This window comes from Lachnospira pectinoschiza, from assembly GCF_900103815.1.
GTDB classification, from domain to species: domain Bacteria; phylum Bacillota; class Clostridia; order Lachnospirales; family Lachnospiraceae; genus Lachnospira; species Lachnospira pectinoschiza_B.
The window spans coordinates 57,672-98,530 of the sequence record NZ_FNHZ01000008.1; the positions used below are offsets into that span (position 1 = coordinate 57,672).

35 protein-coding genes, 1 tRNA gene and 1 rRNA gene are annotated in these 40,859 nt (G+C 36.8%); 33 read left to right on the plus strand and 4 right to left on the minus strand.

The window, feature by feature from the left end:
* Nucleotides 1–3: 3 nt before the first annotated feature.
* The 7 genes from cysS to deoC all read left to right on the plus strand — a co-directional run bounded on the left by cysS (nt 4) and on the right by deoC (nt 5,986).
* Nucleotides 4–1,422: a cysteine--tRNA ligase gene (gene cysS / locus BLQ66_RS10750; protein ID WP_074522149.1), complete on the plus strand. Its 1,419-nt coding sequence runs from the start codon at nt 4–6 to the stop codon at nt 1,420–1,422.
* Entirely contained in the window at nt 1,407–1,880 is a 474-nt protein-coding gene (locus BLQ66_RS10755; protein ID WP_027431865.1) for a Mini-ribonuclease 3, read from the plus strand. The genes cysS and BLQ66_RS10755 overlap by 16 nt, the downstream gene beginning before the upstream one ends.
* A complete protein-coding gene (gene rlmB / locus BLQ66_RS10760) occupies nt 1,870–2,610 on the plus strand; it encodes a 23S rRNA (guanosine(2251)-2'-O)-methyltransferase RlmB (RefSeq protein ID WP_074522150.1) in 741 nt (246 codons plus the stop codon). The genes BLQ66_RS10755 and rlmB overlap by 11 nt, the downstream gene beginning before the upstream one ends.
* 32 nt (nt 2,611–2,642) lie before the next feature.
* Nucleotides 2,643–3,248, plus strand: coding sequence for a sigma-70 family RNA polymerase sigma factor (locus BLQ66_RS10765; RefSeq protein ID WP_083330353.1), 606 nt, complete (start codon nt 2,643–2,645; stop codon nt 3,246–3,248).
* A gap of 52 nt (nt 3,249–3,300) precedes the next feature.
* Nucleotides 3,301–3,372, plus strand: a tRNA-Thr gene (locus BLQ66_RS10770).
* Between the two features lie 360 nt (nt 3,373–3,732).
* A complete protein-coding gene (locus BLQ66_RS10775) occupies nt 3,733–5,031 on the plus strand; it encodes an adenylosuccinate synthase (protein ID WP_074522151.1) in 1,299 nt (432 codons plus the stop codon).
* A 307-nt stretch (nt 5,032–5,338) separates the two neighbouring features.
* Nucleotides 5,339–5,986, plus strand: coding sequence for a deoxyribose-phosphate aldolase (gene deoC / locus BLQ66_RS10780; RefSeq protein ID WP_027431861.1), 648 nt, complete (start codon nt 5,339–5,341; stop codon nt 5,984–5,986).
* Nucleotides 5,987–6,119: 133 nt separating this feature from the next.
* Here the strand turns inward: deoC and BLQ66_RS10785 are convergent, their stop codons facing one another.
* Entirely contained in the window at nt 6,120–6,344 is a 225-nt protein-coding gene (locus BLQ66_RS10785; RefSeq protein WP_027431860.1) for a hypothetical protein, read from the minus strand.
* 366 nt (nt 6,345–6,710) lie between these two features.
* Between BLQ66_RS10785 and BLQ66_RS10790 the strand changes: the two genes are divergently transcribed.
* From BLQ66_RS10790 to BLQ66_RS10840, 11 genes are all read left to right on the plus strand, one after another.
* Nucleotides 6,711–6,944, plus strand: coding sequence for a hypothetical protein (locus BLQ66_RS10790; protein WP_074522152.1), 234 nt, complete (start codon nt 6,711–6,713; stop codon nt 6,942–6,944).
* Between the two features lie 89 nt (nt 6,945–7,033).
* Nucleotides 7,034–7,774, plus strand: a complete 741-nt coding sequence (locus BLQ66_RS10795) for a hypothetical protein (protein ID WP_074522153.1) — start codon at nt 7,034–7,036, stop codon at nt 7,772–7,774.
* A gap of 218 nt (nt 7,775–7,992) precedes the next feature.
* Complete coding sequence (locus BLQ66_RS10800) at nt 7,993–8,496, plus strand: SEC-C metal-binding domain-containing protein (RefSeq protein ID WP_074522154.1); 504 nt, start codon at nt 7,993–7,995, stop codon at nt 8,494–8,496.
* Nucleotides 8,497–8,587: 91 nt separating this feature from the next.
* Nucleotides 8,588–9,334 carry a class I SAM-dependent DNA methyltransferase gene (locus BLQ66_RS10805; protein WP_074522155.1) on the plus strand — a complete coding sequence of 249 codons (747 nt, stop codon included), beginning with the start codon at nt 8,588–8,590 and terminating at the stop codon, nt 9,332–9,334.
* Between the two features lie 66 nt (nt 9,335–9,400).
* Complete coding sequence (hslO, locus tag BLQ66_RS10810) at nt 9,401–10,279, plus strand: Hsp33 family molecular chaperone HslO (protein ID WP_074522156.1); 879 nt, start codon at nt 9,401–9,403, stop codon at nt 10,277–10,279.
* Between the two features lie 138 nt (nt 10,280–10,417).
* A complete protein-coding gene (locus BLQ66_RS10815) occupies nt 10,418–12,082 on the plus strand; it encodes a glutamine--tRNA ligase/YqeY domain fusion protein (RefSeq protein ID WP_074522157.1) in 1,665 nt (554 codons plus the stop codon).
* A 74-nt stretch (nt 12,083–12,156) separates the two neighbouring features.
* The gene (locus tag BLQ66_RS10820) at nt 12,157–14,220 is read left to right on the plus strand and encodes an LTA synthase family protein (protein WP_074522158.1); all 2,064 of its coding nucleotides are present in this window, start codon (nt 12,157–12,159) and stop codon (nt 14,218–14,220) included.
* 150 nt (nt 14,221–14,370) lie between these two features.
* Nucleotides 14,371–14,568, plus strand: coding sequence for a cold-shock protein (locus BLQ66_RS10825; RefSeq protein ID WP_027431855.1), 198 nt, complete (start codon nt 14,371–14,373; stop codon nt 14,566–14,568).
* Nucleotides 14,569–14,808: 240 nt separating this feature from the next.
* Nucleotides 14,809–15,654 (plus strand): hypothetical protein, encoded by an 846-nt coding sequence (locus BLQ66_RS10830; RefSeq protein WP_074522159.1) that lies wholly within the window; start codon nt 14,809–14,811, stop codon nt 15,652–15,654.
* 56 nt (nt 15,655–15,710) lie between these two features.
* Nucleotides 15,711–18,212, plus strand: a complete 2,502-nt coding sequence (locus tag BLQ66_RS10835; protein WP_083330354.1) for an HAD-IC family P-type ATPase — start codon at nt 15,711–15,713, stop codon at nt 18,210–18,212.
* Between the two features lie 283 nt (nt 18,213–18,495).
* Nucleotides 18,496–20,142: a putative manganese-dependent inorganic diphosphatase gene (locus tag BLQ66_RS10840; RefSeq protein WP_074522160.1), complete on the plus strand. Its 1,647-nt coding sequence runs from the start codon at nt 18,496–18,498 to the stop codon at nt 20,140–20,142.
* A gap of 1,441 nt (nt 20,143–21,583) precedes the next feature.
* Here BLQ66_RS10840 and BLQ66_RS10855 read toward each other — a convergent pair.
* A complete protein-coding gene (locus BLQ66_RS10855; protein WP_207645142.1) occupies nt 21,584–22,537 on the minus strand; it encodes a hypothetical protein in 954 nt (317 codons plus the stop codon).
* Nucleotides 22,538–23,426: 889 nt separating this feature from the next.
* On the opposite strand from BLQ66_RS10855, the gene map reads away from it, so the two are divergent.
* On the plus strand, nt 23,427–24,299 hold the full coding sequence (gene map, locus BLQ66_RS10860; RefSeq protein WP_074522164.1) for a type I methionyl aminopeptidase: 873 nt from the start codon (nt 23,427–23,429) through the stop codon (nt 24,297–24,299).
* Nucleotides 24,300–24,578: 279 nt separating this feature from the next.
* On the opposite strand, the gene BLQ66_RS10865 is transcribed toward map, so the two are convergent.
* Nucleotides 24,579–25,664, minus strand: coding sequence for a transglutaminase domain-containing protein (locus BLQ66_RS10865; protein ID WP_074522165.1), 1,086 nt, complete (start codon nt 25,662–25,664; stop codon nt 24,579–24,581).
* A gap of 199 nt (nt 25,665–25,863) precedes the next feature.
* Here BLQ66_RS10865 and BLQ66_RS10870 point away from each other — a divergent pair, with 199 nt between their 5' ends.
* The 12 genes from BLQ66_RS10870 (at nt 25,864) to BLQ66_RS10925 (ending at nt 39,140) form a co-directional block, all read left to right on the plus strand.
* Nucleotides 25,864–26,748, plus strand: a complete 885-nt coding sequence (locus BLQ66_RS10870) for a DNA-3-methyladenine glycosylase family protein (protein ID WP_074522166.1) — start codon at nt 25,864–25,866, stop codon at nt 26,746–26,748.
* Between the two features lie 150 nt (nt 26,749–26,898).
* Nucleotides 26,899–27,183, plus strand: coding sequence for a co-chaperone GroES (gene groES, locus BLQ66_RS10875; RefSeq protein WP_027431847.1), 285 nt, complete (start codon nt 26,899–26,901; stop codon nt 27,181–27,183).
* A gap of 322 nt (nt 27,184–27,505) precedes the next feature.
* Nucleotides 27,506–29,131 (plus strand): chaperonin GroEL, encoded by a 1,626-nt coding sequence (gene groL, locus BLQ66_RS10880; protein ID WP_074522167.1) that lies wholly within the window; start codon nt 27,506–27,508, stop codon nt 29,129–29,131.
* A gap of 854 nt (nt 29,132–29,985) precedes the next feature.
* On the plus strand, nt 29,986–30,492 hold the full coding sequence (locus BLQ66_RS10885) for a hypothetical protein (protein ID WP_074522168.1): 507 nt from the start codon (nt 29,986–29,988) through the stop codon (nt 30,490–30,492).
* A 232-nt stretch (nt 30,493–30,724) separates the two neighbouring features.
* On the plus strand, nt 30,725–32,185 hold the full coding sequence (guaB, locus tag BLQ66_RS10890; RefSeq protein ID WP_074522169.1) for an IMP dehydrogenase: 1,461 nt from the start codon (nt 30,725–30,727) through the stop codon (nt 32,183–32,185).
* Nucleotides 32,186–32,380: 195 nt separating this feature from the next.
* On the plus strand, nt 32,381–33,691 hold the full coding sequence (locus tag BLQ66_RS10895) for an MATE family efflux transporter (RefSeq protein WP_074522170.1): 1,311 nt from the start codon (nt 32,381–32,383) through the stop codon (nt 33,689–33,691).
* 108 nt (nt 33,692–33,799) lie between these two features.
* The gene (locus BLQ66_RS10900) at nt 33,800–34,384 is read left to right on the plus strand and encodes a chemotaxis protein CheX (RefSeq protein ID WP_027431843.1); all 585 of its coding nucleotides are present in this window, start codon (nt 33,800–33,802) and stop codon (nt 34,382–34,384) included.
* 17 nt (nt 34,385–34,401) lie between these two features.
* Nucleotides 34,402–34,764: a response regulator gene (locus tag BLQ66_RS10905; RefSeq protein WP_074522171.1), complete on the plus strand. Its 363-nt coding sequence runs from the start codon at nt 34,402–34,404 to the stop codon at nt 34,762–34,764.
* Between the two features lie 212 nt (nt 34,765–34,976).
* Nucleotides 34,977–35,711: a tRNA pseudouridine(38-40) synthase TruA gene (gene truA / locus BLQ66_RS10910; protein WP_074522172.1), complete on the plus strand. Its 735-nt coding sequence runs from the start codon at nt 34,977–34,979 to the stop codon at nt 35,709–35,711.
* Between the two features lie 12 nt (nt 35,712–35,723).
* A complete protein-coding gene (argS, locus tag BLQ66_RS10915) occupies nt 35,724–37,502 on the plus strand; it encodes an arginine--tRNA ligase (RefSeq protein WP_074522173.1) in 1,779 nt (592 codons plus the stop codon).
* Nucleotides 37,503–37,579: 77 nt separating this feature from the next.
* The gene (locus BLQ66_RS10920) at nt 37,580–38,602 is read left to right on the plus strand and encodes a glycosyltransferase family 2 protein (protein ID WP_074522174.1); all 1,023 of its coding nucleotides are present in this window, start codon (nt 37,580–37,582) and stop codon (nt 38,600–38,602) included.
* Between the two features lie 16 nt (nt 38,603–38,618).
* On the plus strand, nt 38,619–39,140 hold the full coding sequence (locus tag BLQ66_RS10925; RefSeq protein WP_074522175.1) for a hypothetical protein: 522 nt from the start codon (nt 38,619–38,621) through the stop codon (nt 39,138–39,140).
* Between the two features lie 86 nt (nt 39,141–39,226).
* Here the strand turns inward: BLQ66_RS10925 and BLQ66_RS10930 are convergent, their stop codons facing one another.
* The gene (locus tag BLQ66_RS10930) at nt 39,227–39,484 is read right to left on the minus strand and encodes a helix-turn-helix domain-containing protein (RefSeq protein WP_074522176.1); all 258 of its coding nucleotides are present in this window, start codon (nt 39,482–39,484) and stop codon (nt 39,227–39,229) included.
* Between the two features lie 157 nt (nt 39,485–39,641).
* On the opposite strand from BLQ66_RS10930, the gene BLQ66_RS10935 reads away from it, so the two are divergent.
* Both BLQ66_RS10935 and BLQ66_RS10940 read left to right on the plus strand, forming a co-directional pair.
* Entirely contained in the window at nt 39,642–40,307 is a 666-nt protein-coding gene (locus BLQ66_RS10935; RefSeq protein WP_074522177.1) for an SdpI family protein, read from the plus strand.
* 460 nt (nt 40,308–40,767) lie between these two features.
* Nucleotides 40,768–40,859: ribosomal RNA gene (locus tag BLQ66_RS10940) — 16S ribosomal RNA — on the plus strand; the annotation flags it as partial.

Sequence of the window (40,859 nt, forward strand, 5' to 3'; positions counted from 1 at the left end):
AAAATGAAGATTTATAATACTTTAACTAGAAAAAAGGAAGAATTTGTACCAATCGAAGAGGGTAAGGTAAAGATGTATGTTTGTGGACCTACAGTTTACAACCTTATTCATATCGGTAATGCTAGACCAATGATAGTATTTGACACTGTTAGAAGATATTTTGAATATAAGGGTTACGAAGTTAACTACGTTTCAAATTTCACAGATGTTGATGATAAGATTATTAAGAAGGCTAACGAGGAAGGTACAACAGCTGACGTTATAAGCCAGAGATATATTGCTGAGTGTAAAAAGGATATGGAAGGCATGAACATTAAGCCTGCAACAACACATCCTCTCGCTACTAAGGAAATTCCTGGTATGCTTGACATGATTGGAACTCTTGTAAAAAAAGGACATGCTTACGCAAAGAACGGAACAGTTTATTTTAAGACACGTTCTTTTGATCAGTATGGTAAATTATCTAAGAAGAATATAGACGACTTAGAGGCAGGCCACAGAGATGAGGCACATGCCCTTAAGGTTTCAGGCGCTGACGAGAAGGAAGATGCACTTGATTTCGTATTATGGAAGCCAAAGAAGGACGGCGAGCCTTACTGGGAATCACAGTGGTCACAGGGTAGACCAGGCTGGCATATTGAGTGTTCTGTAATGGCTAAGAAGTATCTTGGTGATACAATCGATATCCATGCAGGTGGCGAGGATTTAGTTTTCCCTCATCATGAAAATGAAATCGCTCAGTCAGAGTGCTGCAATGGTGTAGATTTTGCAAAGTATTGGATGCACAATGCATTCCTTAATATTAACAATAAGAAGATGTCTAAGTCAGAGGGCAATTTCTTTACAGTAAGAGATATTGCAGAGCATTACGATTTAGGCGTACTTAGATTCTTTATGCTTAGCGCACACTATCGTAATCCAATTAACTTTAGCCGCGAGCTTATGGAATCAGCTAAGAATGGTTTAGATAGAATCATGACAGCAGTAGCTAATCTTGATGAATTGGCAAATGCAGCAACAGCTGAAAGCTTAACAGAAGAAGAGACAAAGGTGCTTGCTGAAATTAAGGCTTGCCAGGATAAGTTTGAAGCTTCTATGGATGATGACTTTAATACAGCTGATGCTATTTCTGCAATCTTTGATATGGTAAAGATTGCTAACTCTAATGCTAATGCTGCATCAAGCAAGGAATTTATTGCTAAGCTAAGAGAGGCTATTGTAACATTTTCAGATATCCTTGGCCTTAAGGTGGTTAAGGAAGCAGAGTTACTTGATGCTGACATTGAGAACTTAATCAATGAGCGTCAGGCTGCAAGAAAGGAAAGAAACTTTAAAAGAGCTGATGAAATCAGAGATGAGTTACTTTCAAAGGGTATTGTATTAGAGGATACAAGAGAAGGTGTAAGATGGAAGAGAGCTTAAGTTTTACTAAGGCTATATTTGAGGGCCTTAATTTAAATGAGACTAATCCAAGACAGCTATCCCCTCTAGTATTAGCTTATATCGGGGATTGTGCCTATGATTTAATCATAAAAACTAAGATTGTTTCAGAGGGCAACACTCAGGTTAATAAAATGAATAAACAAGCTTCATCATTAGTAAAGGCAGAGGCCCAGTCTATTATGATTGGTGTCCTTGAGCCTTTGCTTACAAGCGATGAGGAAGCTATATATAAAAGAGGCCGTAATGCAAAGTCTTATACTTCCGCAAAGAATGCCTCTATTACAGATTATAGAAGAGCAACGGGCTTTGAGGCCTTAGTTGGCTATTTATATTTAACAGAGCAATTTGATAGATTGGTGGAACTTGTAAAAATCGGACTTGAATCCGAAGAGATGAAGACAAGAAAGCCAACTAATAGGAGGACTAATGAGATATAAGGAATTGACCTTTGAAGGCCGTAATGCGGTTTTAGAGGCTTTTAGATCAGGCAAAACAATAGATAAGCTATTTGTCTTAGATGGCAGCACAGATGGTCCAATTAAGACTATTATAAGAGAAGCTAAGAAAACTGACTGCATTATTAACTTTGTAGATAAGGAAAGACTTGATAGACTTGCTGGAACAAGCCGTCATCAGGGAGTTGTAGCCATTGGCGCAGCTTATGATTATGCAGAAGTTGAGGACATCCTTAATCTTGCAAAAGAAAAGGGTGAAGATCCATTTATCTTTATCTTAGATGAAATCGAGGATCCACACAATCTTGGCGCAATTATAAGAACAGCTAATCAGGCAGGCGCTCACGGTGTTATTATTCCAAAGCGTAGGGCAGTAGGCCTTACAGCTACAGTAGCTAAGACATCAGCTGGTGCTATTAATTACACACCAGTTGCCAAGGTAACTAACATTTCTAAGACTATTGAAGAGTTAAAGAAGGAAGGTCTTTGGTTTGTCTGCGCAGATATGGGCGGTGAGACTATGTATAATCTTAACTTAAAAGGCCCTATCGGCTTAGTTATTGGTAATGAAGGTAACGGCGTTAGCCGTCTTGTTAAGGAAAAATGTGACTTTGTAGCCTCAATCCCAATGAAGGGGGATATTGATTCCCTTAATGCTTCAGTGGCAGCAGGCGTACTTGCTTATGAAATCGTAAGACAGAGAATGGCTTAAGATTTTAACAGACTAATTAATAGAGGGTGTATATGGATAAATTATCAGCAATGACTGATGAAGATTTAGTAAGAGATTATAAGGAAAATGAAAATCAAGCCGCAGCTAATCTCCTATACGAAAGGTATAAGGATACGGTTAAGTATAAGGCAAAAACTATGTTTATTGCTGGCGGCGATAAAGAAGATTTAATTCAAGAAGGTATGATAGGTCTTTTTAATGCTGTAAGAGATTATGATGTGGAAAGAAGCGTGAAATTTACTACCTTTGCTAACATTTGCATTGAACGCCAAATCCAAAACGCAATCAAGGCCTCTAATAGACAAAAGAATCTCCCCCTTAATGGCTATATTAGCCTAGACCAGCCTCTTGGTCAGGGAGATGATGAGGAGTTGACTATTGGAGATAATCTAGCAGCTGATGATTTTTATAATCCAGAATATGCTTATCTTAGCAAGGAGGAGATTTCTACAATTAATGCCGATGCTAAGACTAAATTAAGCACTTTTGAAAGAGAAGTTTTTGCTCTAAGTAAGAAGGGACAAAACTATCAGCAGATAGCTAAAGCTCTTAAAAAGACGCCGAAATCCATAGATAATGCACTAACAAGAATAAAGAAAAAATTATCTGCAAAATAGTATAAATTAAGTTGATAAAATAACTTAATTTATGCTATAATTTAGCAGATTTGCTATTGTAGCTCAGTGGTAGAGCACTTCATTGGTAATGAAGAGGTCGGGGGTTCAATTCCCCTCAATAGCTTTTTTTAGCTCAGTCGGAGTACAAGCTCCGACTGAGCTAAACGCTCCGCGAGGATGCGCACGGATTCGGACAGAAATTTGTCTGCTTAAGCAGACACGAATCCGGCGCACAAGACTCGCGAGCGAGTCTTGACTACTCAGATTTTCTAAGTTAAAGATATAAAACAATCCTAACAATTTCGTCTAATTTCTTGCATATTCCATTTTGTTTTGTTATGATAAACCGGTGTGGCAAATGTTTATTTTTATTGGCATTTGCTAATCTAGATGATGGCTTGTCTAGATTCACAATCTAGATAGTGGCTTTTCTAGATAAAAACATATAATTTTATACCCGTAAAACGGGACGGAGGAAGTAACTATGGTAAAGGCTATTGTTGGTGCTAACTGGGGCGACGAAGGTAAGGGTAAGATTACTGATATGCTCGCCGAGGAATCAGATATTATTGTAAGATTCCAGGGAGGAAGTAATGCAGGACACACAATCATTAATGATTATGGTAAATTTGCACTTCATTTACTCCCATCTGGTGTATTTTATAATCACACTACAAGCATTATAGGTAATGGAGTAGCTCTAAATATTCCTTATTTAATTAACGAATTAAAGAGCTTAACAGACAGAAATGTTCCAATGCCTAAGATTTTGGTGTCAGATAGAGCACAGATTATGATGCCTTATCATGTAGATTTTGATACATACGAGGAAGCAAGACTTGCAGGTAAGTCTTTTGGCTCTACTAAGTCAGGTATTGCTCCATTCTATTCAGATAAGTACGCTAAGATTGGTTTCCAGGTTAGCGAATTATTCGGAGATGAGAAAGCACTTAAGGATAAGATTAGTAACGTTTGTACATTAAAGAATGTTATGCTAGAACATCTCTATCACGCTCCACTTCTTAAGGAAGAGGACATCTTTAATACTCTCATGGAATATAAAGAAATGATTGCACCTTATGTTTGCGATACTTCAGCATACCTTCATAAGGCAATTAAGGAAGGTAAGAAGATTTTACTTGAAGGTCAGTTAGGTTCACTTAAGGATCCAGATCACGGTATCTATCCTATGGTAACATCTAGCTCAACTCTTGCTGCTTACGGTGCAATTGGTGCAGGTATTCCAGCAGCTGAAATTAAGGATGTTGTTACAGTAGTTAAGGCATACTCATCATCAGTTGGTGCAGGTGCATTTGTTTCAGAAATCTTTGGCGACGAAGCTCAGGAATTAAGAGTTCGTGGCGGTGACGGTGGCGAATTTGGTGCTACAACAGGTCGTCCAAGAAGAATGGGTTGGTTTGATGCAGTAGCAACACGTTACGGTGTTAGAATGCAGGGTACAACAGAAGTTGCCCTTACAGTAATTGACGTACTTGGATACCTCGATGAAATTCCTATGTGTGTAGGTTATGAAATCGATGGTAAGGTAACTAAGGACTTCCCTACAACATCTGAGCTTGAGAAGGCTAAGCCAGTATTAAAGAAGTTCCCAGGTTGGAAGTGCGAAATCAGAGGAATCAAGAATTACGAAGACCTTCCAAAGGAATGCCGCGATTATATCGAAGCAATCGAGGAAGAAATCGAAGCTCCTATTACAATGGTTTCTAATGGTCCAGGAAGACATGAAATCATCCACAGAGTTTCAAACTACAAGAAGAACTAGTTTCTAAAAGAAACTAATCATAGAATTTATAAGTGTTCTCAAAGCCCTAGAAAGCACTGATAGCAAGACTTTTAGCTATCAGTTAGCCTTTTAGGGCTTCTTTAGCTCAGTCGGAGTACAAGCTCCGACTGAGTTAAATGCTCCGCGAGGATGCGCACGGATTCGGACAGGAATTTGTCTGCAGTAGCAGACCCGAATCCGGCGCTAGACTTACGAGCGAGTCTTGACAAATATAAACAACTAGCTTGTTTTAGATAATAATGATATAATCAGCATAGTAATAAGTATTACTAGATAGGAGGGTATTATGGATTTTGAAAAGTATTTTGATCATACTAATTTAAAGCCAGATGCCACACCAGAAGATATTGAAAAATTGTGTGAGGAAGCCAAGAAATATGACTTTGCATCGGTTTGCGTTAACTCAGCGTACACTAAATTAGTAGCGAAGCAATTAAAGGACACAGCTGTTAAGACTTGCGTGGTTGTAGGATTTCCACTAGGAGCTATGGATACGCAAACAAAAGCCTTTGAGGCAAAGAAGGCTATTGAAGATGGCGCAGAAGAAATCGATATGGTAATTCAAATCGGCGCCCTTAAAGCTAAAGCATATGATATTGTGCTTGAGGATATTAAGGCTGTAAGAGAGGCGACAAAGGGACATGTTTTAAAGGTAATTATTGAAACTTGCCTATTAACTGATGAGGAAAAGAAAAAGGCTTGCGAGCTTTCTATGGAAGCTGGAGCTGATTACGTTAAGACCTCAACTGGATTTTCAACAGGAGGCGCAACTCTAAGAGATGTGGCTCTTATGAAGGAAGTTGTAGGTGAGGAAGGCCTTGTTAAGGCTTCAGGTGGAATAAGAGATTATAACACTGCAATTGCCATGATTGAGGCAGGTGCTGATAGAATTGGCACAAGTAATGCCGTAAAGATTATGGAGTCTAGAAGCTAATTAAGAGCTTGGATAAAAGACTTAATAAAAGGCTAGATGATAAGTAGACAAAACTTGATAACACAGAAATTTATAAAGCGCAGACCATAATTGGCCTGCGCTTTTCTTGTTTTTAAACAATTCTTATCTTTAATTATTCTGATAATCTTTGGATTAATTCCCAAATAAGTTCAGCAGAGTTAAAATTTTCAGGAACGATGTCATTAGCTGTGATGTTGATGTCATAGGCATCATTAAGCTCCTGAGCAAGGCTCTCAAGGTCATCATTTAATAAAATTTCGTCGTCTACTAAAGCTTCATAAGTTTCAAAATCAATTTCTGAATTGTACTCTGATAAAATGTCCATTAACTGATCCATACACGAACCCTCATTTCTTACTAAATTTCGAGTAAAATCTTATATAAAATAAGATAACACCTAGAAGTGATGAGGCATTTCTCAATCACTTGCTATGATAAAATACTATAAGGCATGGGCGTAGTCAAGGATTTTTACTATAATATACCTATAAAATAAGTTATCTAGAAATAGCTTGATTACTGGCTTTAGAGATATATTTTCAAAAATAATCATAGCACTATTCTCACACCTTATCTCCCCTAGTTAATATTAAATTGTACCGGCTTTATTAAGATTATAATATAATCTTTTTATTGCCTATGCAATAGTATTTTGTGTATACTTGAGTAAATAAAATTTTAAGAAGGATAGGAAGTTAGAAAGATGAAGAAATTAAAGAGAATCGCAGCCTTAACAGTAGTAGTTTTATGGGGAATTTTACTCCTTACAACTCTTGTGGTGGCTTTTATTGATAGCGAGGTTACTAACACATTATTTAGAGGTTTAATCTATACAGATATAGTTTTACCAGTAGTTGCTTATGCCATGTTATTGGTTTATAAGTTTCTTCACGGCAAGGGAACTAGTGAAGAAGTATCATCTAAAGAAAATAAATAGTACTTTTGATAGACATTTTTACAAGTTGTGATATAATGGTATTAGAAACAATAGGTCAATGGGCTTCTTAATAACAAGGAGGTGTTAAGATGTCGAGCATAAATTCTAATATTACTAGCTTGTTTTCAAGCTTACAGTCAAGTTCGTCGGGCATTTATAGTCTAGATCTTAATCAGCTTAGTTCTATAAAGTCAGGTAGTTACAAGAAGTTGCTTGATAACTATTACTCTCAGGATGAGGAAGAAGATACAACTACAACTAGTTCAAGCACTAATTCCACAATTAATTCATCTGCCGAGAAGAATACTGAAACAACAATTAAGAGTGCTTCAGCAGCGGTTATTAAGGATGTAAAGACTTTAACAAGTTCAAGCCTTTGGGAAAAGAAGACGACTACAGACTCAGAAGGTAATGAAACAACAGATTATGACAGAGATGCAATTTATAAGGCAGTATCTAGCTTTGTAAAGGATTACAACGATTTAGTAGATTCTGCAGCAGATTCTAATATTACATCAACTCTTAGATCTGCTAATTTTATGGTTAAATCCACTAATATAAATTCAGGTATATTATCTTCAGTGGGAATAACAGTTAATAGTGATAATAGTTTAAGTCTTGATAAAGATACACTTGATAAGGCTGATGTATCCACATTAAAGTCGATTTTTGCACAGGATGCATCAATTGCTAATCAGATTAGTGCAAGCGCTTCGACCATGAATAGCAATGCAACAAGTGCACTTGCTAAGCTTGCAGCAACAGGTAGTTATGATTCAGATGGCGGTTACACCTATGTAACAGGTTCTAATTATAACTCTATAATTTAGAACATTTTCCTAATAATAAGGGGAATTATGACAAGCGAGTATTTAAGGGGCTTTTGAAAATGCAGAATCCACGGGCATTTACAGAGCCTCTTTTTAAATGCTTGCTTTTAAATTATTCTATGTTATAATTCCATAGTAATACTTTTTAGTGTAGTTTGGAGTCGTGTCTTTATATACACTAAATAATAGGAATAAATAATAAGGAAGAGGTATTAAACATGGCACTTTTAGAAACATGGAGAAATCTTGCGTACAATACAGAAGCAGATCCTAAGGCTGCTGAGAATTTCTGGAATGCTTACTTTACAGAAGAGCAGAGAATCTATAAGGAAATTTTAGGAAATCCAGACGAAGTAGTTAAGGGTAGCGTTAAGGACTTAGCTAGTAAGTTTAACGTAGAAGTTTTACTTATGACAGGTTTCTTAGATGGTATTAACGATAGCTTAGTAACTCCTAATCCAATTGAGACTATGGAAGAGGATACAGAAGTTTCTCTTGAATATGATAGAGAAAAGCTTTACTACAACATGGTTGGCTGCAAGGCTAATTGGTTATATGAACTTCCTGAATGGGATAACTTACTTTCAGAAGAAGTAAGAAAGAACCTTTATAAGAAGCAGAAGGCTTCTGGTACTTTCGTTAGAGAAGGTAAGAAGATTGGACGTAATGATCCATGTCCATGCGGAAGCGGTAAGAAGTATAAGCAGTGCTGTGGTCGTTAATTTTAACGATAGCCTAATTAGAATATAAATTTGTTTACAATGTGTGCCCCTTGGTTTTTGCCAAGGGGTATATAAGTATAAAGGAGTAATAATGAACGCATACACTGCATTTGCCTATGTATATGATGAATACATGGATAACATTCCCTATGATGAATGGGGACAATATATGATTGGACTTTTAAAGGAGCTTGGCGTAAAGGCTGGAGACTCAGTAGTTGATTTAGGCTGTGGAACTGGTACTGTTACAAGAATGCTTGAAAAGGAAGGCTATGACATTGTAGGTATTGATATGTCTGAGGACATGCTTGCTATAGCCGCTGAGAGAATTGAAGAAAGTGGACAAGATATTCTCTATTCTTGTCAGGATATGCGTGAGTTTGAACTTCCTTTTAAGGTGGACGCATTTACAAGTATTGGTGACTCTATGAATTACATTACAAGTAAGGAAGATTTAGAGTCTGTTTTTAAGTGCGTGGCAGAGAACATCAATGATGGTGGCGTTTTTGTTTTTGATCTAAAGACAATACATTTCTTTAGAGATATATTAGCTGACAATACTTATGCGGAAAATCGTGACGAATCAGCTTTTATATGGGATAATTATTATAACGACGACGATAAGAATAATGAATATGATCTCGCTGTTTTTGTTATGAATGAAGACGGCAGTTTTAATAGATATGAGGAACAGCATTTTCAGCATGGCTTTGAATTAGAGGAAGTTAAGGAGGCAGCAGCTAATGCGGGTCTTTCTGTGCTTGCCCTTTATGATGCATTTTCAAAGGATGCACCAAAGCCGGATTCAGAGAGAGTATACTTCGTATTACAGAAGTAATTAGGAAAATGTTTCTAAGAATAAAAGTAACAGATTAATTTAACTAAACATAGAAAGGAAACTAAGATGAAAGACTATATAGTAAGAGCAACAGCAGCAGGCGGACAGGTTAGAGCCTTTGCTATTACATGTAAGAATACAGTAGAAGAAGCTAGAAGCCGTCACAGCATGAGCCCTATTGGAACTATCGCCCTTGGTAGATTACTTGCAGGTGGCGCAATGATGGGTACAATGATGAAGAATGACGACGATGTGCTTACAATCCAGATTAAGGGTAATGGACCTATTGGCGCTATGACAGTTACTGCCAACGCTAAGGGCGAAGTTAAGGGTATGGTTGCAAATCCTGAGGTTATGCTTCCACTAAAGGACGGTAAGATTGATATTGCAGGTGCTGTAGGTATCGGTGTTTTATCAGTAATTAAGGATATCGGACTTAGAGAACCATATATTGGTGATACAATCCTTATTACAAGTGAAATCGCTGAGGATTTAACATATTATTTTGCAACTTCAGAACAGGTTCCATCATCAGTAGGTCTTGGCGTACTTATGAATAATGATAATACTGTAAGAGAAGCAGGTGGTTTTATTATTCAGCTTATGCCTAATGCTAGTGAGGAATTTATTGATAAGCTTGAAGAAAGAATTAAGAGCGTTAAGTCAATTACTTACATGCTTGAAGAGGGTATGAGCCCAGAACAGATCTTAGAGCACATTTTAGGAGACATGGATCTTGAAATCCTTGATACTATTGATACTGGCTTTAAGTGTAACTGCTCTAAGGAAAGAGTTTCTAAGGCCGTAATTAGTATCGGTAGAGAAGAATTATCTAAGATGATTGCTGACAATAAGCCTATCGAGGTTAACTGTCATTTCTGTAATACTCATTACAATTTCACTATTGATGAGTTACAGGATATGTATAATAAAGCTACACACTAATCTAATTTACTAGATTTTAATTAGCTTATAACTTTACGAACTAAGGCTTTTGGAGTACAATAACTTTTGTATTTTGCTAAAATTCGAATAAAAACGATTATTGCTAATGGCATATTAGAAAACGGAGGAACATTATTTATGGAAAACGAGGTTGTTTCCAAGAATTTCATTGAACAGATTATTGATAAAGATATAGAAGAAGGGCATTGCAAGAAAGTCATTACTAGATTCCCACCAGAACCTAATGGCTACCTTCATATTGGACATGCTAAGTCGATTCTTTTAAACTATGGTTTAGCAACTGAGTACAACGGTCAGTTTAATATGAGATTTGATGATACTAATCCTACTAAAGAGAAGGAAGAGTTCGTTGAATCAATTAAGAAGGACGTTGAATGGCTTGGTGCTAAATGGCATGGCGACGTATTATTTGCATCAGGATATTTCCAGCAGATGTACGAGGCAGCAGTTAAGTTAATTAAGAAGGGTAAGGCTTTCGTATGTGACTTATCTGCAGAAGAGATTAGACAGTACAGAGGAACACTTACAGAACCAGGTAAGAACTCACCATATAGAGACAGATCAGTAGAAGAGAATTTAGCTCTTTTTGAAGATATGAAGAATGGTAAGTTTGAAGATGGTACTAAGGTTTTAAGAGCTAAGATCGATATGGCAAGCCCTAATATCAATATGAGAGATCCTGTTATTTATAGAGTTGCTCACATGACACATCACAGAACAGGTGATACTTGGTGCATTTATCCTATGTATGATTTTGCTCATCCTATTGAAGATGCTATTGAAGGCGTTTCTCATTCAATTTGTACACTTGAGTTTGAAGACCACAGACCTTTATATGACTGGGTTGTAAGAGAACTTGAGTATGAGAACCCACCAAAGCAGATTGAATTTGCAAAGCTTTATCTTGAAAATGTTGTAACTGGTAAGCGTTACATCAAAAAGCTTGTAGAGGATGGCGTAGTTGATGGATGGGATGATCCAAGACTTGTGTCAATTGCAGCACTTAGAAGAAGAGGATTTACACCAGAGTCAATTAGAATGTTCACTAAGCTTGTAGGTGTTACAAAGTCACAGGGTGCAGTTGAGTATCCAATGCTTGAATACTGTATCAGAGAAGACTTAAAGCCAAAGGCTAAGAGAATGATGGCAATTCTTGATCCAGTTAAGGTTATCGTTGATAACTATCCAGAGGGTCAGGTTGAATATATGGAAGTTCCTAATAATCAGGAGAATCCTGAGATGGGAACTAGAAAAGTTCCGTTTACTAAAGAGCTATTTATTGAGAGAGAAGATTTCATGGAAGAACCACCTAAGAAGTATTTCAGATTATTCCCAGGTAACGAAGTTCGTTTCATGAATGCATATCTTCTTACTTGCGTAGATTACACTAAAGATGCAGATGGTAAGATTACAGAGATTCACTGTACTTACGATCCAGAAACTAAAGGAGGAAATGTTGAAGGCCGTAAGGTTAAGGGTACTATCCATTGGGTATCAGCAACTGAGGGCAAAAAAGCTGAGGTAAGATTATATGAGAATATTATTGATGAGGAGAAGGGCGTTTATAACGAAGAGGATGGCTCTATGAATATAAATCCTAATTCATTAACAATAATTAAAGATGCAATAGTTGAACCTGAGCTTATCAACTCTGTAGCAGAAGATAAGTTCCAGTTCGTAAGAAATGGATATTTCTGCGTTGATAACAAGGACTCAAAGGAAGGCGTACCTGTATTTAACAGAATTGTTTCACTAAAGAGTTCATTTAAGTTGACTAAGTAATAATTAGGGCAGAAACCATTTGGCTTCTGCCCTTTTTTGTTTTTACTCGAATAATAGACATTAAGGAGGAATATATGGATAAGATAAAAGACTTAAAAGTATGGAAAGTCTTAAAGAATTTTTTCAAGAAAATATGGACATATGATATTATCCATCCAATTTGTTACTCAATAATTGTTACTATGGTAATAGAGTGTCTTAATAAGAGAAATTTATCAGGCATTTGGATGCCATTTACATCACCTGTTATTTTCTTAGTAAACATGCTAATTATAGCTTCATGCTTAAGTATTGGTATGATGTTTAAGAAGAGAGCTTTTGTTTACACTTTGATTTCAGTGGGCTGGTTAGGTCTTGCAGTAACTAACTTTATTGTAAAATCCACACGTAAAACTCCATTTACAGCAATGGATTTTTTACTTATTGATGATGCAGTAAAGGTTGCGCCAATGTATTTAACATTTATTAACATTGTCTTTATCATTGTTTTAATAGTTGTTGTGATTGCCCTACTTATTATTCTCTTTAGAAAGACAGGCAAGGTAGAAACAGAGCTTTCAAGAAGAAGATTCTTCCTATTTGGCTTTTTCCAGTCAGCTCTAGTAATTCTTTTTACATATGCAACAATTGCAACACTTCTTTTGCATAATGTAATGGGAACTGATTTTGGTAACTTATCAAATGCTTTCCAAAATTACGGTTTCACTTATTGCTTTACAACAAGTGTATTAAATAGAGGTGTAAGTAAGGATTCTGATTATTCAGAAGAATATGTAGAAAACCTAAAAGAAACTATTGATAGTACAACAACTGATGAGGTAACTGCACAAGAGACACCTAATATCATTTTCCTTCAGCTTGAATCTTTCTTTGATCCAACTGAGATTAATGGATTAGAGGTATCTGAACAGGTACTTCCAAACTTCAATAGATTACAAAGCGAGTTTACATCAGGTTATTTATCAGTTCCTGTATTTGGTGCAGGTACAGTAAATACTGAGTTTGAAGTTCAGACAGGTATGAATCTTGATGACTTTGGACCTGGTGAATATCCATATAAGACAGTATTACAAAACAAGGTTTGTGAGTCGGCAGCTTATGCCCTTAAAAATCTTGGCTATACAACTCACGTAGTTCATAATAACGATGCTACTTTCTATACAAGAAATAAGGTATTTACACATTTAGGCTACGATACATTTACACCAATAGAATATATGGATGGAATTGAGCTTACACCTAACGGAAACTGGGCAAAGGATGAAATCTTAACAGAATACATTGAAAAAGCCCTTAATTCTACAGATGGTTCAGATTACGTCTATACAATTTCTGTTGAAGGACATGGTGATTATCCTAATGAATATCCTGAAGGTTATACACCAGAAATTACAATTGATAATTTCCCTGATTCTGAGAATCAGACAGGTTTTGAATACTACGTTAACATGATTCATGATATGGATAAGTTTATTGGCGAGTTAACAGATATGTTATCTCAGCGTGATGAGAAGACTGTACTTGTAATGTATGGCGATCATCTTCCAACCTTTAACTTAACAGATTCAGATATGAAACATAACAGTATCTATGAGACTGAATATGTAATGTGGAGTAACTTCGATATGGAAAAGGAAGATGTTGACCTTGAAGCATATCAGTTAACTGCTTACGTATTTGAAAGATTAGGAATTTCAGAGGGTAATATTTTTAAATATCACCAGACAAGCCATGACTCAGAGGACTATTTAAAGAATCTTACAATCCTTGAATATGATATCCTCTACGGAGATCAGGATATTTACGAAGGTGAAAGCCCATATACAGCAACTAACTTACACTATGGTCTAGACACAATTTCTATAACGGGAACCTATGAATATGATGGAGACCTGTATGTGGAAGGAACTTACTTTAATGACTACTCAACGGTACTTATAAATAACAAGAAGTATACGACGGAAAAGATTAATGATAGGCTCCTAAAGGTAGAGAATGCCTCAGTTAATGAAGGTGATATCGTATCTGTTGCCCAAATTGATTCAGATGGTACCGAGCTTAGCCGTGTAATGTATACGGTTCCGGCTTCCACTAACGAAGATGCGCTAGATGAGCGCTTCCTCCGTCTAGCTGCTTAGATTGTACAAAACTAAAAACATGGTATGAGAAATACTATAACTTATTGACATACAATAAAGCAAATGTTAAGATAATTAAGGTATTTTTATTAAGGGAGGGGAACCTTAACTTACTAAGAACAACTAGATATTTTATGGAGGTACTATTAAATGAAAGGTACAGTAAAGTGGTTTAACAACCAGAAGGGCTATGGCTTTATCTCTGATGAATCAGGAAAGGATGTATTCGTACATTACTCTGGTCTTAACATGGAAGGATTTAAGTCATTAGAGGAAGGTGCTTCAGTTGAGTTTGATATCACAGAAGGCGCTAAGGGACCTCAGGCTACTAACGTTACTAAGCTCTAATCTGGGGGTTATGACGTACCTTTTTCCAATGAATCGAGGCTTAGGCGGATAGATATATTGAGAAAAGATAGTAAAAGAGGACGAAGCTGTAAAGAATTTCTTTACAGCTTCTTTTTTAATGCCTTTTTATAAGAAGTTTATAAAGCTAGAATAGACGATTAAGGCGCTATCTGTTATTATTTTATATAGGTCTTTTGTAGCATTTTTAAAGGCCTCAATAATAAGGAAGGTAGATTAATAATGGAAAGTTTTAATGAATTTATAGGGAAGACTTTATCAGGTGACGTATTATCATTTATAACTGCGGGAGGAATATTATTCTTATCAGTTATTATTGTTGCCACAATTATTATTTTTAGAAGATGGAATGGACGAGTTGTTCCATTTTTATTTGGTATTGTAACTTATGGTATTTTTGGATTTATATTCTCTCAGTTGGTGGTATCAGCTCTTGCAATGATTCCATCCATTGACTATGCCTTTAGTTATAATCAGAGTGCATATAATCTAGTGCAGGCAATTTTCCTTGCTATCGGTATGGGAATTGCAAGATGGTTCATCTTAAAGATGATGATTTCAAGATATGAGCGTCCAGGAGATGTTTATCTTGCGGGTTTAGGTATTGGTATTGGACAGGGCATCTTTAGCTACGGCTTAAGTATATTTGCATTCTATGTTAATGCTCAGGTTTTAATTAACCAGGGCGAAGTTACATCAGACTTTATTTCAGGCCTTACAGAAGGTTTAACAGAAGCTAACATAACAAGCCTTGCTGACACATTTAGCCAGTTATTCTATGCACCAGAAACAATTTGGGCATTACTTGGCCTTGCAGCAGTACTTGATTTATTCTTAAATCTCTTCCTTATGGTTGCAACTTTTGGCGCAATGAAGAAGAACATTAATTACATGTGGAGTTGGTATGCAATTGCAATTCAGCTCGTATCAATTCTTTCATTTACTGTATATGACTATAGATCAGTAACAAGTATAACAATTAGCTTTATTGTTAAGACAATTGTAACAATTGGTGCTATAATAGTAATAAATAAAGTGTCAAAGGCAATTGAATATAGTAAAGAATAGAAAGTAAGATTACTTTAATTAAGACATAAGTGTAAACTTACGTATGGTAATTGAGTATGAGAAATAAAAAATATATAACAGTGAGAAAAGCAGTCGACAACGTTGCGGACAGTAAAGTTGTCGGAAAGATAGCTAATAGAGTAGCTAATTTTAGAGGAAGTACAGAAGAATATATTAATAACGATGCATTACTGCAAACCGACATAGATAGCGGTTTGTCTAAGGCGGAAGTACGTAAAAGAAACTTAGAGGGGCTTAGTAATATTTCAACTAATAAGCCCTCTAAGACTATAAAGCAGATAATTTTTAGTAACATTTTTACCTACTTCAATTTAATCTTTATTACTTTTGCAGTTTTATTATGCTTAGTAAAATCTTATACGGATATAACATTTATGCCTATTATCATCTGGAATACCATCATAGGTATAGTTCAGGAGATAAGGGCCAAGAAAGTTTTAGATAAGATAAATGTTGTGAATGCTCCAAAAACTAGGGTTATAAGAGATGGCCGTGAAACAGTGGTGGACTCTTGGACCTTGGTTCGTGGAGATATGTGTGTGTTTAGCGCAGGAAATCAGGTCTGCGCAGATTCAGTAATCAGGAGTGGAACAGTTAGGGTAAATGAGTCTCTACTTACAGGGGAGTCAGATGATGTGATTAAAGAGGCCGGAGATTTGTTATTATCAGGCAGTTTTATTGTGTCAGGACAGTGTAGAGCAGTGCTTACAGCAGTTGGAGATGAAGCCTATGCGGCTAAGTTAAATGCTGAGGCGAAAGCCACAAGAAAGAAAACGAAAACTAACATGATCGATTCTCTAAATCGAATGGTAACCTTAATCGGCGTGATTATCGTGCCTTTAGGATTGATTATGTATATACGAGCAGTCTATTTTTTAGGCTACTCAATAAAAGAAGGGGTGGTATCCACAGTTGCTTCGCTAGTGGGCATGATACCGGAAGGTCTCTATTTACTAGCAAGTATCACCTTGGTAGTCTCAATTATGCGACTTGCAAAACAACAAGTTTTAATTCATGAGATGAATTGCGTGGAGACATTAGCTAGAGTTAACGTCCTTTGCGTGGACAAGACAGGAACTATTACAAACCCCGAGATGTCAGTAAGCAAGGTGGTTTATCTAGATGAAGATTTTAATGAAAATGTATCTAGAGAAATCAGGATGGCATCTGCTAGCATGGCAGCAGATAACGAGACAATGAAGGCCATTCAGCAGGAGTTTTTGCCAGCGGATAATGATGAAAAAACAGATATAGTTTGTCCATTTTCATCAGCAAGCAAATACTCGGCAGCAATATTTAAAGACAGATCTCTAGTCTTTGGTGCCGCAGAATATGTGCTAACAAGTGACTTTTCTAAATACGAAGAGCAGATTAAGGCACTAACAAAGGATGGCGCAAGATTATTAGTCTTTGGTGAGACAAGTGAAATTCTAGAAGGTAAGGCGCTAACTAAGCCAATAACACCAAAGGCCTTTATAATCCTAGAGAATGAGATTAGGGAAAATGCAACAGAGACCTTTAAATATTTCGCCGAACAAGGCGTAGATATAAAGGTAATTTCAGGTGACAATTCTATTACTGCGTCAAAGATTGCAGCAAAAGCTGGCATCCAAAACGCAGATAAATACATAGATGCAACAAGCTTAACAAGCTATAGGGAACTTAAAAAAGCCGTTGAAAAATACACAGTCTTTGGCCGAGTAATCCCAGAGCAGAAGAAGATGATAATCAAGGCCCTTAAGGAAGCTGGTAAAACAGTTGCCATGACAGGGGATGGAGTTAATGATGTATTAGCTCTAAAAGAGGCAGATTGCAGTATCGCCGTCGCAACAGGTAGTGAGGCAGCAGCAAATGCAGCGCAAATCGTATTATTAGACTCTGACTTTTCAAGAATGCCATCGGTGGTGGCTGAAGGAAGACGAGTGGTAAATAATATTCAAAGGTCTGCAAGCCTCTTCCTAGTAAAGAACATTTTCTCAATCTTACTAACTATATTTACACTTATTGCGGCAAATTTATACCCACTATATCCAACACAGCTATCCCTACTTGGTGCATTTACCATAGGAATTCCGTCCTTCTTCTTAGCTCTTCAACCAAACAAGAGCCTAATTAGAGGCCATTTCCTAGTTAATGTTATTGTAAATGCTCTACCATCCGGTTTGGCGGATTTTATAATCGTAGTCTTAGTTGTGATATATGGAAATCTAACGGGCTTAAGCCACGAGCTTGTTTCAACCATGGCAATAATGTCTATGTTAGCAGTGGGAATCGGAACTTTAATTAGAGTATCCTACCCATTAAACAAACTTAGACTCGCACTTTGCATCGCCATGGTAGTAGGAATTGTAGTAACTATAATTGTGGCTCCAAATTTATTTAAGATAGCAATACTAGATTTCTTCCAATGGCAGACAACAGTTATATTTATGGCTCTAGGTCTTGGAATTCTTCTAGTACTTGTAAAGGCGTCTAACAAAATAATAGGATATCTTTTAACCCATAGCAGGAGAGCAAGAAAGATACTACAGGGCTAGAGTTGATTAATTGAGCCTTTGGAAAATGTTACATTTTCACAGCCATACCATATCTAGCGAGTTTGACTTATATATGGAAATATAAAAGTTAACGAACTGTGAACAAATTTTTAATAAAAAATGACCAAAAATCTCTGCTAAATTAATGTATAATTGAGAAATATTATACAAAAAAGATGACTAAAACGATTGTTAGACTATTAACAATATGCTATACTTGTGTAGGCTAATTAAAGGGAAAAGAAGATAAATAAAGAAGCGAATTTTCGCGCGTGGAGGTTATATGGGCGAATCAAAAGTATGGGTTGTAGGACATAAGAATCCAGATACAGATTCAATTTGTTCAGCAATCAGTTATGCTAATTTAAAAAATCAGATCACTCAAAGTGAATTATATGAGCCTAAGAGAGCTGGTCATCTAAACGAAGAGACACAGTTCGTATTAAAGAAGGCGGGCTTAAAGGCCCCAGAGTACATCAAAGATGTACGTCCTCAGGTAAAGGATATTGAAATTAGAAGAACTAAAGGTATTAATAGAGATTTATCTGTACGTAAAGCTTGGGAACTTATGAAGAGCTTAGATGTAGTAACACTACCTATTACTGAAGGTGAGAACCTTGAAGGTCTTGTAACAATCGGTGATGTTTCAAAATCATACTTCGAGGTTTTTGATTCTAAGATTTTATCAACTGCACACACAAGCTTTACTAACATCGTTGAAACTCTTAAAGGTACAGTTGTTACTGGTGATGTGGAGAATAATTACGTAAAGGGTAAGTTACTTATCGGTGTTGCCAATCCTGATATCTTAGAGGAAATGATTGATGAAGGCGATATTGTTATTTTAGGTAATAGATATGAAGCACAGCTTTGCGCCATTGAGATGAGCGCAGGTTGTATCGTAGTCTGTGAAGGCGCAAGAGTATCTAATACAATTTCTAAGATAGCAAGTGATAGAGGTGTCATTGTAATCAGCACTGAATATGACACATATACAGTAGCTAGACTTATGAACCAGGCAATTCCAGTTAGCTTCTTCATGAAGGAAAGAGAAAAGCTTGTAGGTTTTAAGACAAGAGATTACATTGAAGACATTCAAGATATCATGGCAAAGAAGCGTTATAGAGATTTCCCAATCGAGGATGAAGAAGGTAAGTATGTCGGCATGATTTCTCGTAGAAATTTACTTGGCGCAGGCAAGAAGAATATTATTCTTGTGGATCACAACGAGAAGACACAGGCAGTCTTTGGTATCGACAATGCACAGATTCAGGAAATCATCGATCACCACAGACTTGGTTCAATTGAAACCATCACACCTGTATTCTTTAGAAACCAGCCACTAGGCTGTACATGTACTATCGTCTACAAGATGTATAGGGAAAATAATATCGAGATATCAAAGACTATGGCTTTAGTCATGTGTTCTGCAATTCTTTCAGATACATTGATTTTCAAATCACCAACATGTACTTGGGAGGATGAGGCAGCAGCAAGAGACTTAGCAGTTATTGCTGGCATCGACCCAGAAAGCTATGGTAGAGAAATGTTTAGAGCAGGTAGCAACCTCTCAGAAAAGACTGATGAAGAAATCTTCTATCAGGATTTCAAGAGATTCTCAGTTAATGACACTAACATTGGCGTTGGCCAGGTTAATGTAATGGGAATGGATGAGGTTAAACTCTTAGTAGAAAGAGAATTAAACTACATTCCAAACTCAACTAAGTCAACAGGCTTAGATATGACTTTCCTTCTCGTTACAGACATTATGTCAGAAGCTTCTTACGTAATCTGTGAGGGCAAGAATGCTCTTCAGATTCTAAAGGGTGCATTCAACGTAGAGAATGACGACTACCCAGTATTGTTAAAAGGCGTTGTGTCAAGAAAGAAACAGTTCTTGCCAGCGGTGATTGACGAGATGCAGTCTTAAGGTGAGGAAGGCTCGGATTTTTGTGAAGATAATAAAAATGGAATTCTTTAAGGATGTTCTGCAGGCTTACCGACTTCGGTCGCTAACGGCTTTTTCCGTCCCTTTCGGGACCCAAAGCCTAATTTGCCCTTGCAGGCCAAATTTAGCTGGATTTTTAGGGAGAACATCCCTAAGAATTCAGCATTTTTATTATGATTCAGCAAAAATTCCGAGCCTTCCTAGCGCGTAGGTTGTAGCGGCCGGAAGTGTGATGCACTGCCGGGAGTGGGGTGTACGGCAAATGCGCTGCGCTGTTTGCATACCGGAGGGTGATGCGCTGCCGGGAGTGGAGGGGTACGGCAAATGCGCTGCGCTGTTTGCCTAGCGGGGAGAGATGTGTTGCCGGACGGCGGTGGGGTGCGGCAAACTAGCTGCGCTGTTTGCCTAGTGGGGAGAGATGTGTTGCCGGGCGGCGCAGGGGTACGGCAAACTAGCTGCGCTGTTTGCCTGGCGGGGAGAGATGCGCTGCCGGGAGGCGAAGTTGCTGCGCCTTCGCCTGAGTGATGTGTTGCCGGACGGCGAAGTTGCTGCGCCTTCGCCTGAGTGCGTGCTGTCGGACGGCGAAGTTGCTTCGCCTTCGCCTGGGAGCTGTGTTCCGGGAGGGGAGTGGTGGCCGCATTTGTTGTTTCGTTCCGAGTTAAGCTTCTTGCTGTGTGTCCCAACTTGTTAAATGGGGTCGGAGCATGCTTTCATTCCACTAGGATTATGCGGTTTTGACTAAAATGACGAAGAATTAGAATTACGGGCACAGCATGATTTTTTGATTTTTGTATTTTTCGGACATAGAGTGGCTGTAATTTAAGATTTCTCTTGATTTAGCCAACGCTGATTTCTTGATTTCAAAGATATTGATATCTAATATGTTGTTTATGTGCCTTTATTTTTACATCTATGAAAAACGAGCACAAGAAATTTTCGGGGCTTTCTCGAAATCCTTTTATTTTGTGCCTGTAATAGCTTTATTAAGCAAGTTGGAGCACAAACGAAATTTTATTTCTGGGTTTGATTCGTTGCATCCCGAAAATTTTAAAAAAATAAGTGGCTATAACTAGCAAGGATTGCTAATTAAGCCACTTTAAAGATTTTCCCACACATAAAACTATAAATTCTTCCCCTCCCCCATTGGGCGCCCCAGCGCCCGAACAACACCCCCTCCCTAAAGTAGCAACCTCCCCCTCGGGCGCCCCTGCGCCCGGACAACACCCGTCCCCCGAACAACAACCCCCTCCCTAAAGCAGCAACCTCCCCCTCGGGCGCCCCTGCGCCCGGACAACAACCGTCCTCCGAACAACAGCCCCATCCCTAAAGCAGCACCCTCCCCCTCGGGCGCCCCAGTACCTGAACAACAACCTCTCCCAGAACAACACCCATCCCCCAAACCGCCCCCCTCTCAGTATCTATGTTAAAAATATATCAGATTATTTAGGCGGTCACTCACATACTCCCATAACCAGCCCTGATGACTAACCTTAAAGCAAGAAACCTTTTTAAAGGCCATCTCCACATCATGGCGTACATAATCAGTTTCCCTGGCGTTTGTCAAACGTGTTAATGCCTCATAAAAACTTATACCGTCATTTTGTAATTTCTTTATATTGTTAATTAGTCGATGTAGGTGTGTTCTAATTTTATAAAGTTCAATCTGAGTTAAATGCGCATCATTAACCAGTTCATCTTTCATGCCAAGGCTTAGGACATCTTCAATAGCTAAGTTATAGATTTTCTCGAAATATTTATTGTTTCGAATTCGAGTAATTTCATAATCAAGTTTAGATGTAAAAACATCGTTAATATTTCCATTTTGAATATAATCAACGAAATTTCTAATAGCAGTAGAAGAAGTAAAATCAGGCTTTCCAGCAAGATTTACCATGTAATAATTAAGTCCATCATTAAATTCTAAATTCCCAATAGTAGTAGTAGTCTTGAAATCATAAACTAAATCTCCCTTTCCATAAGGATCCTTGTCATTGAAAATGATAAAATGTCGCGTAAGTAGATCTTCTTCGTATTTAGCAGCTTTAATATTGCATTTATCAAGATAAGTCTGATAGTGACGCGTAAAAATCGGAGCATTAATGAAGTTAGAAGTGAATAAATCCACAATCTCAAGATCAGGCTCGCCCTTAAAGTAAACATACAAACTAGTCACATTCTTATATAAGGAACCCTCTTTAAAATCTTTGTTCTCAATATGAACAATACGCTCAACCTCCTTTTCTATAAACATTTCAATAAACCCTTTGCAAATATCAGGATTCTTTGTTATCATGAAGAACATAACATCATCATGAAACGATAAACTTTTGAATTCTTTTCTCATAAATTCACCTGTCAAAATGTAAATCTGAATCAAATTTACAATCCGACTTTTCCTTTCATTTAAATTAGAAGGCACCAGCCTTTGCAATAAATATGTATGATTGTTTTTAAAATTCATGGCTATATATAAAAAAATAAGGGCAATTTAATAAAAAACACGACAACGATTCTGTCAAACCCAGATAATAAAACAACCTTTCCCAAACTTAGAAATTCTCTCAAAAACAAAAAATAAGCGAATAAAATTTAAATCAAACGTTAAGAATAGAAATTAATTTATGAATAAAACTTCACCTATTTATTCCCTCCCGTTAGGCAAACGCGAAGCTAGTTTGCTGTACATTCCACCGATAACTCATCTCTTCCGGTAGGCAAACAGCGCAGCGTATTTGCCGTATTCTTCCCCATCCCTCCATATAGCAATACCCTTGCGTAAAAATTGCAAATTCATCTCAAGGATGAATCGCAATTTTTCCCAAGAGTCCCGGGGGAAGTCCTCGCGGGGGCGGAAACGTGAATGGAAGCGCGGACATAGTTTCGAAAGGGACAATTCTAGACGCCTCGGTACTTAAAATCCCCAGCGCCTGGGGCGCAAGGGGATTTTCTAGTAACCGCTAGGCGTCTAGCTTAGCGAAAGCGTGTCCCTTTAGGAACTGATGCCGCGCTGCAATGCGCGTCCCACAACACTTCCGGCCTCGGGACTCTTGCGTGTCCCTTTAGGAACTGATGCCGCGCTGCAATGCCCGGGTTTTTCTAACCCCCTCCGCGAGCCCTCCCCCGGTCTCTTGATAAAATTTATTATTAATTCACTTTTTTTTACCCCCACACCCGAGTATAATGAAACTGTATTCGAAATGTGAACAACACTTCAATTGTTAACAAGTCCGTTTCTAACGGATTAATATAGAAAGGAAGTAATAGATATGAAGAAGATTCAAGCAAATGATCCTTGTTGGTGCAAGAGCGGCAAGCCTTATTGCGAGTGTCATAGAGACTGGGACAGAAAGATTGATACTTTCAAAAGAAAGTTCCATAAGGTTCCACCAAGAAGCATAATTAAGAATGAAGAAACACTTCAGGGTATGAGAGAAAGCTCAAAGATTAACATCGCTTGTCTTGACTATGTGGCAGAGAATATCAAAGCCGGCATGACAACTGAGGATATCGATAAGATGGTTTATGAAACAACAACTAAGATGGGAGGAATTCCAGCTCCACTTAATTACGAAGGTTTCCCAAAGAGCGTGTGTACATCCCTTAATAATCAGGTTTGCCACGGTATTCCATCAGATAATATTATTCTTGAAGATGGCGACATCATTAACGTAGACTGCTCAACAATTCTTAATGGATATTTCTCAGATTCCTCAAGAATGTTCTGCATCGGCGATGTAGCTCCAGAACACAAGAAGTTAGTAGACGTAGCTAAGGAATGCGTAGAGTTAGGTCTTAAACAGGTTAAGCCTTGGGGCCACTTAGGCGATGTAGCCCAGGCTATCCAGGATCATGCTAAGGCAAATGGATACTCAGTCGTTCGTGAAGTCGGCGGCCATGGAATTGGTCTAGAGTTCCATGAAGATCCATTTGTAAGCTATGTAATTAAGAAGGGTACAGGCATGGTTATGGCTCCAGGTATGGTATTTACAATCGAGCCAATGATCAACGAAGGCTACCCAGACATTTACATCGACGATTCAAACGGCTGGACAATCTACACAGATGATGATTCATATTCAGCACAGTGGGAGATTATGGTTCACGTCACAGAAGATGGCTACGAAGTAATGACATACTAATATTTTTGAAAATGTATCACAGTATAAAGGTCGAATACTCAATATAATGTATCGATAAATTTTATACAAAAATCGACGGCATTACATTTTTAAAAGTAATAAAAATCAAAAGTAAATTTTATACAAAAATAGGGATGCCTCTTGTAAAAAAGAGACATCCCTGCTTTTATTTTCAATGCAATTACAATTTACTGTGTTAGTTGCATTAAGTTCTAGTTATAATTTATGGTTTTATTTCGTTTTATAGTTGTAGTCTAAATATATTTATGAATTAAAATGTTACTCATAATTAAAGTTAACAACATAGAATACGTAATCACTACGCTCTACATCCTTATATGAGTAACTAAGCTGCACACCAGCACGCTTTACAGCAGCTGCTAAATCGAAAATATCAGTTGTTGTAAATTCGATGGATGTGGCACGCTTTCTAATATTAGAAACAATATAGTTATTTAAATCAGTTTGTGTTGTGATTTTCTTTAAATTCTCTGCATTGGCATAAGAATACTTAGTGCCAGTGACAGTGTTCTTTGGATAAGTATCAGTATCCCAAGTATGATCAAGGGCCATATCCTCAGCAGTAATATTAAAATAGTAATGCTGAATATAATCTGTAGTAGAATTTACCGGGTCATCCCAAGTAACATCCACCTGATACCATTCACCATCAAGTTCTACAACATTCCAAATATGGGCTTGGTCTCCAGCCACACCAGAAATTGTGTAGTTATTAATTTCAAGCATATCAAGTAATGTTTTAAAACATTCTGTATAACCACTACAAACAGCCTCACCATTAATTAAAGCCTGATAGGCATTAAAAGAGTTGTCGCCGTGGTCCACGTAAGTAATATTTTCAACGAGATAGTCGTGGATAGCCAATTCATTTTCATAATCTGAATTAGAACTAGATGTGACTTCTCCCAAAATTTCTAGGTATTTATTGTAAAGAGCAAGCTGCCTTTCGTTTAACTCAGAAGTATCCGAGTTTTTATAGGCATTAACGATAGCGTAGTTGTCCCATCTTGTAAATGTAACAACTAAATTGTAACCGTTCTTCACTCTGCGATATTCGCAAGATAATTGCTCTAAGCCTGAAAGACTTGAAAGCCAATCCTCAGCATTTATAAGACTTTCGTCACTAACAAATATTTCACAAGACTCCTCATTATTATCTAGTGCAGATTGAATGTAAGCAATAATTTCCCCAGTTGTGCTTGCACTATTCTCAAAAGCTATATAGCTAATGCTAGAAGTCTCAGTTTCGTTAGTATTGCTAAGGAAAGGTAGCTTACAAGCTGTTAAGCAAAAAGCTAGACTAGCGCCACTAATTATGGCTAAGATTCTTTTATTTAATTTCATATAAACTCCATTTGCGGTAAAAACCAAAAAATATATAAAAAGCCCGTAGGCCCAAAATTCATAAACATATGTAGAAAAACTACTTCTTTATTTTAATATGAAATTAAATAAAATAAAAGGATAAATTTAAAAAACTTGCCAAGAGTTTCCAAAATAATATAATGGGACATAGATATTTATTCTGAAAGGAAAATGTAACATGAGCGATTTTGTAATAAAACGACCTATAGATTTTGATTTAGAACAGACACTAGAGTGTGGTCAGTGCTTTCATTTTGAAAAGATTGCAGAGCAGGACTACGTGCTAACTGCCTATAATAGAGCGCTTCACATTGCGCAAAAAGACGACGAACTAGTATTTTACAACACCGACAAGTCCGATTTTGACAATATTTGGAAAATGTATTTCGACCTAGACCGCGACTACGAAGCCATAAAAAAAGAACTTTTAAAGGCTGATCCAAAGCTTGCAGAGGCCATTGAGGCAAAATGGGGTGTGCATTTGCTTAATCAGAGTTTCTTTGAGACCCTCATTAGCTTTATCATTTCGCAAAACAAGCAGATTCCTCATATTAAAAAGATTGTGGCCGACATCTCTGCAAAATATGGCGACTTATTATATGAAGATTCTAGTCGCAAACTCTACGCTTTCCCAAGTCCTAAGCAGCTTGAAAATGTAACAGTAGAGGATTTAAAAGAACTAAAAACCGGCTTTAGAGCCCCTTATATAAAGGATGCGATTGATAGAGTGCTAGCCCTAGAATTTTCTGGCACAGACGAAGCCAGCTTTAGAGCCTTCTTTGATAAGCTAAGTCCAGAAGAGACTATAGCAGAACTAACTAAAATTAAGGGCGTAGGCCTAAAGGTTGCTAGCTGCGTAAGCCTATTTGCCCTTAATAAAAGAGAGGCCTTTCCTATTGATGTGTGGATTAAGAGAATCATGGAGGCTAAGTATTTTGACGGCAAGGATACTAAGATTCCGGTCATCGAAAAATTTGCAAAAGAAAAATACAAAGACCTCGGGGGATACGCCCAACAATACCTCTTTTATTATGCAAGAAGCTTAAAAATAAACAAATTATAAAACTTGCATCTATTTATTGACAAAGCCCTAGACTAGTGGTAACTTTAACTATGTTGATATTAGCACTCGAAGTTAAGGAGTGCTAACAGTAAAGAAAAATGTTAACGTTAGAGGCGTTTAGGATTTTGATATTAAAAGGAGGATTTAATTATGAAGTTAGTACCATTAGGAGACAGAGTTGTTCTTAAGGCAATTATGGCAGAAGAGACTACAAAGTCAGGAATCGTATTACCAGGTCAGGCTAAAGAGAAGCCACAGCAGGCAGAGGTTGTTGCTGTTGGTCCTGGCGGATTAGTTGATGGCAAGGAAGTTACAATGCAGGTTAAGGTTGGCGACAAGGTTATTTACGCTAAGTATTCTGGAACAGAAGTTAAGTTAGACGACGAAGAATACACAATCGTAAAGCAGTCAGACATCTTAGCAGTTATTGAATAATATAAAGATTTTTTAGAAATTAATTAATCATTATAAAGTGATTATGAATATATTCCCGTTTAGGTTTTGAATTTTTATGAAAATATAAGACATAATATTCATTTCTACGACCTAGACACATTTTGAACGCAGTGTAAGCAATCCCCCGCTTCAAAAGCGTAAGCTTTAAGCGGGGGTATAAAGCTTACTAGTGTCAGAAGGGGTTAAAGCCCCTTCTGACAGGTGGCACAAAGTGCCACTGCGTTCATGAGGAAGTAGCGAAGCGGATTCCGAATGTCCGCTTTAATAAAAAAAGACATGGTTTTGAAAGGAGATTAAAGACATGGCTAAGGAAATTAAGTATGGCATTGAAGCAAGAAAAGCATTAGAAGAAGGCGTTAACAAGCTTGCTAACACAGTTAGAGTAACAATTGGTCCTAAGGGACGTAACGTAGTTTTAGATAAATCTTACGGTGCACCACTTATCACAAACGATGGTGTTACAATCGCAAAGGAAATCGAACTTGAAGATTCTTTCGAGAACATGGGCGCTCAGTTAGTTAAGGAAGTTGCTTCTAAGACTAATGATGTTGCTGGTGATGGTACAACAACAGCTACAGTTTTAGCTCAGGCAATGATTAACGAAGGTATGAAGAACCTCGCAGCAGGTGCTAACCCAATCGTTTTAAGAAAGGGTATGAGAAAGGCTACAGATGCAGCAGTAGAAGCTATTGCTAAGATGAGCCAGAAGGTTACAGGTAAGGATCAGATCGCAAAGGTTGCTTCAATTTCAGCAGCTGATGAAGGCGTAGGTCAGATGGTAGCAGACGCTATGGAGAAGGTTTCAAACGATGGCGTTATTACTATTGAAGAATCAAAGACAATGCAGACAGAACTTGACCTTGTAGAAGGTATGCAGTTCGATAGAGGATACATTTCAGCATATATGTGCACAGATATGGATAAGATGGAAGCTAATTTAGATGATCCATACATCCTTATTACAGATAAGAAGATTTCTAACATCCAGGATATCTTACCAATCTTAGAGCAGATTGTTCAAAATGGATCTAGACTCCTTATTATTGCTGAAGATATTGAAGGTGAAGCTCTTACAACACTTATCGTTAATAAGTTAAGAGGAACATTCAACGTAGTAGCAGTTAAGGCTCCAGGTTACGGTGATAGACGTAAGGAAATGCTTAAGGATATCGCAATCCTTACAGGTGGACAGGTAATCTCTGAAGAATTAGGCCTTGAACTTAAGGATACAACAATGGATATGCTTGGTCGTGCTAAGTCAGTTAAGGTTGCTAAGGAGAACACAGTAATCGTTGATGGCGAAGGCAACAAGGCAGATATTGAAGCAAGAGTTGCTCAGATTAGAGCTCAGTTAGAAGAGACAACATCTGAATTTGATAAAGAAAAGTTACAGGAAAGACTTGCTAAGCTTGCAGGTGGCGTAGCAGTAATCAGAGTAGGTGCTGCAACAGAAACTGAAATGAAGGAAGCTAAGCTTCGTATGGAAGATGCTCTTAACGCAACAAGAGCAGCAGTAGAAGAAGGTGTAGTATCAGGTGGTGGTTCAGCATACATCCACGCATCTAAGGAAGTAGCTAAGTTAGTAGATACTCTCTCAGGTGATGAGAAGATCGGTGCTCAGATCATCTTAAAGGCTCTTGAAGCACCATTATTCCACATCGCATACAATGCAGGACTTGAAGGCGCTGTAATTATTAATAAGGTAAGAGAATCAGAAGTAGGAACAGGATTTGATGCATACAACGAAGAATACGTAGATATGATCGAAGCAGGAATCCTTGATCCAACAAAGGTAGAACGTTCAGCATTACAGAACGCATGCTCAGTAGCATCAACACTTCTTACAACAGAGTCAGCAGTAGCTACTATTAAAGAAGCAGCACCAGCAATGCCAGCAGCTGCCCCAGGCATGGGTGGTATGATGTAATCTAGCTTGATTTGCAAAGCAAATCAAACGCCCGTAAGATTACGAAGTAATCTTACAAGGATAATTTGACTTAAATCTTTGATTTAAGTCTAGTATTAAATCTTAGATTAGATACATCATAATTAAAGGTAAATCCACAGTGCTAGCAGAGGCTAGCACATCAAAGTTTCGCGAAAGCGAACCATAAAAGCTCCTTTAGGAGCTCCCAAAAAAATCACTTAAAGTCCATGGAAGTTAATTCTTTCATGGACTTTTTTATTGCAAGAAACAGAGCAAATTTCGAAGAAATAGCCCGTCCTATCACATTATCCAGCCAAACAACGAAGTGTATTTGGCGCCTATCTCGTATTTCAGCTAAACAGCGAAGCGCATTTAGCGTCCGTTCGTACCTCTCTTCATCACACAGGCAAAGAGCGAAGCAATTTTGCCGTCCTATCTCACACACTCTCTCTTTTTATCTTTCCGGCATCGTTACACAGCCAAACAACGAAGTGCATTTGGCGTCACCTCCCCACAGCCCACTCCCGGCAGTTCCCCTAACCTAGTGGGGTGTGGGGGAAAATCTTGGGCGGGGGAGTGAAAACCGGAATGGAATCGCTAGCACAAGTGTGAGGGGGACATGCTAGTCTGCCTCGGTACTTAAAATTCCCAGCGCCTGCGGTGCTAGGGAATTTTTTAGTAGCCGCTAGGCAGCTAGATAGCGAAAGCGTGTCTCCCCTCAGACTTAGTGCTAGCGATGCAATGGCCGGCGACCCAAAACTCCCCTCCCCCGCCCTAGATTTTCCGTCCCCAATATGTTACAATTGCCCTAGCAAAAATAGGTCTGAGGGGACACTAAACTTAAGGAGTAATTTATGAACGCAGAACAGTTAATTAAAGTTAAAGCGCCCGCTATATCCTGGTTATATAGAATAGTTTTAATTATTGCATGTGTATTAGCAGCAACAACAGTACCTACAACAGGTGTAATGGGAATCATAATTCTTATAGCATTCTTGATTGTGACAGTACTTGTATTTGAGTATTACAACGCAGAGATTGAGTACTCATTTTATGAAGATGTTTTATCAGTGGATAGAATTATGGGTAAGACAACAAGAAGACATATGGGAAGCTATGCATTTTCAAGAGCAAAGCTTGTAGCCTATGCAGATTCAGAAGAAGCTATGAGATTACAGCATTCCAATGTACATACATATGACTATCTAGGACGTCTATCAGATAGAGAAGTAGTAGTATGTTATGTATATGATGATGCTACTAATGAAGAGGTTAGATTGTATATAGAACCAGATGAGAAGATCCTTGAAGCAATCAAAGAAATAGTTGCTGAATCGGCCTATAAAATTTCAGAAAAATAGTTTGACTTTTACAATTCATAGTGATATATTTCTAATAATACATAAACAGTACTGATCTTGTATCGGTGCTGTTTTATGTTATTTTAGAGGCAATTTAACACTCTAAAGCAATAGAATATCATTATTGGTATTGATTTGATATAAGCGTTGACGCGATACTGGCGTCGTGTTATTAACAACGCTAGACAAAGTAAAGAAGTATAAGAAGTAAGAAAGCGAGGAAAAGATTAGAATGGGTAAGATTATTGGTAAAGGCATTACATTTGATGACGTATTATTAGTACCTCAGTATTCAGAAGTAACACCTAATATGGTAGACACATCTACATACCTTACTAAGAATATTAAGCTTAATATTCCACTTATGAGTGCAGGTATGGATACTGTAACAGAGCACAGAATGGCAATTGCTATGGCAAGACAGGGTGGTATTGGTATCATCCATAAGAATATGTCAGTTGAGCAGCAGGCTGAAGAGGTTGATAAGGTTAAGCGTTCAGAGAATGGTGTTATCACAGATCCATTCTTTTTACATCCAGATAATACATTACATGAGGCTAATGACCTTATGGCAAAGTTCAGAATTTCAGGTGTACCTATCGTTGATGAAAGCGGTAAGTTAGTTGGTATCATTACTAACAGAGACCTTAAGTTTGAAGAGAACTTTGATAGACCTATTAAGGAGTGCATGACAAGCGAGAACTTAATCACAGCTCCAGTAGGTATCTCTCTTGAAGATGCTAAGAAGATTTTAGCTCAGTCAAGAAAGGAAAAGTTACCAATCGTTGATGACGACTTTAAGTTAAAGGGACTTATTACAATCAAGGATATTGAGAAGTCAATTAAGTACCCTAACTCAGCACATGATTCACAGGGTAGACTTCTTGCAGGTGCTGCAGTTGGTATCACATCTAACGTTATGGATAGAGTTGAAGCCTTAGTTAAGGCTAATGTTGATGCTATCGTTATTGATTCAGCTCATGGTCATTCTAAGAACATCATTACAACACTTAAGGACATCAAGTCAGCATTCCCTGATCTTCAGGTTATCGCTGGTAACATCGCTACAGGCGCTGCTGCTAAGGCATTATGCGAAGCTGGTGTAGATGCTGTTAAGGTTGGTATTGGACCTGGTTCTATCTGTACAACAAGAGTTGTTGCAGGTATTGGTGTTCCACAGATTACAGCTGTTATGGATTCTTATGAAGTAGCTAAGCAGTATGGCATTCCAGTAATTGCTGATGGTGGTATTAAGTACTCAGGTGACTTAGTTAAGGCTATTGGTGCTGGTGGATCAGTTTGTATGCTTGGTAGCTTACTTGCAGGTTGTGATGAAGCTCCTGGTACATTTGAATTATTCCAGGGTAGAAAGTATAAGGTATATAGAGGTATGGGTTCTATTGCAGCTATGGAAAATGGTAGCAAGGACAGATACTTCCAGACTAACGCTAAGAAGTTAGTTCCAGAAGGTGTTGAAGGTAGAGTAGCTTACAAGGGTCTCCTTGAAGATACAATCTTCCAGCTTATGGGCGGTCTTCGTGCAGGTATGGGTTATAATGGTGCTCCTAATATCCCACATCTTCAGGAGAATGCTCAGTTCATTAAGATGTCAGGTGCTGCTCTTCGTGAGTCACATCCACATGACATTCATATTACTAAGGAAGCTCCTAACTACGCAGTAGAAGATAAGTAATTTAATAAATTCAGAATTTTTATATATTACTTTATGAAATAAAATTTGATATAATATTATTATCGAGTAGCGAAAGGCGTAAATCCAGATATTGGATTTGCGCCTTTCTTTTTTTAGGAGGAAAAATGGAAACAAAACAATTAGACAAAAAAGAAAATAAATTAGGAGTTGCCAGTTAATAAACTGCTAATCAATATGGGTTTTCCAATTATTATTTCCATGATGATGCAAGCACTTTATAACATTATTGATAGCATTTTTGTGGGTCAGATTTCTGAAAATGCAACACAAGCCCTAAATGCTTTAACCTTAGCTTTCCCAGCACAGATGATAATGGTGGCAATTGCTATAGGTACAGGCGTTGGTGTAAATGCATTGCTATCCTTAAGCTTAGGACAAAAAGATTATAAGAAGGCAAGTATAGTTACAGCAAATGCAATGATTTTAGCCTTAATTATATATATAGTTTATTTATTTTTTGCATTATTTTTACTTAACTTCTACATAAAAGCACAAACCTCAGATCCAATAGTTTCATCTATGGTTAGGAAATATTTAATGATATGTTGTGTGTTATCAATGGGTATAGTTTATTTTGCAGTTTTTGAAAAAATTTTACAAGCTACCGGCAATGCACTTTATTCAACAATAGCTCAGCTATCAGGTGCGGTAATTAATATTATTCTTGATCCAATATGTATATTTGGTATAGGTTTTATAGCACCAATGGGTATAAGTGGAGCAGCTATTGCGACAGTAATAGGTCAGGTTTTTTCTGCAGTTTTAGGTCTTATATTTCATTTGAAAAAAAACAAAGATATTAAAAATAAATTATCATATTACAAATTAGATTTAAGAATTGTTAAAGCAATATATTCTATAGGGTTACCTGCAATTATTGCTCAAGCCCTTATGTCTGTAATGACTTATGCTATGAACTTAATATTAGGACAAATAGATGCCTTGGCTGTAATATCTTATGGATTATATTATAAAATCCAACAATTTGTCCTTTTTGCAGCCTTTGGATTAAGAGATGCTATAACGCCGGTTTTATCTTTTAATTATGGTGCTAAGGATAATAAAAGAGTAAAAGAAACTATAAAATTTGGTCTTATTTATACAATTATTATAATGCTTGTTGGCTTAGTGTTAGTGGAGCTTTTAGCTGATAAGTTCGCACTAGCTTTTTCATTAACAGGCTGTGGAAGGCAGATGTTTGTAAATGCGGTAAGAATAATTTCTTTGAGCTTTATATTTGCTGGTTTAAATGTATCTTTCCAAGGAATTTTCCAAGCTCTAAAGGGAGGCTTTGAGTCTCTTTTGATTTCACTTTTAAGACAGTTTGTGATTGTTTTACCGCTAGCTTATGGATTTTCTTTAATAGCAAAAGAAAATGTAGAGAAAATCTATCTTGTGTGGGCTTCTTTTATAATTGCAGAGTTTGTTACATTTTTAGTTGCACTTGTATTAATGAAGAAAATAAAAATTAAAAGAGGCATTTAATAAAAATCTTTTATTTTTAAAAGACTTGATAAATGCATGCCTCATGGTATAATATTATTAGTATAAATAACGTGGACAATAATATTTTTTAACTCGAGGAGATTGTGTATGAACGACAAGATACTTGGTAAGTATATTGCAAAGAATCACTCTGGTTCGGTATTCACAGACAATGAGCTTCAAGTGATTAAACAAGGCAATATAGATGAAATGGTCACAACATTTTTTGATATGAATAATGACTATTATATTACCCAGTTACAATGTGCAATTAAGAGTTTAGCAACATTTATGGACACCCAGATTGTAATGGAAAGTATAGAGTACATTAAGCAGTATCAAGGACAGTTTATGGGCTGTCAGATAATGGACGGCGATATTGACGTATTTTTAGGGATTGCAGGAGAAGACGATGAACTTGTAGAACTTGCGTCAGTATTTGCAGGAGAGGATTTTAGAGAACTTGATATGGATGCTTATGATGCCCTTTGTGAATTAATAAATGTTATGAATGGTGCATATGCAACCAAGTTAAGTGGCTCAGAGATAGAAGTTACACTGCATCCGCCAGTGTTCTACAAAGATACATGCGTAACATCAGAGACCGGTCTTTATGTAGCTGTTTTTGAAATGAATGGCAAGAGTTTTAAATTGCTAATGGCAGCTAATGACAAGATCAAATTAAATGCGTAGAATAGGAGGAAGCGGATATGGCTAAGATATTAATTGTTGATGATTCAAAAACATCTAGAAAATTCTTAAGAACCATGCTTGAAGAAGCTGGTCACGAAATTGTCTCAGAGGCTGTTAATGGACTTGAAGGCGTGGAAAAATATAAAGTCTATCAGCCAGATATAGTTACTATGGATATTACAATGCCGGTAATGGATGGTATTGATGCTGTTAAGGAAATTGTAGATATAGAACCTCAGGCTAAGGTAATTATGGTAACAGCAGCAGGACAAAAGAGTAATATGGTGGAAGCCCTTAAAAGAGGTGCAGCAGATTTTATTCAGAAACCTTTCGACTCTGAAGTCATTTTAAACACAATCAATAAAGTGTTAGAAGAGTAGAAGTTTCCGTATATTTAGTGAAATAATAGTCTTTATTAGACTCTACTAAATAAAGGTTGCTTATAAATAAGTAAAAGTTGTATAATGTGGTGTAACTTGTCTAATGGCAAGTTGCACCTTTTTTATTGCGGTTTAATAAAACTTAAACCTTAATAAATTAGAATTTAAGAAACGGCTAATTATGGCAAGTTTAAGCTGAATTTGGAGGAATTATGTACAATTACAGAATGACACTTCAATATGACGGCTCTAGGTATGACGGATGGCTTCGTGCTAAGGATGAAGGCTCTAACACCGTAGAGAACAAGATTGTTGAAGTACTTAGAAAGCTCACTAATCAAGATATTGAGCTTATTTGTGGCTGCCGAACTGAGAAGGGCGTTCATGCACTTGCTCAGGTTGCTAACTTTAAGTTAGAGAAACATTTGTCAGCACTAGAAATCAGAAATTATCTCAACAGATATCTCCCAAGAGATATTGCAGTCTATGAGTTAATGGAAGTCGATGAAAGATTTAACGCCCAGTTAAATGCTAAGTCAAAGACTTACGAATATAGATTAGACATTGCGAATATAGCAGATGTATTTTCAAGAAAATATGCCTACCACACTTTTGATAAACCAGACTTCAAGGCTTTACACGAAGGTGCTAAGTATTTTCTTGGAAAGCATGACTTTAAGGCTTTCACAACTGCTAAGCGTAGCAAGTCTACAGTAAAGGATATTAAGAATATTTCCCTTGAAATCGAAGATCACTATGCTTACTTAAGAATTAAGGCTAATGATTTTATGCACAATCAGGCAAGACTTATGATTGGCTTTTTACTTGATGTCTCAACTGGCCTTAAAAAGGCAGAGGATGTTAAGAAAGCGTTAGATGGCGAGAATATTACAATGTCTCTTCCAGCCGAGAGTTATGGCTTATTTTTAAAAGAGATTGAGTATTAATTAGGAGGATAAATGAAGACAGTTATTGAATTAATCACAGAAGAATTAGAAGTTGCATTTACAAAAGCTGGCGTTGATACAAGCTATGCTAAGGTAAATATCTCTAATAGACCTGACCTTTGCGAATACCAGTGTAATGGTGCTATGGCAGCAGCTAAGGCTTTAAAGAAAGCTCCATTTATGATTGCTGATGACGTAGTTGCAAACCTACAGGATAGTAAATTATTTTCAAAAATCGAAAGCGTAAAACCAGGCTTTATCAATATGACAGTTAGCCCAGAATTTATTACTGGCTATGTTAATGAAATGGCTAAGACAGAGAAGTTTGGCTATGTTAATGCAGAAGGCAACAAGACTGTAATCGTTGATTATGGTGGAGCAAATGCTGCAAAGCCTCTTCACGTTGGTCACCTTCGTTCAGCAGTAATTGGCGAATCTGTAAAGAGAATCAACAACTACGTTGGCAATAAGACAATCGGTGATGTTCATTTAGGAGACTGGGGCCTTCAGATGGGTCTTATTATTGAAGAACTTCGTGATAGAAAGCCAGACCTTTGCTATTTTGATGAAAGCTACACAGGAGAATATCCAAGTGAAGCTCCATTTACAATTTCAGAATTAGAGGAAATTTATCCTGCAGCTTCAAAGAAGTCTAAGGAAGATACAGATGAAGGTAGAGCTTTCAAGGAAAGAGCGCATCTTTCAACTCTTAAGTTACAGCAGGGAGATAAGGCATGCCGTGCCCTTTGGCATCATATTATGACTATTTCTAAGGCTGATTTAAAGAAGAATTATGATAACTTAAATGTATCCTTTGAATTATGGAAGGGCGAATCAGATGCTCAGCCATATATCGAAGAGATGGTAGATAAGATGATAGCTGATGGCATCGCACATGAAAGCCAGGGCGCTATTGTTGTAGATATTCAGGAAGAGACAGATTCTAAGGAATTGCCTCCATGTATCGTAAGAAAGTCAGATGGTGCAGCCCTTTACGCAACATCAGATCTTGCAACACTTGTTGAAAGAGAAAAATTATATAGTCCTGACGCTTATGTTTATCTTGCAGATAAGAGACAGGAATTACACTATACACAGTTCTTTAGAGTAGCTAAGAAGGCTGGAATTGTTAAGCCAGACGCTAATCTTACATTCGTAGGTTTCGGTACAATGAATGGTAAGGATGGAAAGCCATTTAAGACACGTGCCGGCGGTGTTATGAGACTTGAACACTTAATCGCTGATATTAATGAAGCAGTTTACAATAAGGTAAAGGACAACAGAGATGTTTCAGATGAAGAAGCTAAGAATATCTCTAAGATTGTTGGACTTGCAGCCCTTAAGTATGGTGATCTTTCAAACCAGGCATCAAAGGATTACGTATTTGATGTAGATAGATTTGCATCCTTTGAAGGTAACACAGGCCCATATATTCTCTACACTATTGTAAGAATTAAGTCTATTATTAATAAGTATATTGAACAGGGTGGCAAGGTTGAAGCAGGTGCAATCCTTCCTACAGATAAGGACAGCCAGAAGGCTCTATCACTATCTTTGGTTAAGTTTGCAGACGTTATTGATAGCGCTTACCACGACAACGCACCACATAGAATTTGTCAGTATATTTACGAAGTGTCAAACGCTTTCAACGGCTTCTATCACGACACTAAGATTTTAGCTGAAGAAAATGCATCGCTTAAGGCAGGCTATGTTTCATTACTCGACCTTACAAAGAGAGTGCTTGAAACATGTATCGATTTACTTGCTTTTGAATGCCCAGAGCGCATGTAATAAAATCAAATGCTTAAAGAGCGGGATAGTTCCGACATATTAAACATTTGTTATATCAAAGGAATGAGGTTTAACATATGAAATTATTAACATTCGCAATTCCTTGCTATAACTCAGCTGCATACATGGAAAAATGTATCAACTCTTTATTAGCAGGCGGAGACGACGTAGAAATTATTATTGTTGATGATGGTTCAACTAAGGACAACACACTTGAAATTGCAAAGAAATACGAGGCCCTTTACCCAGGAATTGTAAAAGCGATTCATCAGGAAAATGGCGGTCATGGAGAGGCTGTAAACACTGGTCTTAGAAATGCAACAGGACGCTTCTATAAGGTAGTTGATAGTGATGATTGGGTTGATGGAAAGAGCTATAAGAAGGTTTTAGAGACATTAAAGAGTTTTAGTGAAGACAACGAACCTGACATGATGATTTGCAATTATGTCTATGAGAAGGTTGGAGCACCAAGAAAGAAAGTGGTTCATTACCGCAATGTTTTCCCTATTGAGAAAATGTTTGGTTGGGACGAAATGCTTGCTAAATTTAAGGTTGACCAGTACATTTTAATGCATTCAGTAATTTACAAGACTTCTGTATTAAAGGAATGCGCGCTTGAATTACCTAAGCATACTTTCTATGTAGATAATATCTTTGTATTTGAGCCATTGCCATTTGTTAAGAAAATGTACTATCTAGACACTAATTTCTACAGATACTTTATAGGTAGAGATGACCAGTCAGTTAATGAAAAGGTCATGATTAGTAGAATAGATCAGCAGTTAAGAGTAACAAGAAGAATGATTGAATCTTACCTTTCTCTTGAACATAACAACGAGAAGTGCCGTTATTATATGAGAAATTATCTTCGTATTATGATGGAAATCTCTTCTATTTTCTTAATCCTTTCAGGAACTAAGGAAAACTTAGCAAAGAAGAAGGAATTATGGAAGTTTGTTAAGGAAAGAGATGCCAAGTTATATAAAGAACTTAGATACTGTGCCCTTGGCTGGTCGGTAAATATTCCAGGAGGACCAGTTGGACGTGGAATCTCTAAGATTGGCTACAAAGTAATGAATAAACTTATTGGATTTAATTAATTGAGGTTTGCATAATATGGACATGATAAAATACGAAACAAGCCTAAAAGCAAAAGGCGACGACTATAAGAAAATTGTTTTCTGGAATCGTTTTATACGTAATCCAATCGAAACAATTCTTACACTAACACCTGCAATAATAAGTATTTGCTTACTTGCAGCAGGGATTTACACATACTTTTTACTTATTATTTATGCAGTTTGTGTTGCATATCCTTTGTTTATCTTTTTATATCAGTTTAAAAGTAGTGTAAATTATCATTTAAAGCACAGAGACCCAGCAGAAGAAGCTAAGTGTATTATGACTGTAACAAAGTCAGGCATATTAGCTGACATTCCAGAACATGAGCTAACTTATAATTATGAATGGAGTGATTGCACAACAGCCTATTATAAGTATGGCTATTATATGTTATTTAATGGTTCTAAAATGCTTGTAATGTTTAATACTAATGATTTGACTGAGGATGAGAAAAAAGCTCTTCCTAAAATTATAATGGATAACGTAGATAGAAATAAATGTGCGATTAAGTTTTAGTCCATATAAGTATAGTTATTAAAACGTCCCCATTCTTTAATAATAAGAGAATGGGGACGTTTTTTACTAATGAAGATAAATATGAATTATATCCAATCATTGATTATATCTTTTATTTTATTTTTTATAAAGTAGTCTGTTATGACACCGTCTAATATATAATTACTGTCAACGTTAAAATATTTACATAATTCTATCAAAGTTTCAGTTGAAAAATTAGCTCCTTTTGTTTCTATTCTATATAATTGAGCTGTTGATATTCCTATTTTAAGAGCTAAATCTTCTCGTGAAAGATCTTTTTCTGTACGAAGTTGCTTGATTCTTTTGCCTATTTGTTGATTCATGTTGTCTCCTCCAGAGATGTCAAATTGTTTTAAGTTTAACAATATCATAAAAGAGCGTCAATAATATAAAATGATTAAAGAATCATCATAAATGTTATTGATTTAAAAAAATAAAAATATTAACATGTCAATATAGATGAAATGGAGGTGGGTATTTATGATAAATACTTGTAAAAAATTAAAAAGTCTGCGATTAATAGTGGTGTTGTTAATTGTACTTGTAAATGCTTTTGTAACATTTGCCATACCAAAAATACTAGGAATTAGTCTAGGGGATGATTTAATTCGTTTTATTGGTGCCTCTATAGGCTTATTAATTGCTTTAATTATATTTGAATTAGCGGATTATATAATTAAGTCAGATCCAAAGTCTAAGGAAAAAGATAGGCTCATAATGATGGGGATAACTTATTTAATAATAGCCTATGTAACAATTCTTAGTGCTTATTATGAATATGGTCTAATTAGACTAAAAATGGATAGTGCTTACAATGCAAGTCTAAACCTTATAAGTGTATCTTTAATTGTAATTGCAATATTATTTATGGGAATTTCAATAGCATGTGCTAGATTAAAACAAAACACAGTGTGGGGATATAGAAATAGCTATACATTAAAAAGTAAGGATACTTGGAATAAAGTTAATAAACTAGCTTCTGTATTAAGCTTTATAGTGGCAGCAGTATTAATTGTTATGTCTATTGTAATGGCAAATATATACGCCTACCCTGTATTTTTAGCTATGATTTTAATAGAAATTCTTATTTGTAATGCATATTCTGCAAGAGTTTATAAAGAAGAAATGCAAAAAAAACGCGTATAAATGATTTGTGAAGTATAGAAAAGAATAGTTATAAATAAAACTATAAAGACCTCTTAGGAGGTCTTTTTTCAGTGTTGAATTGCAGAAAATACAGTGTTTATGCGACTTGAATGAAAAATGCAAACTAAAGTATTGATAAGTATAAAAAGTACAGTAAAAAAGTAGGCGAAAAAACGAAAAATACTGTTGACAGAAAGGTTTTACGGTGATATTATATACAAGTCGCTGCGATACAGCAACGACAACAAAACATCAACAAAGCCAGTAAACACAAGGCTTTGAAGATAAGAACCTTGACAACTGAACAGAATGACAACCTTGAAAATTCTTTGAAATATTCAAGCGAGTAATCAATCGTAAAACAAATTTTGTTTTGAAATGATTATCCTTAATAACAGTAATGTTAAACGGAAACGAAACTATTAAGCTAGTTCGTTCAGAACTAAGCTAAGGTAAAACTTTTTATGAGAGTTTGATCCTGGCTCAGGATGAACGCTGGCGGCGTGCTTAACACATGCAAGTCGAACGAAGCAACTTATCACGATTCCTTCG

Bases quoted from the DNA above. Each gene is read 5' to 3' on its own strand.
- BLQ66_RS10820 (WP_074522158.1), top strand. From the start codon at position 12,157: ATGGATAAGATAAAAGACTTAAAAGTATGGAAAGTCTTAAAGAATTTT.
- BLQ66_RS10835 (WP_083330354.1), top strand. From the start codon at position 15,711: ATGAGAAATAAAAAATATATAACAGTGAGAAAAGCAGTCGACAACGTT.
- BLQ66_RS10765 (WP_083330353.1), top strand. From the start codon at position 2,643: ATGGATAAATTATCAGCAATGACTGATGAAGATTTAGTAAGAGATTAT.
- BLQ66_RS10920 (WP_074522174.1), top strand. From the start codon at position 37,580: ATGAAATTATTAACATTCGCAATTCCTTGCTATAACTCAGCTGCATAC.
- cysS (WP_074522149.1), top strand. From the start codon at position 4: ATGAAGATTTATAATACTTTAACTAGAAAAAAGGAAGAATTTGTACCA.
- BLQ66_RS10930 (WP_074522176.1), bottom strand. From the start codon at position 39,484: ATGAATCAACAAATAGGCAAAAGAATCAAGCAACTTCGTACAGAAAAA.
- BLQ66_RS10795 (WP_074522153.1), top strand. From the start codon at position 7,034: ATGTCGAGCATAAATTCTAATATTACTAGCTTGTTTTCAAGCTTACAG.
- BLQ66_RS10935 (WP_074522177.1), top strand. From the start codon at position 39,642: ATGATAAATACTTGTAAAAAATTAAAAAGTCTGCGATTAATAGTGGTG.
- deoC (WP_027431861.1), top strand. From the start codon at position 5,339: ATGGATTTTGAAAAGTATTTTGATCATACTAATTTAAAGCCAGATGCC.
- BLQ66_RS10755 (WP_027431865.1), top strand. From the start codon at position 1,407: ATGGAAGAGAGCTTAAGTTTTACTAAGGCTATATTTGAGGGCCTTAAT.
- BLQ66_RS10895 (WP_074522170.1), top strand. From the start codon at position 32,381: ATGGGTTTTCCAATTATTATTTCCATGATGATGCAAGCACTTTATAAC.
- guaB (WP_074522169.1), top strand. From the start codon at position 30,725: ATGGGTAAGATTATTGGTAAAGGCATTACATTTGATGACGTATTATTA.
- BLQ66_RS10865 (WP_074522165.1), bottom strand. From the start codon at position 25,664: ATGAAATTAAATAAAAGAATCTTAGCCATAATTAGTGGCGCTAGTCTA.
- BLQ66_RS10805 (WP_074522155.1), top strand. From the start codon at position 8,588: ATGAACGCATACACTGCATTTGCCTATGTATATGATGAATACATGGAT.
- truA (WP_074522172.1), top strand. From the start codon at position 34,977: ATGTACAATTACAGAATGACACTTCAATATGACGGCTCTAGGTATGAC.
- BLQ66_RS10800 (WP_074522154.1), top strand. From the start codon at position 7,993: ATGGCACTTTTAGAAACATGGAGAAATCTTGCGTACAATACAGAAGCA.
- BLQ66_RS10870 (WP_074522166.1), top strand. From the start codon at position 25,864: ATGAGCGATTTTGTAATAAAACGACCTATAGATTTTGATTTAGAACAG.
- BLQ66_RS10815 (WP_074522157.1), top strand. From the start codon at position 10,418: ATGGAAAACGAGGTTGTTTCCAAGAATTTCATTGAACAGATTATTGAT.
- BLQ66_RS10775 (WP_074522151.1), top strand. From the start codon at position 3,733: ATGGTAAAGGCTATTGTTGGTGCTAACTGGGGCGACGAAGGTAAGGGT.
- BLQ66_RS10830 (WP_074522159.1), top strand. From the start codon at position 14,809: ATGGAAAGTTTTAATGAATTTATAGGGAAGACTTTATCAGGTGACGTA.
- map (WP_074522164.1), top strand. From the start codon at position 23,427: ATGAAGAAGATTCAAGCAAATGATCCTTGTTGGTGCAAGAGCGGCAAG.
- BLQ66_RS10905 (WP_074522171.1), top strand. From the start codon at position 34,402: ATGGCTAAGATATTAATTGTTGATGATTCAAAAACATCTAGAAAATTC.
- BLQ66_RS10925 (WP_074522175.1), top strand. From the start codon at position 38,619: ATGGACATGATAAAATACGAAACAAGCCTAAAAGCAAAAGGCGACGAC.
- groL (WP_074522167.1), top strand. From the start codon at position 27,506: ATGGCTAAGGAAATTAAGTATGGCATTGAAGCAAGAAAAGCATTAGAA.
- BLQ66_RS10885 (WP_074522168.1), top strand. From the start codon at position 29,986: ATGAACGCAGAACAGTTAATTAAAGTTAAAGCGCCCGCTATATCCTGG.
- groES (WP_027431847.1), top strand. From the start codon at position 26,899: ATGAAGTTAGTACCATTAGGAGACAGAGTTGTTCTTAAGGCAATTATG.
- BLQ66_RS10785 (WP_027431860.1), bottom strand. From the start codon at position 6,344: ATGGATCAGTTAATGGACATTTTATCAGAGTACAATTCAGAAATTGAT.
- rlmB (WP_074522150.1), top strand. From the start codon at position 1,870: ATGAGATATAAGGAATTGACCTTTGAAGGCCGTAATGCGGTTTTAGAG.
- hslO (WP_074522156.1), top strand. From the start codon at position 9,401: ATGAAAGACTATATAGTAAGAGCAACAGCAGCAGGCGGACAGGTTAGA.
- BLQ66_RS10900 (WP_027431843.1), top strand. From the start codon at position 33,800: ATGAACGACAAGATACTTGGTAAGTATATTGCAAAGAATCACTCTGGT.
- BLQ66_RS10840 (WP_074522160.1), top strand. From the start codon at position 18,496: ATGGGCGAATCAAAAGTATGGGTTGTAGGACATAAGAATCCAGATACA.
- argS (WP_074522173.1), top strand. From the start codon at position 35,724: ATGAAGACAGTTATTGAATTAATCACAGAAGAATTAGAAGTTGCATTT.
- BLQ66_RS10790 (WP_074522152.1), top strand. From the start codon at position 6,711: ATGAAGAAATTAAAGAGAATCGCAGCCTTAACAGTAGTAGTTTTATGG.
- BLQ66_RS10825 (WP_027431855.1), top strand. From the start codon at position 14,371: ATGAAAGGTACAGTAAAGTGGTTTAACAACCAGAAGGGCTATGGCTTT.